The organism is Salinivibrio sp. HTSP (assembly GCF_003390965.1).
Taxonomy (GTDB): domain Bacteria; phylum Pseudomonadota; class Gammaproteobacteria; order Enterobacterales; family Vibrionaceae; genus Salinivibrio; species Salinivibrio kushneri.
The window spans coordinates 1-41926 of record NZ_PXUD01000065.1 but is presented as its reverse complement, the minus strand read 5'-3'; the positions used below and the strand labels follow the sequence as shown (position 1 = coordinate 41926).

The following is a 41926-nucleotide window of genomic DNA, read 5'->3' as shown; positions in this document are numbered from 1 at the left end:
ACGCTTGCCCTGCGTGCCGTGTCGATGGAGGCGCATTATAGAGAAGTTGCTCACCTTGGCAAGACTAAAAAGCGACTTTTTTAGGAAAAAGTCGCCATTCGGTCAAACAATCAACGTTATGGCCTAAAAACGGGCAAATTGCTCGCTGAACTCCTCGACTTTTTGCCAATCGGTGTATTCCACCTCTTTGGTCGTATCCGTTTCCCCACCGGTAATGTGCATGATTAAGCGAATCATCATCCGATCGAACCATTTATAGCGTGGATAATAGAGTGCGCCAGCAAAGACGCCATGCAGTTCAGGCGTCCAAGGTGACTTCTCGATAAACTTACGGCTATAAGCGCTGGTTTCTGGCGTATCTTTGCCTGGTTTACGCGCAGTGAGATTGACACTAAAGAATGCTGCTTTCGCCGCTTTAAGCTGATCTGCATGTGCTTCAATAAATTGATACAGCTTTTTATTAAAGTGGCCATAGCGAATAGACGCGCCAATCAAAACCCGGTCGTACTTTGTTAAATCCGCTGAAGGAAGCTGATGAATATCCTTAATCTCACACTGCGCCGACGAGCCAAGCTGCGTCTCGATAAAGTGCAGGATTTTTTTGGTCTGCCCTTCTCGGCTCGAATGTAGCAACAAGACTTTCTGCACTGCGTCGGTTTGCTCGCTCATGTCCTCTCCTTCCCTATTCAACTAGCTCCGCCAGAATGTAGGCGTAAATAAAACTAATAATGTAAATATCTCTAAACGGCCGAACAACATCGCAAGGATCAATACCCACTTCGCCGTGTCATTAATATCGCCAAAGTGAGCAGCCACTTCGCCCAAGCCTGGTCCTAGGTTATTGAGAGTCGCAGCAACGGCGGAGAAAGCTGTGAGTTCTTCAATGCCTGTCGCTATCAAAGCCAACATACAAATGACAAACACTAATGCGTAGGCGGAAAAAAAACCCCATACGGCATCGACCACTTGCTGCCTTAACGCCTTATTACCCACTTTAATGGTGTATACCGCGCGTGGGTGCACCAGGCGTTTTAGCTCGCGCGTCCCTTGCAGTGACAACAGCAGGATGCGAATCACCTTCATCCCGCCACCAGTCGAGCCTGCACACCCACCAATAAATGACGAGAACAAGAGTAAAACAGGGAGGAACAAGGGCCAGTGAGCAAACGTGGTGGTGGTATAGCCCGCGGTCGTTGATATTGATACCGACTGAAATAACGCCTGGGTGAAGGTTTCCGTGGAGCTGTTATAAACCTGATGTCCACTCAGCATGGCAAACACCACCAGCCATAATAGGAGCTGAATCACCAAAAATGCGCGAAACTCTGGATCGCGCAAGTAAAACTTTAGATTGAGCCCGTTATTAGCAAAGGCCGCAAAGTGAAGCGAGAAGTTACACGCAGAGATCAGTAAAAACACCACGGTGATAAGATTAACGGCAGTGCTATCAAAATGCCCAATGCTGGCATCATGGGTTGAGAACCCCCCAATCGCGACGGTTGAAAAGCTATGCCCAATGGCATCGAACGCAGACATACCCGCCAGCCAATAAGCCAAGGCACAGCTCACGGTTAACGTCAGGTAGATATACCAAAGCACTTTGGCCGTCTCCGCTATCCGTGGTGTCATTTTGGTATCTTTCACAGGGCCTGGGATTTCCGCACGATATAGCTGCATCCCACCGATACCGAGCACAGGCAAGATTGCCACTGCCAGCACAATGATCCCCATGCCCCCGAGCCATTGAAGCAGTTGGCGATAAAACAAAATCGCTTTGGGAAGCTCATCCAGCCCCACGATGACGGTTGCCCCCGTCGTGGTTAAGCCAGAAAAGGATTCAAAAAAGGCTTCACTGACCGATAAATCGGGTTGCTCCGATAACATCAGCGGCACCGAGCCGGCGCTACCGATCACCGTCCAGAATAAGACAACAATCAAAAAACCATCACGTGCTTTAAGCTCGTGTCGATAGTTTCGGTTAGGGAACCAAAGTAACCCACCACCCGCTAGCAGGAGGAAAAACGTTAATACAAAGGGATAGCCCGCACCGTCGCGATAGATAAACGCAACCAGCGCAGGCGCTAGCATGGTAATGCTGAACAGGGCCAGCAGGAGTCCGACAATGCGGGTAATGGAACGAAATTGCATAGCCTGACGTGGCCCTCTTATCGGCGGTAGCGACTTTCTACCGTCTCGTCGTTACACGTAAAGCAGGCTAAGTGCCTGACGTTGTCTTATGTTCTAACGGGTGCGCGTGTGCTTGCCCGCGAGTTTGATTTTTAAGTGCCTCAAGAAACACATCGATATAGCGCGCATCGATACGCACACTCAGTCGCACATTATGGCTGAATTCTGCATCGAGCTGAACGCCATCGTGCTGCTTAAGCAATGACTCTATCGTGTCAATGTGAGCATATTCACAGCTTATCGTGTAAGGGACGGTCACTGCCACTTCCCGCGTGGTCAAAAGGCCCAGGGCTTGTTGCACACTACTGCCATACGCCTTTACCAGCCCGCCAGTACCCAATTTGATCCCACCAAAGTAGCGCACCACCACCGCACAAACCTCACCAACGTTCGCGCCTGAAAGTTGCGCAAGCATCGGCTTACCTGCGGTTCCCGCGGGCTCACCGTCATCACCACATCCCCATTGCACGGAAGATTCAGGCCGACCTGCGACAAATGCCCAGCAGTGATGGCGGGCATCAGGGTACGTTTCTCGCAGCGACTGAATAAACTGCTTCGCCTCTTCTTCTCCAGGCGTATGGGCAAGATAGGTGATAAACCGACTTTTTTTTATTTCAAGCTCGTGCCTTACGGTTTCGGCTGGCACGGCATATGGCGTGATTGGCATCCTGGTACACCCTTTGTGTCTCAGCGACGCACTGTACCATATTCCCCCAAGCACGACAGGGACTCGGCCATAGTAAAAACAACCCACACCACATATTTTAAACATTCGTTTAACTTTTGGTTGTCATTTCTTATAACAATGATCCACACTAGGTCGCATCTGGTCTAACCAGAACACTATTCAACCAGGATGGTACTGCCAACGTGGAGAACAACCATGATCTACCAAGGAGATAACCTTTCAGTTCGTGCATTGGATAACGGCATTGCAGAGCTGACCTTAGACAGCCAAGGTTCTGTCAACAAACTGGATTTGGCAACGCTAGAAAGCTTAGACCAAGCCCTCGATGCTTTGTCGGGTCGCGATGACATCAAGGGGCTGTTGCTAACCTCTGCCAAATCAGCCTTTATTGTCGGTGCCGACATCACCGAGTTTCTCGGCCTGTTCGCTAAACCCGACCAAGAACTGTCTGATTGGGTATCTCGCGCCAATGCCATTTTTAATCGTTTAGAAGACTTACCCTACCCAACCCTTAGCGCGATCAATGGTCATGCGCTGGGCGGTGGCTGTGAATGCATACTCGCCACGGATCTGCGCGTCGCAGGCAAGGATGCACGTATTGGCCTGCCTGAAACAAAATTAGGCATCATGCCAGGCTTTGGTGGCACCGTTCGCTTGCCGCGGCTTATCGGCGCGGATACCGCGATGGAAATCATCACGGCAGGTAAAGATAAACGTGCCTCTGCCGCCCTCAAAGAAGGCTTGGTCGATGCGGTCGTCGAGAATGACAACCTTCGCGACGCTGCGATTCGAATGCTTAGCCAAGCTATCGACGAGAAAATTGATTGGCAGAGTCGTCGCCAACAGAAAAAACAACCTTTGGGTCTGAACCGCACCGAAGCGGCGATGAGCTTTACCATGGCCAAAGGTATGGTGGCGCAGGTCGCAGGCAAGCATTACCCCGCACCAATGACTGCAGTGACAGCCATTGAAGAAGCCGCAGGGATGACGCGCGATGAGGCACTTAAGGTTGAAAATCGCTATTTCGTTAAGCTGGCTAAAACCGATGTTGCGCAAGCCTTGGTGGGGATTTTCCTCAATGATCAAGTCATCAAAGGCAACGCTAAACAAGCCGCCAAACAAGGTAAAGATACGGAGCGAGGCGCCGTGCTCGGCGCGGGCATTATGGGCGGCGGTATTGCCTACCAATCGGCGCTTAAAGGCGTACCTGTGATGATGAAAGACATCGCCCAAGCGTCACTCGAACTCGGCATGAAAGAAGCAACCAAGCTGCTGAATAAGCAGTTAGAGCGTGGCCGCGTCGATGGCTTTAAAATGGGTCAAGTGCTGTCGTCAATCACCCCAAGCCTCCACTATGCTGGCATTGAGCACAGCGATGTGGTGGTCGAGGCCGTGGTCGAGAACCCGAAAGTGAAAACCAGTGTGCTCAAAGAGGTCGAAGCGCTGGTTAGCGAAGAGACGGTGATTGCCTCTAACACCTCCACGATTCCTATCAACACACTGGCGAAGTCTTTATCGCGCCCTGAAAACTTCTGTGGCATGCACTTCTTTAACCCAGTTCACCGCATGCCATTAGTGGAAGTTATCCGCGGCGATAAAACCTCTGATGAGACCATTGCACGCGTCGTGGCCTACGCCGCCAAGATGGGTAAATCACCCGTGGTGGTGAACGACTGCCCCGGCTTTTTCGTCAACCGCGTATTGTTCCCCTACTTCCATGCCTTTAGCTTGCTACTACGCGACGGCGTGGACTTTCAGCGCATTGACAAAATCATGGAAAAACAATTCGGCTGGCCGATGGGTCCGGCGTATCTGCTAGACGTGGTCGGGATTGATACCGCGCACCACGCACAGGCGGTGATGGCGGAAGGCTTCCCAGATCGTATGAGCAAATCTGGCCGAGATGCCATTGATGTGATGTTTGAAGCCGAGCGCTTCGGTCAGAAAAACGGCAAAGGTTTCTACCGCTACAGCACAGATAAAAAAGGCAAGCCGAAAAAAGAGGCTGATGAAGCTGTCCCTGAACTGCTCGCCTCCGTCATCCAGGGTGGCCAGGCAGAGATCAGCGACGAAGACATTATCGCGCGCATGATGGTGCCGATGATCAACGAAGTCGCCCGCTGCTTGGAAGAAGATATTATCGCCTCTCCGGCTGAGGCAGACATCGCCTTGGTGTATGGCATTGGCTTTCCGCCATTCCGAGGTGGTGCTTTCCGTTATGTCGATACCTTGGGTGTTGATAACTACGTCGCCATGGCAGACAAATTCTCTGATCTCGGCGCTTTGTATCATGTTCCTGCGGATATGAAACGTCGTGCCGGCGATAAACAGGCTTACTTTGATGTCACACCGGTCAACGCACCGCAATCAGCCTAAGTTTAAGGAGAGAACAATGAACAATGTAGTGATCGTTGACTGTATCCGTACCCCAATGGGCCGCTCAAAAGGCGGTGTGTTTCGCCACGTCCGCGCCGAAGATCTCTCAGCGCACTTGATGAAATCTCTGTTGGCGCGCAACCCTGCGGTAGAAAGCACCAACATTGAAGACATTTACTGGGGCTGTGTACAGCAAACACTCGAGCAAGGCTTTAATATTGCCCGTAATGCGGCACTCCTTGCTGGCATCCCACATAATGTGGGCGCGACTACCGTCAACCGCCTGTGTGGCTCGTCGATGCAGGCGCTACACGATGCGGCTCGCGCGATTATGGTGGGTGACGGCGATACCTTCATCATTGGTGGGGTTGAACACATGGGTCACGTGCCGATGAATCATGGGGTCGACTTCCACCCAGGGATGTCGAAGTCCGTTGCCAAAGCGGCAGGCATGATGGGGCTCACTGCTGAAATGCTCGGCCGTATGCATGGCATCAGCCGTGAAATGCAAGACCAATTTGCTGCGCGCTCCCACGCCCGTGCGCATGCCGCCACCGTGGAAGGCCGCTTTAAAGATGAGATTGCGCCCATTGAAGGCCATGATGCCGATGGCTTATTGACGTTAGTGGAAGACGATGAAGTCATTCGTCCCGAAACCACCGTCGAGAGCCTCGCTGGCCTGCGCCCAGCCTTTGACCCTGCCAATGGCACAGTCACCGCTGGCTCGTCGTCGGCATTATCGGATGGTGCCTCTGCAATGCTGGTGATGAGTGAAGAAAAGGCCAAAACCTTGGGGCTGCCTATCCGTGCACGTATCCGCGCCATGGGCGTTGCGGGTTGCGATCCCTCGATTATGGGCTATGGTCCAGTACCTGCGACCAAAAAAGCGCTCAAACGTGCGGGCCTAAGCATAGATGATATTGATTTGGTCGAACTGAATGAGGCATTTGCCGCCCAGTCTTTGCCTTGTGTGAAAGATCTTGGCCTAATGGACAAAGTGGATGACAAGGTTAACCTCAACGGTGGTGCCATTGCGCTGGGTCACCCATTAGGTTGTTCCGGTGCACGCATCTCGACCACCTTGTTACATCAAATGGAGCGCCAAGATGCGACCATAGGCTTGGCAACCATGTGTATTGGCTTAGGCCAAGGCATCGCCACTGTGTTCGAACGTGTCTAGCGATGAACCTATCATTGACAAAGAGCGGCTTAGTCCGCTCTTTTTTTTTGGCTTGCGTCACCCCGCTCGCAATCGCATAGTGATTGATGTAACGCAAGTGGTGGTCACTTCATCCGGCCTAGTATGGCCGCTCACAGACTTCAACCGGGAGAATGCTATGTTTAACGCGCTTGTCCTTGAACAACACGAGAAGCAAACCTTCGCGAAAATCACCTCGCTCGATGACGATTTGCTCCCAGACGGTAATGTGACTGTCGATGTCGATTTTAGCTCCTTGAATTATAAAGACGGCTTGGCCATCACCGGAAAAGGCAAGATTGTTCGCCAATTCCCGATGGTGCCAGGTATCGACTTTGCCGGCACGGTTGCTGATAGCCAACACCCCGACTATCAACCCGGAGATAAAGTGGTGCTCACTGGTTGGGGCGTCGGTGAAGCACACTGGGGAGGCATGGCAGAGAAAGCGCGTGTTAATGGCGACTGGCTCGTTCCCCTTCCAGAGGGGCTCTCTGCGCAACAAGCAATGATGGTAGGCACCGCGGGGTTTACCGCGATGTTATGTGTGCAAGCCTTAATCGATGGTGGCGTCAAACCTGAAGATGGCCCAGTGTTAGTCACCGGTGCCAGTGGCGGCGTTGGCTCTGTCGCGGTCACCTTATTGCATGCATTGGGCTATCGCGTCAGTGCCGTCACAGGCCGTCTTGAAGACAATCAAGCGTGGCTTAAACAACTGGGCGCTGACGAGGTACTCCCACGCGAGTCCTTTAGCGCACCCGGCCGCCCGCTGGATAAGCAACAGTGGGCAGGCGCGATTGATACTGTTGGGAGTCAAATGCTCGCCAATGTTCTCTCACAAATCCACTACGGGGGCACGGTTGCCGCATGCGGCCTTGCCGGCGGTTTTGACTTACCCGCCACTGTGATGCCGTTTATTTTGCGCAATGTGCGATTGCAAGGAGTTGACTCCGTCTCTTGCCCGAAAGCGCAACGTCAAGCTGCGTGGCAGTCACTGACCAAGCTATTGCCCGCCAGCTACTTTGAACAGGCATGCCACACCATCGCTCTGGCGCAAACCCCAGAGTATGCGAATAAAATTATTCAGGGTGAGGTTAAAGGTCGCGTCGTTATTGATATCGCTTACCAAGGCTAACGCAAGCAAAAGGCCAATCTTTGTGATGGATTGGTCTTTTTTGTCGACGCACAGACAAAAAAAATCCCGCTCGAAGAGCGGGGAAGCCCAAGAAAACTGGGAGTGAGTGTAGCTGTTGAGTGAGTTAGCCTAGTCAGGCTGCGAGCGTGGCGTTGAGGCCGATAAGGCTTCTACCAATAACCCCAAAGCTGCGGCGCAGACTGCTAGTGTTGCCAAGAGGGTGTGCTCATGACTATGCGTTAATCCCCAAAAAGCGAATCCGCTCAGCCCTGTGTAAGCAGCGATACGATGTCCATAAGCCAAGCTCAATTTGCCCGTTTGTGCTTTTCTCATGCCCTCGCCTTTCGTTAACGACTTGTTAAATAATTTACACAAATTATTTACAAGCGCAACCCTGTTTGAATAATTTGTCGCCATAAGTATGATCAGGTCGATACTTTTTGAGGTAACAACAATGACACTCGCTTTTGACCACGCTGATCTCCAACTCGATGCCTTAGGCTTGCGCTGCCCGGAACCTGTAATGATGGTGCGTAAGCGTATCCGCCATATGGATGACGGTCAGACCTTGCTGATTACCGCGGATGACCCGTCAACCACGCGTGATATTCCCAGCTTCTGTCGCTTTATGGACCATACCCTGGTCGCAGCCCAAACCGAGAGCGTGCCATTCCAGTTTTTGATCAAAAAAGGGCTGGCATAACGCCAACCCTTACCGATTCACCATTGTCTTGCGTCAACTCAATAGATACCAGGTATCCAGTACAGCCAACGCTGCAAACATTGCCGCCGCGAGCGCCCGTACGGCAGCGAGCGGGACATGGCGCTGAATTTTATCACCGGCCAGCACCACAGGGACGTTGGCTAGCAGCATACCAATGGTTGACCCAATCACCACCACCCACAATGCTTCATTAAACTGTGCCCCCAATGCCGTGGTGGCGAGCTGGGTTTTATCGCCAATTTCTGCGACAAAAAACGCACAGAAGCTCGCCCAAAACGCGCTTTTGCCCTGAATCCCTTCATCTTCAAGCTTGTCAGGGATCAGCATCCATACCGCCATCACACTAAAGCTGATAATCAAAATGATATGCAATACGGTATCGGTCAGGATATCGGCCGCGACCACGCCAAGCCAGGCGGCAATGGCGTGATTCACTAGTGTCGCCAATAAAATGGCACTGACAATCACCGCAGGTTTTCGAAACCGGGTCGCCAACGCTAGCGATAATAATTGGGTTTTATCCCCGATTTCCGCCAAGGTGACGGTGGAGATAGAAATAGCAAGAACGCTCATGACATTGCTCATCTGGGGCAGGGCTTATTATGATTCAACCACGACAACACACACGCCCCACCCCGGTTCGTGCGATTGTCGTTGGTCTCGTCAAGCCCAGAGCACCTAATGGCAGGCTTGCAATCACCATGAAGATTTTGCTTCAACTATGTTGATGATTGCCCCACTGACTGTGCAGTGGTCGACTACTCCCCAAGACGCCGCTAGTGTACGATTTGAACACTCGCTTGGCAACTTCTATTCCTCCTGCCCCCGTACGCAGAAAATAAGCACATCAAAGGCGCACAAAAATCCGCCAGCCCCCTACTGCTTGGGCGCGCTGCGAGTTATAATTGCCAGCTATTTTCTCCATTCATCAACTCGCGCGAACCTGACAATGCATAAATTCGATATCAAAACCTTTCAGGGTATGATCCTCGCGCTGCAGGATTATTGGGCCCAGCAAGGCTGTACCATTGTTCAGCCGTTAGACATGGAAGTGGGTGCAGGTACCTCCCACCCGATGACATGCTTGCGTGCACTTGGTCCAGAGCCCATTGCAGCGGCTTACGTTCAACCTTCTCGTCGTCCTACCGATGGGCGTTATGGCGAGAACCCGAACCGTCTGCAGCATTACTACCAGTTTCAAACCATCCTGAAGCCGTCACCCGATAACATTCAAGAGCTGTATTTAGGCTCGCTGCGTGTGCTGGGGATTGATCCAGAAGTCCACGACATTCGCTTTGTGGAAGATAACTGGGAAAACCCAACGCTGGGCGCTTGGGGCCTAGGTTGGGAAGTCTGGCTGAACGGGATGGAGATCACTCAGTTTACCTACTTCCAACAAGTAGGCGGATTGGAATGTAAACCGGTCACGGGTGAGATTACCTACGGTATCGAACGTCTGGCGATGTACATTCAAGAAGTCGACTCTGTGTATGATCTGGTTTGGACCGATGGCCCATTTGGCAAAGTCACCTACGGCGATATTTTCCACCAAAACGAAGTGGAGCAATCGACCTATAACTTTGAACACGCTGATGTTGATTTTCTGTTCCGCTACTTTGATCAGTGCGAAGCCGAAAGTACCAAGCTACTGGATCTCGAGCAGCCGCTCCCTTTGCCTGCTTACGAACAGATCCTAAAAGCCGGTCATGCGTTCAACCTACTGGATGCGCGTAAAGCCATTTCAGTGACTGAACGTCAACGCTATATTCTGCGCATTCGCACACTGACTAAACGTGTCGCCGAAGCCTACTACGCATCTCGCGAAGCGCTAGGCTTCCCGATGTGCCGACACAGCAAATAAGGGAGCATCATGGCAACGCAAAATTTCCTGATTGAGCTCGGCACTGAAGAGCTACCACCAACAGCATTGCGCACACTGGCTGAAGCCTTCGCGAGTCAGTTTGAAGCGCAACTAAAAGACGCTGATCTGAGCCACCAAGGTATCACTTGGTACGCGTCCCCGCGTCGCTTAGCACTTAAAGTGGCTGCTTTGAGCGATCGCCAGCCAGATAAAGTGGTTGAGAAACGCGGTCCTGCGGTCAAAGCCGCCTTTGACGCAGACGGCAATCCCACCAAAGCCGCCATGGGTTGGGCGCGCGGTAACGGGATTGATGTGAGCGAAGCCGAGCGCCTAAAAACTGATAAAGGTGAGTGGTTGCTGTATCGTCAACACGTACCTGGCCAAGCCATTGACGCCTTACTGCCGGTACTGGCCGATAACGCCCTAAGCAAACTGCCTATTCCTAAACCCATGCGCTGGGGTGACAAAGACACCCAGTTTATCCGCCCAGTGAAAACCTTGGTGATGCTGTATGGGGACACCTTGATTGAAGGCACCATTCTTGGCGTGGCATCCGATCGCGTGATTCGAGGTCACCGCTTTATGGGTGAATCGAGCTTAACGCTGGATCATGCTGACCAATACCCAGAGCGCCTTGAGCGTGAAGGTAAGGTCATGGCCGATTATGAAAAGCGTAAAGCATTGATTATTAAAGATGCCAAAGCAGCGGCTGACGCGGTTGGTGGGGTTGCTGAGCTTGATGACGACTTGGTTGAAGAAGTCACCTCTTTGGTGGAATGGCCAGTGGTACTGACTGCCTCTTTTGAGAACAAGTTCCTTAAGGTGCCATCAGAAGCGCTGGTGTACACCATGAAAGGCGATCAAAAGTACTTCCCTGTCTATGACGCTAATGGCGAGCTACTGCCCAAGTTCATCTTCGTGTCTAACATCGAATCGAAAGATCCAGCGCAAGTTATCTCAGGCAATGAAAAAGTCGTGCGTCCTCGCCTCGCGGATGCGGAGTTCTTCTTTGATACAGACCGCAAGCGCCCATTGATTGATCGCCTGCCAGAGCTAGATAGCGCGGTATTCCAAAAGCAACTGGGTACCATCAAAGATAAAACCGACCGCATTACTGCACTCGCAGGACAGATTGCAGAGCGTATCGGTGCCGACAAGGCACACACTGAGCGCGCGGGCCAACTAGCGAAGTGTGATCTCATGACCTCGATGGTGTTTGAGTTCACCGAAACCCAAGGCGTGATGGGCATGCACTATGCGCGTCATGATGGCGAGCCCGAAGCCGTAGCGCTGGCGCTGAATGAGCAATACTGGCCGCGCTTTGCCGGTGATAAGCTACCTACGACGCCGGTCTCCTCAGCACTCGCAATGGCTGACAAAATGGATACCATCGTGGGCATCTTTGGTATTGGTCAAGCACCTAAAGGGAGTGACCCCTTCGCCCTACGTCGGGCCGCATTAGGGGTTCTACGTATTGTCGTCGAGAATGGCTATCAGCTTGATCTTGTCGACCTCATCCGCGATGCCAAAGCTCAGTACGATGATCGCTTGACGCACAAAGAGGTAGAGACGGACGTCCTCGACTTTATGCTAGGTCGTTTCCGCGCCTGGTACCAAGATATGGGCTATAGCGTCGATATTATCCAAGCGGTTTTAGCCCGTCGTCCAACCAAGCCTGCTGACTTTGACAGCCGCGTTAAAGCGGTGTCGCACTTTCGCAGTCTGGAAGAAGCCGAAGCACTCGCCGCCGCCAACAAGCGGGTAGGCAATATCTTGGCCAAGTATGATGGCGAGCTTCCTAGCAACGTCGATACTGGCTTGCTGCAAGAAGACGCAGAAAAAGCATTGGCGAACGTGGTAGCAGAGAAAGTCGCTGCAGTTAAACCTCTGTTTGCTGACAGCGATTATCAAGGCGCGCTGACCGAGCTGGCACAATTGCGCACACCGGTTGATACCTTCTTTGATAACGTGATGGTCATGGCAGATGATCCCGCACTGAAAGCCAACCGTTTAGCGATGCTTCACCTTATCCGTGAGCAATTCCTCAACGTGGCAGATATCTCTGTTCTACAGAAGTAATCATCAGCAACACACCACTCAGCCCCGCCATTGTGCGGGGCTTTTTTTGGCTATTTAAACGCGCACGCCCCTCTTGGCCACTCACTCTCGTCTTATTAGCGACCAACTCACACCCTCATTGTTTTTTAACCTCAATGACGCTAATCACCCTGTTTGTCGAGCCAAGCCGAGTTGGTTTCACGTGAAACACGCGGCTTGTTATCCCTTTCAGCGACTTTTCTCCCGAGTGTGTACGGATAACGTAACAACCCCCGTCAACCATGCCAGTTAGTGACCAAGAGATAACAAACTTATCAGACTTTCTTTTACACAATAGATTGTTGTATGTTGATTGCAGCTTAACCACAACAACGATACAGATATTTAAAGGCAGTAATCATGGAAGTCACTCACTTTGGCGAGAAGTTAGCAAATCACTCGGGCATCACACAGTTAATGGACGATCTTAATGACGGCTTACGTAATCCAGATGCCATTATGCTAGGTGGCGGCAACCCCGCGGCGATACCGGAAATGCTCGATTACTTCAAAACACTGAGCCAATCGATGCTCGATGATGGAAGCCTCGTTCATGCGATGGCTAACTATGATGGCCCACAAGGCAAGTCAGCCTTACTCAACGCACTCGCCGAGCTTCTTAATAAAACCTATGGCTGGCAGCTTTCTAGTAAAAACATTATGCTGACCAATGGCAGCCAAAGTGCGTTCTTTTATCTGTTTAATCTATTGGCTGGACGATACGCCGATGGCACCCACAAAAAAATCTTGCTGCCTCTCGCGCCGGAATATATCGGTTACGGTGACGCCGGAATTAACGACGACATCTTCGTCAGCTACCAGCCTGAAATAGAATTGCTCGACAACCGTCAATTCAAATATCACGTCGACTTTAGTCGCCTAACAATTGATGACAACATTGGCGCTGTCTGTGCCTCCCGCCCGACCAATCCGACCGGCAATGTACTCACTGATAGCGAAATCCATCAGCTTGATCAGTTGGCACGTGATAACAATATTCCACTAATTATCGATAACGCGTACGGTACCCCCTTCCCTGATATCATTTTTGAAGACGTCGCACCGTTTTGGAATGAAAACACCATACTCTGCTCAAGCTTGAGCAAGCTGGGTTTACCAGGCGTGCGTTGCGGCATTGTGATCGCCAACGAAGATGTCATCCAAGCCATGTCAAATATCAATGGCATTGTAAGTTTATCTCCCAACAGTGTTGGGCCAGCGATGGCACTTTCAATGATAGAGCGTGGCGACCTACTCCGCCTGAGTAAAGACGTCGTTCGTCCCTTCTATCAGAAAAAGTCGCAAAGAATATTAAACATGGTGCTTGAAACCATTAACGATGAACGTGTTCGTGTTCATAAACCAGAAGGTGCCATCTTCCTATGGCTGTGGTTCAACGATCTCCCTATCTCCACCCAAGAGCTATATAAACGTTTAAAAGCGCGCGGTGTGCTGGTGGTACCCGGCGAGTACTTCTTTATTGGTGTCGATCACGAAGGCTGGGATCATGCTAAGCAATGTATCCGAATGAACTACGTGCAAGATGACAAGATGATGCAGAAAGGCATTGATATTATCGCTGAAGAAGTCGCGCGCGCCTACAACGAGGAATAAGCCTTGGTTTCACGTGGAACACTGGCTAATGGACGTTCCACGTGAAACCTTTTATAGATTTCTTATCTCATGGTTTTGAGTCAACACCCAAAGAACAACTCGTCATTCAAATATTGCACGAGACTTTTGGACAAGGTGAAGAAGTCGCTCATCTCGCACCACTTAAGACCAAGTAGGCTCACAGAAAAAAGTCATCATCCAGCACTGCTAATGACACGCCTTTCTTTCCTTGCAAGCGAACCTACCCTTAAGGAAGGCGTACCACTACACTCCCTCCCAAGTAGCCGTCGACTCAATCTATGTGGTCAGCCCGAACGTCGATTGGTTTAGTTTGATAGGCCAGACGAGATGGTTTGCTATTGGTATTCTTATATGTTTCACGTGAAACATTACCCTTGCTCTCAGTAATATATCTATCGAGAGAGGACGTTCTTGGCTGGGAACTGACACACCAGTATTTGTTCATTCAGCGGTAGAGCGTTAGTCACGTATTACTGAGCCAGATCTCGTTTAGAGGCGGATGGGCAACCGGCAGCGATAGACAGATCTATGTGGACGGGATAAATCATCAGGCGCTTTACAGCTTCGGATGTCACGACGGATTGGCAGGCTCGTCTTAGGTGTATAGTCGATAAAAAGGGCAGCATGGCTGCCCTCTCCCTTATCGTGAACCACTCGGGATTTAAGGTTTACTCAGCGTTTTCTAGCAAACGGCTACCGATTTCGATACGACGAGGTTTTTCTTCCTCTGGTACTTCGCGTACTAAATCAATATGTAGCATGCCGTTTTCCATGTCTGCCCCTGTCACTTTAATATGATCATCGAGCTGGAACTTGCGCTCGAAATCGCGCTCGGCAATGCCTTGGTACAAGAACTTAGTATCTTGGTTACGTGCACCCTTTTTACCGGCGACGATTAGGCTATTTTTTTGCTGAGTGATATCCACCTCATCTTGGCTAAAGCCTGCTACCGCCATGGTGATGCGGTATTGGTTTTCTTGGCTTTGCTCTATGTTGTAAGGAGGAAATCCACCCGCATTATTGGTATTGCTGTTTTCAACCAGATCGAATAAACGATCGAAACCAATTGCAGTACGATAGAGTGGAGAGAAATCAAAGTTACGCATAATCTTACCCTTCCTATGAAGCAATAAAATGTTATCTACGGCCTTCCAACTCGGACAAGCCCCCGGCGACCCAATGGCATCGCCTCATTACTCTATATAAGGTTGCGCAAATTGATTTCAATGGCTGATCGTAAAATTTTTTGTTTCGTGAGTGGCGCACTAATCGAGCGGCGCTACGCGCACCAGATGCCCATCAGGATCTTGAATCACGAAGGTTCGACCAAACACATCATCATAAGGGGACTGCACCACATCGATGGTTAGGTTGTTCGACCATTGGTCAAAAAGCGCATCAACGTCATCATTGGTGGGTACCATAATGCCAATTTCACTCAGTCGGGTGATTGATGGTGAGGGCTGCTCGCCGCCTGTCCACAATGCAAACAAGGCATCGCCCTGTTCAGACGCTGAAAAGGCTACGTATCTGGGGCTGGTAAATACCGGCTCGCACTGAAAGAGTTGTTGGTAGAATTCCACAGAACGCTCAATATCAGAAACATAAACCAGTTGGAGGTTAGCACGCGTTTTTATAGACATAAGGCTTCCTATCACTCTGCTGTTAAGAGAATGACGAGATTACTCGTGCCAAAAACAACTGTATATATAAACAGTTATGTATTGCGATTTGCCTCGCAAATAGATATGAAAAAGGCCAGCAATGCTGGCCTTAATTGTTGATAAACAGTTGATTTATCGGTTATACGTCGAGGTTTTCTACTTTCAGCGCATTATTTTCGATAAACGCACGGCGTGGCTCAACTTGATCACCCATCAAGGTGGTAAACAGCTCGTCGGCCGCTACCGCATCCTGAATCGTCACCTGCATCATACGACGGCCCTCTGGATCCATGGTGGTTTCCCAAAGCTGCTCTGGGTTCATCTCTCCCAAACCTTTGTAGCGCTGACGCGATACCCCACGGGTTGACTCTTTAATCAACCAGTTGAGCGCTTGCTCAAAGCTCTCTACGGCTTGGGTACGCTCACCGCGCTTGACATACGCCCCTTCATCCAAGAGATCATTCAAGGTCTCTGACAAACTGGCGATTCGGCCGTACTCTTTCGAGTTCAGGAAGTCATAGCTCACCAAGTACTTGTAATCAACACCATGAGTCCGCACCACCAGCTCTGGTACCCATACTTGGTGCTCTTCATCGAGTCGGCACGATGCCTGATACTGGCTTTCTCCCGTCGACTTACGATTCAAAATCTCAACGATGTTTTCTACCCATTGCTTAGCGGCCCACTCGTCGCGTAGGTCGTCGACTGACAAGCGAGGTTGATAAAGTAGCTCATTAAGCAGCGCGGCGGGATAGCGACGCTTCATACGCTGGATCAGCTTGAGTACACCGTTGTACTCTTTCACCAACTTCTCGAGTGACTCGCCGTGCATCGCTGGCGCATCTGGGTTCACGAACAATGACGCGTTTTCCAACGCCAATGCCACCTGATACTGCTCCATCGCCTCATCATCTTTGATGTATTGCTCTTGCTTGCCCTTTTTCACTTTATAAAGCGGTGGCTGAGCAATATAGATGTAGCCACGCTCAATCAACTCTGGCATTTGGCGATAGAAGAAGGTCAGCAGCAAGGTACGAATATGCGAGCCGTCGACATCCGCATCGGTCATGATAATAATGCTGTGGTAACGCAATTTATCCGGATCGTACTCTTCGCGGCCAATCCCGCACCCCATTGCCGTGATCAGTGTCGCCACTTCTTGCGAGGACAACATCTTATCAAAACGGGCTTTCTCGACGTTGAGGATCTTACCTTTCAAAGGCAAGATCGCTTGGTTCTTACGGTTACGCCCTTGCTTGGCTGAGCCGCCCGCCGAGTCACCCTCCACAATGTAGAGTTCGGATAACGCCGGATCTTTTTCTTGGCAGTCGGCAAGCTTGCCGGGAAGGCCAGCTAAATCCAACGCGCCTTTACGACGCGTCATTTCACGTGCTTTGCGTGCCGCATCACGCGCTCGGGCCGCGTCAATGATCTTGGTACATACCACTTTCGCATCAGCCGGATGCTCAATCAGAAAGTCTGATAAGTGGCTGCTCATGGCGGATTCAACCGCCGACTTCACTTCTGATGACACCAACTTGTCTTTGGTCTGGCTAGAAAACTTAGGATCCGGCACTTTTACCGAGACCACCGCGGTCAAGCCTTCACGGGCATCATCGCCAGACGTCGCGGCTTTGGCCTTTTTAGAGTAGCCTTCTTTATCCATGAAGCTGTTGAGCGTGCGCGTCAATGCCGCGCGGAAGCCGGCCAGGTGCGTACCGCCATCGCGCTGCGGAATATTGTTGGTAAAGCAATAAATATTCTCTTGATAGCCATCATTCCACTGCATCGCCACTTCGACACTCACTCCGTCTTCACGGGTGTGTTCAAAGTGGAAGACTGATGGGTGAATGGAGGTCTTCTTGTTGTTGAGGTGTTCAACAAACGCGCGGATCCCGCCTTCGTATCTAAAGTGATCCGCTTTGTCTTCTTCGCGCTCGTCAATCAGCTTAATGGAGACACCCGAATTAAGGAAAGACAACTCACGCAAGCGCTTGGCAAGCACGTCATAGTTAAAGTTAATATCAGAGAACGTCTCTTCACTTGGCCAGAAACGAATACGAGTACCGGTTTGTTCGGTCTCCCCCATTTCAGCCAACGGCCCCAACGGTTCGCCGTGTGCAAAGTTAAGCTGGTGAACATGGCCATTACGCCAAATGGTCAACTCGAGTTTTTCTGACAAGGCGTTGACCACCGACACCCCCACTCCGTGAAGGCCGCCAGATACTTTGTAAGAGTTGTCATCAAACTTACCGCCAGCGTGAAGGACGGTCATGATCACTTGTGCAGCCGATACACCTTCTTCCTCATGAATATCGACCGGAATACCACGACCATCGTCGCGAACCGATACCGAGCCATCCTCGTGGATGGTCGCCACGATATCATTACAATGTCCGGCCAGTGCTTCATCGATCGAGTTATCGACCACCTCAAACACCATGTGGTGCAGGCCGGTACCATCGTCGGTATCGCCGATATACATTCCCGGACGCTTACGCACGGCATCCAAGCCCTTCAGTACCTTGATACTCGATGAATCGTATTCGTTGGACATTGAGTTACTCTCGCTTATTTATCCTGCGTTAATTTTGCCATGTTCCACATGAAACATCTTACTATTTTCGTCGCAAATTTCCGCGACTTGATCGGCACTAATGGCGCTAACAAAAACCTGAGCCCCGATACGGGTCAGCTCACTGGCCAAGAGTGCTCGCCGGCGACTGTCTAATTCGGAAGCAAAGTCATCGATTAAGTAGATACAAGCGATACCTTGCTCCTCGCTATATAACTGGCCTTGTGCCAGCCGAAGTGCACACACCATGAGTTTTAACTGGCCGCGCGATAGCACATCATCGACTGGGGTACCTGCCACCTTGATACGCAAGTCGGCTTTATGCGGCCCTGACACCGTGTATCCCATCTGCTGGTCGCGCTCAAAGTTCGCCGCCAACAATGCCTGATAGTCGGCACCTCGCTCCCATCCTTGGTAAAAGCGAAACTGGATGGAAAACTCGGGGAGAAAGGCTTGGCACAATGCGGTCGCTCGCGCGGCCACCGCATCAACGTATGCTTGACGCCATGCGCTGATTTGCTCGGCAAGGCGTGCTAGTTCCGTATCCCATACTTGAATATCGCCATAGTGGCGCGCTGTTTTCAACGCGGCGTTGCGTTGCTTCGTCAGGCGTTTTACGCGCGTCCACGCTTCAAAAAATCCTGGCTCAGAATGAAACACCCCCCAATCGATAAACGCACGACGAAACTTGGGGCCATCGGTTAACAACTCGAACCCTTCCGGGGTGATCAATTGCAATGGCAGCACTTTGGCCAGGGCCACCAGCTTTTGCCCTTTTTCTTGACCAATTTTAACATCTGCACTGCCATCTCGGCGCTTTTGAATCCCGACCGGAAGCAAGATCCCATCTTGCGTTTTTACGCGACCATGTACCGTAAGATGAGGTTGCTGATGACGTATCACTCGGCTATTAAGCGCGCTGCGAAAAGAGCGCCCATGACCGAGAAAGTGAATGGCTTCCAAGACACTGGTTTTACCACTGCCATTGGGGCCAATTAAAAAGTTAAAGCCTGACGACAATGCAATATCGCAGGCTTCAATATTTCGAAAGTCGTGAACGACCAGTCGTGATAGCGCCATAACCTAGAGGCGAATTGGCATCACAACATACATGGCGTCTTCGCGATCGCAGTCCTCAATCAAGGTACTGCCCACCGCGTCTGTCATCGAAAAACGCACCTTGTCACAACGTAAAACATTGAGCACATCGAGCACGTAACTGACATTAAAACCGATTTCAATTGGCTCACCTTGATAGTCGACTTCCAAAAACTCTTCCGCTTCTTCTTGCTCGGGGTTATTGGCAGAGATACGCAGCTCGCTATCTTCAATATTCATTCGTACGCCGCGAAATTTCTCGTTCGATAATACCGCCGCCAATGACAGCGCTTGTTTTAACTCCGCGCAATTGACTTCCAACGTACGAGAGGTTGATTGCGGCAACACACGGCGATAGTCAGGGAAACGCCCATCCACCAATTTAGAGGTAAAAGTCACGTTACCCACCACCGCACGAATATTGGACGCGCCAATTTGGATATTCACCGGGTGCTCGCTGTCATCGAGCAAACGCGCCAACTCACTGACGCCTTTACGTGGCACAATCACTTGTTGTGCGGGCAACCCCTCTTCCATGGATAAATGGCATACCGCCATCCGGTGACCGTCCGTCCCGACCGTACGCAATGTGTGCCCGTCCGTTTCGAACAAAAGCCCATTAAGGTAATAGCGCACATCTTGATTTGCCATCGAAAACTGGGTGGCGTCAATCAGGTGACCCAGCTTGCTTTGCGGCACTTGTAAGCTCACTTCGGCATGCCAGTCTTCGATGTTGGGATAATCTGAAGCCGGTAAGGTCGATAAGGTAAAGCGGCTTCGCCCTGCGCGTACCACCACGCGGTCGCCTTCTTGCGCCACTGTGATACGGGCTTCGCTATGTAAGCCTTTGATGATATCCATAAACTTACGCGAGGGCACAGTGATAGCGCCATCAAGATGCTCACTGTCTAGCGGCGCGGTGGCATTGAGCTCAACCTCCATATCGGTCGCCGTCAGCTTAAGTTGCTGCTCCGCCACTTCAATTAATAGGTTACTTAAAATCGGCAAGGTGCTACGCCCGCCTAACGCCCCAGAGACTTGCTGAAGCGGTTGAAGTAATTGCTCACGCGTAAGAGTAAATTTCATAATTAGGACGACAATGTTCGAATCAGGTTAGAGTAATCTTCTTTAATGTCGTGACTTTCTTCACGCAGTTGCTCAATCTTACGACAAGCATGCAGTACTGTAGTGTGGTCACGACCGCCAAATGCATCACCAATTTCCGGTAAGCTGTGGTTAGTCAGCTCTTTCGCTAACGCCATCGCCATCTGTCGAGGTCGCGCCACCGAGCGAGACCGACGCTTGGATAACAAGTCTGCCATCTTGATTTTATAATATTCAGCCACGGTTTTCTGGATATTATCGATGGTGACCAATTTTTCTTGCAAGGCGAGCAGATCGCGCAGGGCTTCACGTACGAAATCGATGGTGATCGCTCGCCCGGTAAAGTTGGCATTAGCGATCACCCGGTTAAGCGCCCCTTCCAGTTCACGCACGTTTGAGCGCAGACGCTTTGCGATAAAGAAAGCCACCTCATCAGGTAAACGAATGGCATGGTCTTCCGCTTTTTTCATCAAAATAGCCACGCGGGTTTCCAGCTCAGGCGGCTCAATCGCCACGGTCAGGCCCCAACCAAATCGCGATTTTAAGCGATCCTCGACCCCGTTTATCTCTTTAGGATAGCGGTCGGAGGTGAGAATGATCTGCTGGTTACCCTCGAGCAACGCATTAAAGGTATGGAAGAATTCTTCTTGTGAGCGTTCTTTGTTGGCAAAAAATTGAATGTCATCGATCAACAATGCATCGACACTGCGGTAATAACGCTTAAATTCTTCAATCGCATTGTTTTGTAGCGCTTTGACCATATCTTGCACAAAGCGCTCTGAGTGCATGTACACCACACGCGCATCCGCTTTGCGATCAGAAATGGCATTCCCCACCGCATGCAATAAGTGCGTTTTACCTAAACCCGTGCCGCCATATAGAAAAAGCGGGTTGTAGGCAGCACCCGGATTGTCTGAGACCTGACGTGCGGCCGCCAAGGCTAACTGGTTAGATTTACCCTCAACAAAGTTATTGAACTTGTGTTTGGGGTTGACGTTGGAGCGATGATTAACATCCGATTGCACCGGCGACGGGGCAGGCTCCCACACGCGTCCTTGCGGCGGCGCGGGCGCGGCTTGTTGCGGCGCGGGCGCAGCGGCAGGACCGGCAGGTGCCGCTTGCGGCGTCGCGGCAACCGGTTTGCTCCCCACCTCAAAGCGCAGCATGGGTACGTCGACACCACAAAACTCGTTCAGCAATTGGTTAATTTGATGCAGATACTTATCTCGCACCCAATCAAGCACAAAACGGTTTGGGGCAAAGAGGGTCAACGTATTGTCATTGAGCTCGGCCTGAAGTGGCCGTACCCACATACTGAATTCTGTCGCAGGTAAATCATCTTGAAGACGTTCAAGACACTGCAACCAAAGCGATGATGACACGTTTGACTCCACGCAGTTGTACCGAAAAGAGAAAGGCTTCAATGGTACTCCTGTCGCGTCCAGATCGCTACCCACACGATCCCGAAATCAGTGAATAAGATCCGAGTTATTCACATAGATCCCACAGAAATACGCGAGATCGCCACAACAAACCCATGTTTTACTCACAAGAACAGGATCAGATTGGCCAATGATCCTGTTCTTTCCTTGTGCATAATCTTGAGCAATATCGGGGTTATCCCCTGTTTTACGCGAAAAATGCGGTGCATAAGTTATGACTCATAACAAGAAGGTATTTCTCGCGAGCCGCTGCCACCCTCTATATTACGCACCTTATCAATATCGATGTGGTTACTACGGAGCTTTTCATGACTAAATGGTTCATCAACGCCTTGCTCAGCGTGAGCATGATTCTCACTGCCCCCGCCTTTGCTTCTGAAACAGTAAAAGTGGGCATGTCTGGCCGCTACTTTCCGTTTACCTTTGTTAAACAAGACCAGCTGCAAGGCTTTGAGGTTGATTTGTGGGATGAGATTGGCGCGCGCAACGACTACGATGTTGAGTATGTCACCGCTAACTTCTCAGGACTGTTTGGTCTGTTACAAACCGGCCGTATCGACACCATTTCAAACCAAATCACCATCACCGATGAGCGCCAGGCGAAGTACCTGTTCACTGACCCGTATGTGGTGGACGGCGCACAAATCACGGTTCGTAAAGGCAATGATGCCATTAACGCGGTCGCCGATCTGAAAGGCAAAACCGTGGCCGTTAACTTAGGCTCGAACTTTGAGCAGCTACTACGTGAACATTCAGCCGCTGATGACATCAACATCAAAACCTATGAAACCGGGATTGAACACGATGTGGCCCTGGGCCGTGCCGACGCCTTTATTATGGATCGCCTCTCCGCACTACAATTGATCAAAGAGTCAGGTCTGCCTCTACAATTAGCAGGACAACCTTTTGAAACCATTGCCAATGCATGGCCGTTTGTCGACTCAGAGCGTGGTCAACGCTTACGTGATGAAGTCAATGCTGCGCTAAACGCGATGCGTGAGGACGGCACCTTGGCGGATATCTCAACCAAATGGTTTGGTGGCGACGTCACTAAAAAGTAAGTGTTTACTTTCATTTAATAAGCCCGCGTTGGCGGGCTTTTTTGTTTAAAGGTCAATCATGGCGTTCGATTTTGATTACATGGCCTCCTTGTTTCCCCTGCTACTGCGTTATTTGGGGATTACCATGGAGATGGCTGTACTGGGCCTCATCTTCGCGCTCGCCCTCGCCGTGGCGATTGCACTGATCCGCGTGTTTCGCATTCCTTTACTCAATGGCTTAGCGCAAGTGTTTATCAGCTTCTTCCGCGGCACGCCATTATTGGTGCAGCTGTTTTTGCTTTATTATGGCCTCCCTCAGGTGATCCCCGCCTTGGTAGGGATGGAAGCCTTTACCGCCGCTGTCATCGGTATCAGCCTGCACTTTTCTGCCTATATGGCCGAGTCAATCCGCGCCGCCATTACCGGCGTGGATCGTAGTCAGATGGAAGCCAGTCTGGCGGTGGGCATGACCACCCGCCAAGCGATGCAACGCATCATCTTGCCACAAGCGGTACGTATCGCCCTGCCATCGCTGATGAACTACTTCATCGATATGATTAAAGCCACGTCACTCGCCTTTACCCTCGGGGTCGCGGAAATCATGGCACAGGCGCAAATGGAAGCGTCATCCAGCTTCAAGTTCTTTGAAGCTTACTTAGCGGTGGCACTCATCTATTGGGCGGTGGTCGTAGCATTAACGCGCGTTCAATATTGGGCTGAGGCACACCTTAATAAGGCGTATCAACGATGATAAAGATAGAAAAGCTCAAAAAAATCTATCAAGGAGTGGCGGTGCTTGACGGCATCGACCTCACTATCGACCGAGGCGAAATAGTTTGCATTATTGGCCCTAGCGGCACCGGCAAGTCCACCTTGTTGCGTTGCATTAACTTTCTCGAGCGCGCCGAGCAAGGGATCATCAAAATCGGGGAACAAGGCGTTGATAGCGGCAACATGGCCACCCGTAAGCAGGATATTCTGGCGTTGCGGCGTCAAACCGGCTTTGTTTTCCAAAATTATGCGTTATTTGCTCACCTCAATGCCCGTGACAACATTGCCGAAGGGCTACGCACCGTTAAGGGATGGGCGAGAGACAAAGCCCGTGAGCGTGCCCAGCAAATCCTCGATGATATTGGCCTTGGCGATAAAGGAGATCATTACCCGGCCTCTTTATCCGGTGGACAACAGCAACGGGTTGGCATCGGCCGGGCGATGGCGCTGGAGGCTGAGCTGCTGCTGTTTGATGAACCCACGTCTGCCCTAGATCCAGAATGGGTTGGCGAAGTCTTGGCATTGATGAAAAAGCTCGCGACTCGCCACCAAACCATGCTGGTGGTCACCCATGAGATGCAGTTTGCTCGCGATGTGGCGGATCGGGTGGTGTTTATGAACGACGGCCACATTATTGCCCAAGGGACACCGAATTGGTTATTTAACCAATGCGACGATCCTCGTTTGCATAAGTTTTTGAATCAAGTCGGGATCACCCCCTAGTCGCCGATCGCTTGGGATCGATCCTTGCGATCTGTGCCTAAGCGCTTATAATTCACCGCCCGGAGTGGCGTCGGTTAGTGATTGACTAATCGTTAGTCAATGGCTACAATCCGCCCTCTTTGTTGAGAGGCGTCGGAGACAAGCCTAGTGCTACCCTCCCACGTCGGGTTAACAAACCTAACACTGATCAGTAATAAAGGTAGAAACCATGAAACGCACTTTTCAACCTTCAGTTCTAAAGCGTAAGCGCACTCACGGTTTCCGTGCGCGCATGGCGACTAAGAACGGCCGTAAGGTCATTGCCGCTCGCCGTGCGAAAGGCCGCAAGCAGCTTTCTAAATAATCCGCAGTGATTTGTGAATAAGCTCGCTTATCCTCGGGAGTTACGTCTGCTAACTCCCGAACATTTCAGTGCCGTCTTCCAGCAACCGCATCGCGCAGGTTCGCCGCACTTAACTATACTCGCCAGAAATAATCCACTCGGCCATCCACGTCTCGGTCAAGCTGTACCGAAAAAGCAAATCAAACTTGCTGTTGATCGCAACCGCTTTAAACGTGTGGTCCGCGAAAGCTTTCGTTTACGTCAACATCAACTGCCGGCGAAAGACTTTGTGGTGATCGCGAAAAAAAGTGCCAACAATCTGAGCAATCAAGCGCTACGAGACGAATTGGACAAGTTATGGCAACGTTTGTCGCGACCGCCGCGCAAAAAGCGCTCATCGCGCTGATTCGGGGATACCAACTGGTCATCAGTCCATTAATTGGACCACGATGCCGGTTTACACCAACCTGCTCTCACTACGCCATCATGGCGATTCAATCCCATGGTGTGATAAAAGGGTGTTGGTTGGCAGGCAAACGTCTATTAAAATGCCACCCTTTGAATGATGGCGGCTACGATCCTGTACCGCCTTGCGACCACCATAACAGAGACAATTAACAATGGATTCCCAACGCAATATCCTGTTGATTGCCCTATTGTTCGTTTCTTTCATGCTCTACATGGAATGGAACAAACCAGATTCCCCGCAACCGCAGGGACAGGGCGTTGAGCAGCAGCAAACCACTCACAGTGACGTGCCAAGCAGCAATGACGGTGATACCACGTCTCTTGATGCACAGCCTGTCTCTGACAAGCTTGTCACCATCAACACTGACGTTTTAACACTGAAAATTGATACGCAAGGCGGTGATGTTGTCCACGCCGAGCTCCCGCAATATGATGCCGAGCTGGATTCTGACAATGCCTTCACGCTGTTGCACAGCAAACCTGATCATACCTTTGTGGCACAAAGCGGCTTAATTGGTGCGGACGGCATCGATACGGCTGAGGGTCGCGCACAATACCAGGTGACGCAAAACAACTTCTCGCTCTCAGACGATCAAGACACCTTACGAGTGCCAATGACGGTTGAGAAAGATGGCATTACCTATACCAAAACCTTCGTGTTTGAGCGTGGTAGCTATGCGGTGGATGTTGAACACACTATCAACAACCAAACCGACAACAATGCCAGTGTCACCATGTATACCCAGCTAAAGCAAAACTTGCTGGACGATGGCGGCAGCTTGACCATGCCAACCTATCGCGGTAGCGCCTACTCCACTGACGACAAGCGTTACGAGAAATACAGCTTTGATGATATGCAAAGCAAAAACCTGAACGTGACGTTTAACCAAGGTTGGGCCGCGATGATCCAGCACTACTTTGCCACCGCGTGGATCCCACGGGCGGACAATAATGTGCTGAGCACCCGTACCACGGCGCAATACGGTTATATCCAAACCAAGACTCGCGATACCATTGCCGCTGGCACCAGCAAGACGCTGACAGCCACCTTATGGGTAGGCCCTAAACTGCAAGAGCAAATGGCCGCGGTGGCACCAAGCTTGGATTTGGTGGTCGACTACGGCTGGCTATGGTTTATCGCTAAACCGCTGCACTGGTTGCTCTCCACCATTCAAACCTTTGTGGGAAACTGGGGTCTGGCCATCATCATGCTAACCTTCATCGTGCGTGGCGCCATGTACCCGCTCACTAAAGCGCAGTACACCTCAATGGCCAAGATGCGCATGCTACAGCCTAAGCTGCAAGAGATGAAAGAGCGTATCGGTGACGATCGTCAGCGCATGAGCCAAGAGATGATGGAGCTCTATAAGCGTGAGAAGGTCAATCCACTTGGGGGCTGTTTACCGCTTGTCCTACAAATGCCGATTTTCATTGCTTTGTACTGGGCGTTGATGGAATCGGTAGAATTGCGTCATGCGCCGTTCTTTGGCTGGATTCAAGACTTGTCGGCACAAGACCCATACTATGTGCTACCGCTGTTGATGGGCGCATCCATGTTCTTGATTCAGAAGATGAGCCCGACCACTGTCACCGATCCGATGCAGCAGAAGATCATGACCTTTATGCCTGTGGTCTTTACGTTCTTCTTCTTGTTCTTCCCATCTGGCCTGGTTCTATACTGGCTGGTATCGAACGTGGTCACGCTTATCCAACAGACCTTGATTTACAAGTCGTTGGAGAAAAAAGGCCTGCATTCACGCTCGTAACTCAGGCCGTGTCACGTAATAATGAAAAGGCGACCCGGCGGTCGCCTTTTTGTCGTTTATGGCCTTCGGGCCTGTTATTGAATTAAAGAGTGTGCATTATGGCTCAAACCGACACAATTGTGGCGCAAGCCACTGCAACAGGCCGCGGCGGCGTGGGGATTGTCCGCGTGTCTGGCCCGCTCGCCCATGAAATTGGTACAAAAATGACGGGGCGCGAGTTAGTGCCACGTCGTGCGGATTATTTGCCCTTTCTCGATCAGGAAGGTCAACCTATCGATCAGGGCATTGCCTTATTCTTTAAAGGCCCTCACTCGTTCACAGGCGAGGATGTGCTTGAACTTCAAGGCCATGGTGGCCCCGTGATCATGGACATGCTTATTCAGCGTATCAGTGCCTTTTCTGGGGTGCGTGCCGCACGACCCGGTGAGTTCTCCGAGCGCGCGTTTTTAAACGACAAACTGGATTTAGCCCAAGCTGAAGCCATTGCCGACTTGATTGATGCCAGCTCCGAGCAAGCCGCCCGCTCGGCCTTACAATCGCTACAAGGTGCCTTCTCTAGTCAGGTGAATACGCTGGTGGAAAAAGTGATTCACCTGCGTATTTACGTTGAAGCGGCGATCGACTTTCCCGATGAAGAAATTGACTTTCTCTCTGATGGCAAGGTTGCCAGCGACCTTAACCATATTATCGAGCACCTTGCCACACTGCGTAAAGAAGCCAACCAAGGGGCAATCATGCGTGAGGGAATGAAAGTGGTGATCGCAGGCCGCCCCAACGCCGGCAAATCAAGCCTATTAAACGCCTTGTCAGGAAAAGATAGCGCGATTGTCACGGATATCGCCGGTACCACGCGGGATGTCTTGCGTGAGCACATACATATTGACGGTATGCCGTTGCACATTATTGATACCGCCGGACTGCGCGATACCGCTGATGAAGTCGAACGGATTGGTGTCGAGCGGGCGTGGGATGAAATCGCGCAAGCTGACCGCGTGTTGTTTATGGTTGATGGCACCACTACTGACGCGACCCACCCTGCAGAGATCTGGCCAGATTTCGTCTCCCGTTTACCCGAAGCCATGGGCATGACAGTGATCCGCAATAAAGCGGATATGACCGACGAACCAATGGGACACGATAATACCCATGATCCCGCACTCATCCGCTTAAGTGCCAAAACCGGTGAAGGGATGGATGCACTACGTCAGCACCTCAAAGCTTGTATGGGTTACGCGGGGGGCAGTGAAGGCGGTTTTATGGCGCGTCGCCGTCACCTCGACGCACTTGCCAATGCCGCGCATCACTTAGACATCGGCCAAGCGCAGCTCGAAGGCTATATGGCTGGCGAGATTTTAGCAGAAGAATTGCGCCTTACTCAGCAACACCTCAATACCATCACCGGTGAGTTCAGTGCCGATGATTTGCTCGGGAAAATCTTTTCATCATTTTGTATCGGTAAATAATTATCCCCAACCTGATCACGGGATCCTTCCACTAAGGATCCCTTGTAATGCCTAGCCTGATCGCCTTTATCCTCACTGTTCGATCCTAAGTTATCCACGTAGTTTTCACCATGATCAGCTACGCTTTAACCAGGTGTGGATGGAGGTAGTATGCTTGCAAGTTTTAATCCGATCTTATCGATAGGCCTGAGTGAACATAATCAACTGATGCGGCATCAGATCCGTATGACCAATCTACTCACGGTGATTTGCGTGGTCGGCACGCTCATTTTCTCCACCATGTACTGGCTTGCTTTCCAACTCCCTATCGCGGCTTGGCATAACGTCGGTTACGCCTTTTTGTACGCGGCAACTTGGCTGGTGATGTGGTCAGGACGCTGGTATATCGCCCGGTACTATCTTTTTTTTATATTTTTTGCCCAGCAGTTCATCATGTCTTACTGGGTGTTTGCGGCGCAAAGCCAAAACGAACTCTTGTTACTGGTCTCACCCACTATCGTGTTATTGCTGTTTGATCCCAATGAGCGTTTGGCGCGCTACGGGTTGTCACTGACAGCCATCGGCTTAATGTTTTCCATCCAGGTGTTACCCACGCCCGACCCCTTGGTGAATCTTTCCAGCCTAAATAGCAAAACGATTTACCTCAGCATCGTTCTGATATTTATTGCCTTGTCAGTGATATTAATGGACTTCTATCTCCATGATCTCTACACCCTCAACCGGCAGGCACGGCAGTACATTCAGCGTGAGCCCTTAGCGCAAACTTGGAATGCCACCCAGTTTTATCGCCAGTTGAGCACAGAATGCCAATCATCAACCGATAAACCTATCGCTATCCTTTGTATTAATATTGACCACTTTCAGTCTTTTAATATGCAACAGGGTCACCATATTGGCGATCAAAGCTTACAATTCCTTGCTGGCTTACTGGATCGTCACCTACCACACGATGCGCTACTGAGCCGCACTCACGCTGATCAATTTTTGGTCATGCTAAAAGAAAATGATTGCGCCGATGCGCCAAAATGGGCGGTTAAATGTCATCACGCCATTGAAGAGACACCATTTACTTTTCATGGCGGTGCTCATGCATTCACCGCCTCGATAGGCATCGTTCAACACTTTTCCGGGAACGCTAAAGCGATCAGCTTGATTGACCAAGCCTGCCAAGCCATGACGGAGGCGAAGCAAGCAGGGGGCAATCAATGTGTCTGCCAACTTAGCCAAATGACGGTTAGCCAAGCGGTTTAAGCGGTGATTGACTCCTTGCAATAAGGCCGAAATACTAGGGACGACAACCTTAACGACGAGGAACGTATGGCAACTATCACCATTATTACCGGTAGCACCTTAGGCGGCGCTGAATACGTTGGCGATCACCTCTCTGATCTTTTACAAGCCAAAGGCCACCAGACTCACGTGATCAATGAAGGGATCATAGACGATGTACTCAGTGCCAGCACCTTACTTGTTATTACCTCAACCCATGGCGCCGGCGACTTTCCAGACAGCATCGCGCCTTTGATGGAACAATTACTCGCCGAGCGCCCGATGCTGCGTGATGTTCACTATGGCGTGGTGGGGATTGGTGACTCGAGTTATGACACCTTTTGTGAAGCCGGGATGAAGGCCGATGCGCTACTGCAAGATTTAGGCGCGATCAAAATCGGCGAGCGGATTGATATCGACATTCAAGCACATCCGGTCCCTGAAGATGAAGCTGAGCGTTGGTTAGCGGACTGGGAACCGCTTCTCCATACGATTAACTGAACAAAAAACACCCAACCAGGCTGTGGATAACTAAGGAATAACCCAGTGATCTTCCTTTAGTTATCCATTTAATACTTTTTACCCTCCCTACCCTATGTGGATAACTACCTATTTTGATCCCAGGTGATACAGGATCGGATCCAAGGCCACCCACAAAAAGTGATCGTTGTAAGATCTTTGATCTCAATGATCTTTTTTGAGTTATCCACTAAGATCCCTTTCCCTAATAGTAGATCTAATAAAAGATCTATATAAAGATCTTATATATATAAAGCCAATGCGCTTTAACGATCCGGATCAAGGTTTGGTTCCCTGTTGGCAGAAAAAGCGCTAGAATGTCGCCCCTTTTGCTTAGTTCATGCGCAAACACTTAACCAGGTTGAGGCTTTAATCATGTTTTACCAGGATCACTTTGACGTCATCGTTGTGGGTGGTGGCCATGCTGGTACCGAAGCGGCGCTGGCCGCCGCACGGATGAATCAACGAACACTATTGTTGACCCACAACATCGACACCTTGGGACAGATGTCGTGTAACCCTGCCATTGGTGGGATCGGGAAAGGACACCTGGTAAAAGAAATTGATGCCTTGGGTGGTGCCATGGCGCAAGCCATTGACAAAGGCGGGATCCAATTTAGAACATTGAATGCGTCTAAAGGCCCGGCCGTACGAGCCACCCGTGCCCAAGCTGATCGTGCGTTGTACAAAGCGGCGATCCGCCACACCTTAGAAAATACACCGAACCTTTCTTTGTTCCAGCAAGCCGTGGTGGATCTGATCGTCGAGCAGGATCGTGTCACTGGCGTAGAAACAGAAATGGGGTTGAAGTTCAGCGCGACCACAGTGGTGCTCACTGTCGGAACCTTTTTGGGTGGGAAAATCCATATCGGTATGGATAATTACTCAGGAGGCCGTGCGGGCGATCCTCCATCGAATAAACTGGCTGATCGTTTGCGTGCGTTACCCTTCCGTGTAGACCGACTGAAAACCGGTACTCCCCCACGCATTGACGCACGCTCGGTCGATTTTTCAGTGATGCAAACCCAACATGGTGATACCCCTTGTCCGGTATTTTCATTTATGGGGAATGTCCACCAGCATCCGGAACAAATCCCGTGCTATATCACCTATACCAACGAAAAAACCCATGACGTTATCCGCGAAAACCTCTCTCGCAGCCCAATGTATGAGGGAGTTATCGAGGGGATAGGTCCACGTTATTGCCCGTCAATTGAAGATAAAGTGATGCGGTTTGCTGACAAAGATAAACACCAGATCTTTGTTGAACCAGAAGGGTTGACCAGCAACGAGTTGTATCCCAACGGCATCTCCACCAGCTTACCCTTTGACGTACAAATGGGCATTATTCAATCGATCAAAGGGTTTGAAAACGCCAAAGTGATCCGCCCTGGCTATGCGATCGAGTACGATTTCTTTGATCCACGCGATCTCAAGCAGACCCTAGAAACTAAATTCATCGATGGCTTGTTCTTCGCGGGGCAAATTAACGGCACCACCGGTTATGAAGAAGCCGGTGCACAAGGTTTGATTGCCGGGTGTAATGCCGCGTTGCAAGCGCAAGGCAAAGAGGGCTGGAGTCCGCGCCGCGATCAAGCCTACATGGGTGTATTGATCGACGATCTCTCCACTATGGGTACCCAAGAGCCTTACCGTATGTTCACTTCTCGCGCGGAGTACCGCTTGTTGCTGCGTGAAGATAACGCCGATATGCGTTTGACCGAAAAAGGGCGCGAGCTTGGTCTGGTCGACGACGCTCGCTGGGCACGTTTTAACCAGAAAATGGAAAACATGGAACAAGAGCGTCAGCGTCTGCGTGGTACGTGGATCCATCCACACTCGGACGATGTCACTGCACTTAACGCCATGTTAAAAACACCGTTAGCGCGTGAAGCCAATGGCGAAGATTTGCTGCGTCGTCCCGAGCTGCGTTATCACGATATTGTGTCTTTGCCGACATTTGGTCCGGCGCATGATGATGCACAAGCGAGTGAGCAAGTTGAAATCCAAGTAAAATATGCCGGTTACATCGACCGTCAGCAGGATGAAATCGCCAAGTCGCAACGTCATGAACACACGGCACTGCCCACTGACCTTGATTACGAGCAAATCAAAGGCTTGTCTAATGAAGTGAAAGGAAAGCTTGCCGATGCACGCCCGGAAACCGTCGGCAAAGCGTCTCGCATTTCTGGCGTGACTCCCGCGGCGATCTCCATTTTGCTCGTGCACTTGAAAAAGCAAGGCATGCTGAAGAAAGGGGCATAAATGGAATCACAATTAACGCAAGGGCTTGCCAAGGCAGGCCTGGCTTTGTCGTCACAACAACAGGCGCAGCTTCTCGCGTATGTGCGCCTGTTAGACAAATGGAACAAAGCGTACAACCTGACATCGGTCCGTCGTCCGGAAGACATGGTGGTGAAACATATTCTCGATAGTTTGGTTGTTTCGCCCCATCTTGACGGCGATCATTTTATCGATGTAGGGACAGGTCCAGGATTACCAGGTATTCCTCTGGCTATCGCGAATCCGGATAAACACTTCACCTTGCTAGACAGTTTAGGCAAACGGATTCGTTTTATTCGCCAAGTGTTGCACGAACTCGAGATAGACAATGTCACGCCGGTGCAAAGCCGTGTCGAGGATTTTACTCCCGATGATGGCTTTGATGGCGTATTGAGCCGGGCGTTTGCGTCGATGAACGATATGGTGAGCTGGTGTCAGCATCTTCCTCATGCTGAGGGATATTTTTACGCGCTGAAAGGGCAAGTGGACCAGCAGGAGCTGGATGCCTTGCCTGCTGCTTGTTCTGTGACCGATATCAAAGCTTTGAAGGTACCGGGATTGGAAGGGGCGCGTCATCTAGTAATCTTGAGAGCAAAGAGTAACGAATAGAGGTCGAGAGCACGTGGGTAAAGTTATCGCGGTAGCAAACCAGAAAGGCGGCGTGGGGAAAACCACCACCAGTGTCAACCTTGCAGCGTCACTGGCTGCCACTAATCGTAAGGTGCTACTGATTGATTTAGACCCACAAGGTAACGCGACCATGGCCAGTGGGGTGGACAAATACGATGTGCATGCCACCGCCTACGATCTCTTAATTGAAGACACACCGTTTGAGCAAGTTGTGGTGGACGATACGGCAGGCAGCTATCACCTGATCGCCGCCAATGGCGACGTGACTGCGGCAGAAATTAAGCTGATGGAAGTGTTCGCTCGCGAAGTGCGCCTGCGCACCATGCTGGAGCCTGTGGTGGACCGTTATGATTATATTTTTATCGACTGCCCACCATCGCTTAACTTGCTGACGATTAACGCAATGACCGCTGCCAACTCTGTGTTGGTTCCTATGCAGTGTGAGTACTTTGCCCTAGAGGGATTAACCGCATTGATGGATACCATCAGCAAGCTGGCCAGTGTGGTCAACGCTGAGCTTCACGTGGAAGGGGTGCTGCGCACCATGTACGATCCGCGTAACCGATTAGCGACCGAAGTATCGGATCAGATCAAAAAACACTTCGGTGATAAGGTGTATCGTACGGTGATTCCTCGCAACGTGCGGCTTGCGGAAGCGCCAAGTCATGGCCGACCTGCCATGTACTACGACAAATTATCGAGCGGTGCCAAAGCCTACCTCGCCCTTGCGGGTGAAATCTTGCGTCGCGAAGAGCAAGCACGCTCCTCGCCTGACGCTGTCAATGCCTGAGGAAAACAATGAATTCAGCGAAACGCGGTCTTGGAAAGGGCCTGGATGCCTTGTTGGCGACCAGTGCACATGCACAGTCATCCACCCAAGCTTCCCCTGAGTCCACCAATACGAGTAACAGCGAATTACAGCAGTTGCCCGTTACTGCGTTGGATCCCGGTCAGTATCAGCCACGTCAAGATATGGCTGAAGAGGCACTGGAAGAATTAACCGAGTCCATCCGCTCGCAAGGTATTATTCAGCCTTTGGTGGTCCGTCAAGTGGCAGCCGGGCGCTATGAAATCATTGCCGGTGAGCGTCGCTGGCGCGCCGCTAAGCAAGCAGGGCTTAACAATGTGCCCTGCTTGGTGCGCGAGATGAGCGATAAGGTCGCCAGTGCGGTGGCCTTGATTGAGAACATTCAGCGCGAAAACCTCAATGCGATGGAAGAAGCCCAGGCATTGGCGCGCTTAGTTGATGAATTTGAGCTGACTCACCAACAGTTGGCTGAGTCACTCGGTAAATCCCGGACCACCATTAGTAACCTACTGAGGTTGAATGGGTTGGAATCGGGGGTGCGGCAGCTGCTGCTTAACAAACAACTCGAGATGGGTCACGCACGTGCCCTGCTGGCGTTAGAAGGCGACGCACAAATCGATGCGGCGCTGACCGCCGTCAACAAAAAGATGACGGTTCGCCAGATAGAAAAACTAGTAAAAAAGATGCTTTCGCCGCCTGTTGAGACGGAAAAGCCTAAATCGTCACCTGAGGTTGAAGCGCTCCAGCAGCGTTTAGGGGACAAATTAGGGGCCAGCGTCGCATTAACACAACAGAAAAACGGCAGTGGGAAATTGGTGATTAATTTTGAAGAATCCGAAAAATTAGCGCAAATTCTTGCAATTTTCGACGAAGAAATGTGACCTATGCCATTCGCTTTTTGTTACATAAAAGCGCTTACTGTGATCAGGTTACTCTGTTGTAAAATTTTCCCCGCTTTTTTACATCGATGCGATTGCATTAGTTGGGGCGAAACGTATAATTTTTGCTGTTTTCCCAGCACGGCAACAGTGCTAAGTGGAACGGAATCGAGGAACAAATACATGGTATCGACGCTCGCGCGGCCGGGTCGTGAAATCGCGACAAAATTGGTGCTTTTGCAAGCTGGCGTCGTATTAGCAACGGCAATCGTGATGGCACTTGCTATCAATGTCGACTGGGGAAAATCCGCGCTGATCGGTGGAGGCATCTTTGTGGTTGCCAATGCTGCGTTTGCGGCGTGTGCTTTCCTTTTTAGTGGGGCCAGAGCGGCGAAATTCGTGGTGGCGTCCTTCTTTAGCGGTGAAGTGTTGAAAATTTCACTGACTGTCGTCTTGTTTGTCCTTGCTTACCTGTATGTCGAGGTGGAATTGCTTCCCCTCAAACTGGCCTATTTGCTGGCATTAGGGATTAATATCCTCGCGCCAGTTTTATTCATTAACAACAACAAATAGGATGAGTTATGGCTGCGTCAGGTGATGCGCTTACACCGTCTGGCTATATCACTCACCACCTGACACACTTGTCAAGCGGTGAGGGGTTTTGGGCGGTTCACATTGATAGCCTGTTTTTCTCTGTCCTCATCGGTATTGTCTTCCTAGGCCTTTTCCGATCGGTGGCAAAGAAAGCATCGACAGGTGTCCCGGGTAAGTTTCAGTGCTTCGTTGAGATCTTGGTTGAGTTCGTTGATGACAACGTCCGCGAAACCTTCCATGGACGAAACCCACTGATCGCACCTTTGGCCCTGACTATCTTCGTCTGGATATTCTTGATGAATACGATGGACTTAATTCCTATCGATTTTCTACCGTATCCGGCGGAACATTGGTTAGGCATTCCTTACTTGAAAGTGGTGCCAACTGCAGACGTAAATATCACCCTTGCGATGGCGCTGGGCGTGTTCTTCTTGATGATTTTCTACAGCATCAAGATCAAAGGTGTGAGTGGCTTTGCCAAAGAGCTGGCGCTACACCCGTTCAATCACCCTATCATGATTCCGTTCAACCTCCTGTTGGAGATAGTCTCGCTGTTGGCGAAGCCTATTTCTCTCGGGATGCGTCTGTTCGGTAACATGTTTGCCGGTGAGGTGGTATTTATTCTTATCGCGGCCTTGTTGCCGTGGTGGGCGCAATGGCTGGGCTCTGTGCCGTGGGCAATCTTCCACATTCTAGTCATTACGATTCAAGCCTTTGTCTTTATGATGTTGACCATCGTGTATCTCTCGCAGGCACACGAAGACTCAGATCATTGATGACATTTTTTTAGAAAGCAATTTGTTAGTCATTATTGGCTCAAAGCCGACAACGAAAACTGGAGATAGTGATGGAAACTTTATTGAGCTTTTCTGCAATTGCCGTGGGCATCATTGTAGGTCTTGCTTCCCTTGGTACTGCGATTGGTTTCGCCCTGCTGGGTGGTAAATTCCTTGAAGGTGCAGCACGTCAACCTGAGATGGCTCCTATGCTGCAAGTTAAGATGTTCATCATCGCGGGTCTTCTCGATGCGGTTCCAATGATCGGTATCGTAATTGCACTGCTGTTCACGTTCGCGAACCCATTCGTAGGTCAACTGTAAACTGGCTAATAGCTGAACAGACCCTTTAGCTTATGATTAAGGAGGCGCCGTTGTGAATATCAACGCAACTCTGCTAGGCCAGGCAATCGCGTTCACTATCTTTGTGTGGTTCTGCATGAAATATGTATGGCCACCATTGATGCAAGCGATTGAAGAGCGTCAGAAAAAAATCGCTGACGGTCTCGCGGCGGCTGATCGCGCCGCCAAAGACCTGGATTTGGCCCAGGCGAATGCTTCTGATCAATTGAAAGAAGCGAAGCGCAACGCAACTGACATTATCGAGCAGGCCAATAAGCGCAAAGCACAGATCCTCGATGAGGCACGTGCTGAAGCGGCTGCTGAGCGCGACAATATCCTCAATCAGGGTAAAGCCGAGCTAGAAGCCGAGCGTAACCGTGCTCGCGATGAGCTGCGTAAGCAAGTTGCATCGCTCGCTGTTATTGGTGCCGAGAAAATTATTGAGCGCTCTATTGATGAGAACGCTCATAAAGATCTTCTCGATAAAATCACTGCAGAACTGTAACAAGGAGGGGCAGCAATGTCTGAACTGACAACACTCGCTCGCCCCTACGCGAAAGCAGCCTTTGATTTTGCGGTAGAAAAAGGCGAGTTAGCTCAATGGGCTGAAATGCTCGCCTTTACTGCTGAGATTGCCCGTGATGAACGTGTTCAACATATATTGGATGCCTCTTTCTCTGCCGACACATTGGCAGAGATGTTCATCACAGTTGGCGGTGATCAGCTCAATGATTTTGGTCAAAACCTGATTAAGGTGATGGCTGAAAACAAGCGCTTAAAAGCTCTTCCTGAGGTTTGTGAGCAGTTCCTAGCGATGCGTTTGGAACTGGAAAAAGAAGTTGAAGTTCAAGTGATTTCAGCGACGGCTCTTTCTGAAGAGCAACAACAAGCCATCAGTGACAAGCTCGCCGCGCGTCTTGAGCGCAAAGTAAAGCTGAACTGTAGTGTAGACGAAACCCTGGTTGCCGGGGTTATTATTCGAGCTGGAGACTTGGTCATCGATAACTCAGTAAGTGGCCGTATGCGCCGCCTGAGCGATGCATTGCAGTCTTGATTTGGGGAATTGGAGCATGCAACTTAATTCCACGGAAATTAGCGATTTGATCAAACAACGCATCGAGAAATTCGACGTTGTGAGTGAAGCGCGCAACGAAGGTACCATCGTGTCAGTCAGCGACGGTATCATTCGTATTCACGGCCTTGCTGATGCGATGCAAGGTGAAATGATTGAACTGCCTGGCAACCGCTATGCACTAGCATTGAACCTTGAGCGTGACTCAGTCGGTGCGGTTGTCATGGGTCCATACTCGGACCTGCAAGAAGGCATGAAGGTAACGGGTACGGGTCGTATCCTCGAAGTACCCACTGGCCCTGAACTGTTGGGCCGCGTGGTGAACACTCTGGGTGAGCCGATTGATGGTAAAGGGCCTATCGAGGCCAAAACCACATCGCCAGTCGAAGTGATTGCGCCAGGTGTTATTGCACGTCAATCGGTTGATCAGCCTGTACAAACGGGCTATAAAGCGGTCGACTCGATGATCCCTATCGGCCGAGGCCAGCGTGAGCTGATCATCGGTGACCGTCAAACCGGTAAAACCGCACTGGCTATCGATGCGATCATCAACCAGAAAGATTCTGGTATTTACTCTATCTACGTTGCGATCGGCCAAAAAGCATCGACCATTGCCAACGTGGTTCGCAAATTAGAAGAGCATGACGCACTGAAAAACACCATCGTGGTCGTGGCGTCGGCCTCTGAAGCGGCTGCCCTACAGTACCTCGCGCCTTACGCGGGTTGTGCAATGGGTGAGTACTTCCGTGACCGCGGTGAAGATGCACTGATTGTCTACGATGATTTGTCTAAGCAAGCCGTTGCTTACCGTCAGATCTCGCTATTGCTGCGTCGTCCACCAGGTCGTGAAGCCTTCCCAGGTGATGTTTTCTACTTGCACTCGCGCCTACTTGAGCGTGCGGCACGTGTTAACGCTCACTATGTCGAAGAGTTCACTCAAGGTGAAGTGAAAGGTCAAACCGGTTCGTTGACCGCCCTGCCTATCATTGAAACGCAAGCCGGTGACGTGTCGGCGTTCGTACCGACCAACGTTATCTCGATCACCGACGGTCAGATCTTCCTGCAAACCGAGCTGTTTAACGCAGGTATCCGCCCGGCGGTTGACCCAGGTATTTCGGTGTCGCGTGTGGGTGGCTCTGCACAAACCAAGATCATGAAAAAACTGTCAGGCGGTATTCGTACAGCTCTAGCACAGTATCGTGAGCTTGCCGCGTTTGCGCAGTTCTCTTCTGATCTGGATGACGCAACCAAGAAGCAATTGGATCACGGTCAGAAAGTGACCGAGCTGATGAAGCAGATGCAATACGCACCTATGTCTGTGTTCGAGCAGGCACTGGTGATCTTTGCGGCTGAAAAAGGCTACTTGGAAGATGTTGAGCTGAACAAGATCGGTGACTTTGAACGTTCCCTGCTGGCCTTTGCGAAGAGCCAGTACGCTGACCTGGCTGCTCAAATTGAAGAGTCTGGTGCTTACAACGATGACGTTGAAGCACAGCTGAAAAAGCTGTTGGATGACTTCAAAGCGACCCAGACTTGGTAACACGTAGGTGACCACTTCGGTGGTCGCCCACTAATGGAGAGTAACTATGGCCGGCGCAAAAGAGATTCGTAATAAGATCGGAAGTGTGAAAAACACACAGAAGATCACTAAAGCGATGGAAATGGTGGCAGCCTCCAAAATGCGTAAAACGCAAGAAGCCATGGAGTCGTCACGTCCATACGCTGTCACTATGCGCAAAGTGATCGGTCATCTTGCACTGGGTAACTTGGAGTACCGCCATCCGTATTTGGAAGAGCGGGAAGCCAAGCGCGTTGGTTACATCATCATTTCTACTGACCGCGGACTGTGTGGTGGCTTGAACATTAACTTGTTCAAAAGTGTCATCAACGATATGGAAAGCTGGAGCCAAAAAGGTGCCGAAATCGATATGGCACTAATTGGGGCGAAAGCCACCGCTTTCTTCAACAGTTATGGCGGCAATGTAGTGGCACAAACTGCTGGTCTGGGTGACACCCCAGTACTGGAAGACCTCATCGGTACCGTTGGGGTGATGCTGAAAAAATATGATGAAGGTGAGCTGGACCGCTTGTACCTGGTTTTCAACAAATTTGAAAACACCATGGTGCAGACCCCAGTGATCGATCAATTGCTGCCTTTGCCAAAGTCAGACGACGAGGAGATGCAGCGCAGCCACGCTTGGGATTATATCTATGAACCTGAGCCGAAACCGTTGCTCGATACCTTGTTGGTTCGCTATGCCGAATCGCAAGTGTATCAAGGTGTGGTAGAGAACCTCGCCAGTGAGCAAGCGGCACGTATGGTGGCAATGAAAGCTGCGACCGATAATGCGGGGAATCTGATTGATGATCTGCAGTTGGTCTACAACAAAGCCCGTCAGGCTGCGATCACCCAAGAGCTGTCAGAAATTGTTTCTGGCGCAAGTGCGGTGTAAAGGCAAGGGTTAACGAACTAGTTTAGAGGAATAACGATGGCTACAGGTAAGATCGTTCAGATCATCGGTGCGGTAGTCGACGTAGAGTTTCCACAAGACGCCGTACCTCAGGTATATGATGCGTTGAATGTGAAACGTGAAGGCGAGCGTCTGGTGCTGGAAGTTCAGCAGCAGCTTGGTGGTGGCGTTGTCCGTGCCATCGCAATGGGCTCATCTGATGGTCTGCGTCGTGGAATCGAAGTAGAAAATACAGGTAAAGCAATCGAAGTCCCTGTGGGTGAAGCCACACTGGGACGTATCGTCAACGTTTTGGGTGACGCGATTGATGAGCGTGGCGAGCTCGGTGAAAAAGAGCGTTACTCTATCCACCGTGAAGCGCCAAGCTATGAAGAGCAGTCAAGTGCGACCGAACTTTTGGAAACCGGTGTGAAGGTTATCGACCTGATTTGCCCGTTTGCGAAAGGCGGTAAAATCGGTCTGTTCGGTGGTGCGGGTGTTGGTAAGACCGTTAACATGATGGAGCTTATCAACAACATCGCATTGCAACACTCGGGTCTGTCTGTTTTCGCAGGTGTCGGTGAGCGTACTCGTGAGGGTAATGACTTCTACTACGAAATGCAGGAAGCCGGTGTTGTAAACATCGAGAACCCAGAAGAATCAAAAGTGGCCATGGTCTATGGTCAGATGAACGAGCCACCAGGCAACCGTCTGCGTGTTGCACTGACCGGCCTGACCATGGCGGAAAAATTCCGTGATGATGGCCGTGATGTACTGCTGTTCATCGATAACATCTATCGTTACACCCTTGCGGGTACCGAAGTATCCGCCCTGTTGGGTCGTATGCCATCAGCGGTAGGCTACCAGCCAACGCTGGCGGAAGAGATGGGTGTACTGCAAGAGCGTATTACCTCAACCCGTACTGGTTCTATCACCTCGGTACAGGCGGTTTACGTGCCTGCGGATGACTTGACTGACCCGTCACCTGCGACCACCTTTGCCCACTTGGATGCAACGGTTGTATTGTCACGTAACATCGCGTCTATGGGTATGTACCCAGCGATCGACCCATTGGACTCTACATCACGTATGTTGGATCCTCTGGTTGTTGGTCAAGACCACTATGATGTGGCGCGTGGCGTACAGTCTGTCCTTCAGCGTTATAAAGAGCTGAAAGACATCATTGCTATCCTGGGTATGGATGAGCTGTCTGAAGAAGATAAAATGACGGTTGCACGTGCACGTAAGATTGAGCGTTTCTTAACGCAGCCTTACCACGTCGCCGAAGTCTTCACCGGCCAGCCAGGTGTTTATGTTTCGCTGAAAGATACCATTGCAAGCTTCAAAGGCCTGCTAAGTGGTGAGTACGATGATATCCCAGAGCAGGCATTCCTGTACTGCGGTAGCATTGAAGAAGTGCTCGAAAAAGCGAAAAACCTGTAAGGCTTGAGTAGGAGGCGATATGGCAGCGATAACCTTCCATCTGGATGTGGTCAGTGCAGAGCGACAATTGTTCTCTGGTCGTGCTGAGCATATTCAGGTGACCGGTAGCGAAGGTGAACTGGGTATTCACGCAGGACACACACCGCTGCTGACCGCTATCACGCCTGGCATGGTTCGCATCGTCAAACAAGGCGGTAGCGAAGAGATTATTTATCTTTCTGGTGGCACGCTTGAAGTGCAGCCTAGCACAGTCACTGTGCTGGCTGACACCGCAATTCGTGGTGAAGAACTGGACCAAGCTAAGGCGGAAGAAGCGAAGCGCCGCGCTGAGGATAAAATCCACAATCAGCATAAAGACGTCGACTTTGCTCAAGCGGCCAGTGACCTGGCTAAGGCGATTGCGAAGCTTCGAGTGATCGAGCTGACCAAGCACAAGCGTTAATCAGGCACTTACGGTGAGAATAAAAGCGACGCTTCGGCGTCGCTTTTTTGTTTGCCCAGCGAAGCTGGCAAACCCGTCAGGTTGAAA

General features: G+C 50.8%; 40 protein-coding genes, 1 pseudogene and 1 riboswitch. Of the genes and pseudogenes, 30 read left to right on the top strand and 11 right to left on the bottom strand.

Annotation, left to right across the window (positions count from 1 at the left end):
- Nucleotides 1–123: 123 nt before the first annotated feature.
- The 3 genes from hemG to C7A19_RS12310 all read right to left on the bottom strand — a co-directional run bounded on the left by hemG (nucleotide 124) and on the right by C7A19_RS12310 (nucleotide 2854).
- Nucleotides 124–648 (bottom strand): menaquinone-dependent protoporphyrinogen IX dehydrogenase, encoded by a 525-nt coding sequence (gene hemG, locus C7A19_RS12320; protein WP_069362363.1) that lies wholly within the window; start codon nucleotides 646–648, stop codon nucleotides 124–126.
- Between the two features lie 42 nt (nucleotides 649–690).
- A complete protein-coding gene (locus C7A19_RS12315) occupies nucleotides 691–2148 on the bottom strand; it encodes a TrkH family potassium uptake protein (RefSeq protein ID WP_069362303.1) in 1458 nt (485 codons plus the stop codon).
- Between the two features lie 67 nt (nucleotides 2149–2215).
- Nucleotides 2216–2854, bottom strand: coding sequence for a YigZ family protein (locus tag C7A19_RS12310; protein WP_069362304.1), 639 nt, complete (start codon nucleotides 2852–2854; stop codon nucleotides 2216–2218).
- A 216-nt stretch (nucleotides 2855–3070) separates the two neighbouring features.
- Here C7A19_RS12310 and fadB point away from each other — a divergent pair, with 216 nt between their 5' ends.
- From fadB to C7A19_RS12295, 3 genes are all read left to right on the top strand, one after another.
- Nucleotides 3071–5251: a fatty acid oxidation complex subunit alpha FadB gene (fadB, locus tag C7A19_RS12305; protein ID WP_116645013.1), complete on the top strand. Its 2181-nt coding sequence runs from the start codon at nucleotides 3071–3073 to the stop codon at nucleotides 5249–5251.
- 16 nt (nucleotides 5252–5267) lie between these two features.
- Nucleotides 5268–6431 carry an acetyl-CoA C-acyltransferase FadA gene (fadA, locus tag C7A19_RS12300; protein WP_116645012.1) on the top strand — a complete coding sequence of 388 codons (1164 nt, stop codon included), beginning with the start codon at nucleotides 5268–5270 and terminating at the stop codon, nucleotides 6429–6431.
- 157 nt (nucleotides 6432–6588) lie between these two features.
- Nucleotides 6589–7581 (top strand): MDR family oxidoreductase, encoded by a 993-nt coding sequence (locus C7A19_RS12295; RefSeq protein WP_069362307.1) that lies wholly within the window; start codon nucleotides 6589–6591, stop codon nucleotides 7579–7581.
- Between the two features lie 129 nt (nucleotides 7582–7710).
- Here the strand turns inward: C7A19_RS12295 and C7A19_RS12290 are convergent, their stop codons facing one another.
- Nucleotides 7711–7914, bottom strand: coding sequence for a hypothetical protein (locus C7A19_RS12290; protein WP_069362308.1), 204 nt, complete (start codon nucleotides 7912–7914; stop codon nucleotides 7711–7713).
- Between the two features lie 121 nt (nucleotides 7915–8035).
- On the opposite strand from C7A19_RS12290, the gene tusA reads away from it, so the two are divergent.
- Entirely contained in the window at nucleotides 8036–8284 is a 249-nt protein-coding gene (gene tusA, locus C7A19_RS12285; RefSeq protein ID WP_077459529.1) for a sulfurtransferase TusA, read from the top strand.
- A 33-nt stretch (nucleotides 8285–8317) separates the two neighbouring features.
- Here tusA and C7A19_RS12280 read toward each other — a convergent pair whose 3' ends face one another.
- Nucleotides 8318–8878 carry a TMEM165/GDT1 family protein gene (locus C7A19_RS12280; RefSeq protein WP_069362310.1) on the bottom strand — a complete coding sequence of 187 codons (561 nt, stop codon included), beginning with the start codon at nucleotides 8876–8878 and terminating at the stop codon, nucleotides 8318–8320.
- A gap of 28 nt (nucleotides 8879–8906) precedes the next feature.
- Nucleotides 8907–9074: riboswitch (yybP-ykoY riboswitch) on the bottom strand.
- 180 nt (nucleotides 9075–9254) lie between these two features.
- Here C7A19_RS12280 and glyQ point away from each other — a divergent pair.
- From glyQ to C7A19_RS12265, 3 genes are all read left to right on the top strand, one after another.
- Nucleotides 9255–10166, top strand: coding sequence for a glycine--tRNA ligase subunit alpha (gene glyQ, locus C7A19_RS12275; RefSeq protein ID WP_069362311.1), 912 nt, complete (start codon nucleotides 9255–9257; stop codon nucleotides 10164–10166).
- 9 nt (nucleotides 10167–10175) lie between these two features.
- Nucleotides 10176–12245, top strand: coding sequence for a glycine--tRNA ligase subunit beta (glyS, locus tag C7A19_RS12270; protein WP_069362312.1), 2070 nt, complete (start codon nucleotides 10176–10178; stop codon nucleotides 12243–12245).
- Between the two features lie 378 nt (nucleotides 12246–12623).
- On the top strand, nucleotides 12624–13877 hold the full coding sequence (locus C7A19_RS12265) for a valine--pyruvate transaminase (protein WP_116645011.1): 1254 nt from the start codon (nucleotides 12624–12626) through the stop codon (nucleotides 13875–13877).
- Between the two features lie 689 nt (nucleotides 13878–14566).
- Here the strand turns inward: C7A19_RS12265 and C7A19_RS12260 are convergent.
- From C7A19_RS12260 to dnaA, 6 genes are all read right to left on the bottom strand, one after another.
- Nucleotides 14567–15004 carry an Hsp20 family protein gene (locus C7A19_RS12260; protein ID WP_069362314.1) on the bottom strand — a complete coding sequence of 146 codons (438 nt, stop codon included), beginning with the start codon at nucleotides 15002–15004 and terminating at the stop codon, nucleotides 14567–14569.
- A 159-nt stretch (nucleotides 15005–15163) separates the two neighbouring features.
- Nucleotides 15164–15541: a VOC family protein gene (locus C7A19_RS12255; protein WP_069362315.1), complete on the bottom strand. Its 378-nt coding sequence runs from the start codon at nucleotides 15539–15541 to the stop codon at nucleotides 15164–15166.
- A gap of 160 nt (nucleotides 15542–15701) precedes the next feature.
- The gene (gene gyrB, locus C7A19_RS12250) at nucleotides 15702–18119 is read right to left on the bottom strand and encodes a DNA topoisomerase (ATP-hydrolyzing) subunit B (RefSeq protein ID WP_077523122.1); all 2418 of its coding nucleotides are present in this window, start codon (nucleotides 18117–18119) and stop codon (nucleotides 15702–15704) included.
- A gap of 18 nt (nucleotides 18120–18137) precedes the next feature.
- Nucleotides 18138–19217 (bottom strand): DNA replication/repair protein RecF, encoded by a 1080-nt coding sequence (recF, locus tag C7A19_RS12245; protein ID WP_069362317.1) that lies wholly within the window; start codon nucleotides 19215–19217, stop codon nucleotides 18138–18140.
- 3 nt (nucleotides 19218–19220) lie between these two features.
- Complete coding sequence (gene dnaN, locus C7A19_RS12240) at nucleotides 19221–20321, bottom strand: DNA polymerase III subunit beta (protein ID WP_077458594.1); 1101 nt, start codon at nucleotides 20319–20321, stop codon at nucleotides 19221–19223.
- Between the two features lie 2 nt (nucleotides 20322–20323).
- Nucleotides 20324–21721, bottom strand: coding sequence for a chromosomal replication initiator protein DnaA (gene dnaA, locus C7A19_RS12235; RefSeq protein WP_046074846.1), 1398 nt, complete (start codon nucleotides 21719–21721; stop codon nucleotides 20324–20326).
- A gap of 443 nt (nucleotides 21722–22164) precedes the next feature.
- Here dnaA and C7A19_RS12230 point away from each other — a divergent pair.
- The 23 genes and pseudogenes from C7A19_RS12230 to C7A19_RS12120 form a co-directional block, all read left to right on the top strand.
- Nucleotides 22165–22842 (top strand): annotated as a pseudogene (locus C7A19_RS12230) (amino acid ABC transporter substrate-binding protein); the annotation flags it as partial.
- A 58-nt stretch (nucleotides 22843–22900) separates the two neighbouring features.
- Nucleotides 22901–23572 carry an amino acid ABC transporter permease gene (locus C7A19_RS12225; protein WP_069362320.1) on the top strand — a complete coding sequence of 224 codons (672 nt, stop codon included), beginning with the start codon at nucleotides 22901–22903 and terminating at the stop codon, nucleotides 23570–23572.
- Nucleotides 23569–24315: an amino acid ABC transporter ATP-binding protein gene (locus C7A19_RS12220; RefSeq protein ID WP_116645009.1), complete on the top strand. Its 747-nt coding sequence runs from the start codon at nucleotides 23569–23571 to the stop codon at nucleotides 24313–24315. The genes C7A19_RS12225 and C7A19_RS12220 overlap by 4 nt, the downstream gene beginning before the upstream one ends.
- A gap of 208 nt (nucleotides 24316–24523) precedes the next feature.
- Complete coding sequence (gene rpmH, locus C7A19_RS12215; protein WP_025672864.1) at nucleotides 24524–24658, top strand: 50S ribosomal protein L34; 135 nt, start codon at nucleotides 24524–24526, stop codon at nucleotides 24656–24658.
- Between the two features lie 13 nt (nucleotides 24659–24671).
- Nucleotides 24672–25043 (top strand): ribonuclease P protein component, encoded by a 372-nt coding sequence (gene rnpA / locus C7A19_RS12210; RefSeq protein ID WP_046074850.1) that lies wholly within the window; start codon nucleotides 24672–24674, stop codon nucleotides 25041–25043.
- Nucleotides 24995–25255: a membrane protein insertion efficiency factor YidD gene (yidD, locus tag C7A19_RS12205; protein WP_077456636.1), complete on the top strand. Its 261-nt coding sequence runs from the start codon at nucleotides 24995–24997 to the stop codon at nucleotides 25253–25255. The genes rnpA and yidD overlap by 49 nt, the downstream gene beginning before the upstream one ends.
- Before the next feature lie 2 nt (nucleotides 25256–25257).
- The gene (gene yidC / locus C7A19_RS12200; protein WP_116645008.1) at nucleotides 25258–26871 is read left to right on the top strand and encodes a membrane protein insertase YidC; all 1614 of its coding nucleotides are present in this window, start codon (nucleotides 25258–25260) and stop codon (nucleotides 26869–26871) included.
- 98 nt (nucleotides 26872–26969) lie between these two features.
- Complete coding sequence (mnmE, locus tag C7A19_RS12195; RefSeq protein WP_069362323.1) at nucleotides 26970–28334, top strand: tRNA uridine-5-carboxymethylaminomethyl(34) synthesis GTPase MnmE; 1365 nt, start codon at nucleotides 26970–26972, stop codon at nucleotides 28332–28334.
- Nucleotides 28335–28484: 150 nt separating this feature from the next.
- Nucleotides 28485–29585 carry a GGDEF domain-containing protein gene (locus tag C7A19_RS12190; RefSeq protein WP_116645007.1) on the top strand — a complete coding sequence of 367 codons (1101 nt, stop codon included), beginning with the start codon at nucleotides 28485–28487 and terminating at the stop codon, nucleotides 29583–29585.
- A gap of 66 nt (nucleotides 29586–29651) precedes the next feature.
- Nucleotides 29652–30104, top strand: coding sequence for an FMN-binding protein MioC (gene mioC / locus C7A19_RS12185; RefSeq protein ID WP_069362325.1), 453 nt, complete (start codon nucleotides 29652–29654; stop codon nucleotides 30102–30104).
- Between the two features lie 393 nt (nucleotides 30105–30497).
- Nucleotides 30498–32387, top strand: coding sequence for a tRNA uridine-5-carboxymethylaminomethyl(34) synthesis enzyme MnmG (gene mnmG / locus C7A19_RS12180; protein WP_116645014.1), 1890 nt, complete (start codon nucleotides 30498–30500; stop codon nucleotides 32385–32387).
- Nucleotides 32388–33014 carry a 16S rRNA (guanine(527)-N(7))-methyltransferase RsmG gene (gene rsmG / locus C7A19_RS12175; protein WP_116645006.1) on the top strand — a complete coding sequence of 209 codons (627 nt, stop codon included), beginning with the start codon at nucleotides 32388–32390 and terminating at the stop codon, nucleotides 33012–33014.
- Nucleotides 33015–33027: 13 nt separating this feature from the next.
- Nucleotides 33028–33825 (top strand): ParA family protein, encoded by a 798-nt coding sequence (locus C7A19_RS12170; RefSeq protein WP_069362328.1) that lies wholly within the window; start codon nucleotides 33028–33030, stop codon nucleotides 33823–33825.
- Between the two features lie 8 nt (nucleotides 33826–33833).
- Nucleotides 33834–34724: a ParB/RepB/Spo0J family partition protein gene (locus C7A19_RS12165; RefSeq protein WP_116645005.1), complete on the top strand. Its 891-nt coding sequence runs from the start codon at nucleotides 33834–33836 to the stop codon at nucleotides 34722–34724.
- A gap of 180 nt (nucleotides 34725–34904) precedes the next feature.
- Nucleotides 34905–35294 (top strand): F0F1 ATP synthase subunit I, encoded by a 390-nt coding sequence (locus C7A19_RS12160; RefSeq protein ID WP_069362330.1) that lies wholly within the window; start codon nucleotides 34905–34907, stop codon nucleotides 35292–35294.
- Between the two features lie 8 nt (nucleotides 35295–35302).
- A complete protein-coding gene (gene atpB, locus C7A19_RS12155; protein WP_046074858.1) occupies nucleotides 35303–36091 on the top strand; it encodes a F0F1 ATP synthase subunit A in 789 nt (262 codons plus the stop codon).
- A gap of 71 nt (nucleotides 36092–36162) precedes the next feature.
- Complete coding sequence (gene atpE, locus C7A19_RS12150) at nucleotides 36163–36414, top strand: F0F1 ATP synthase subunit C (RefSeq protein ID WP_025672872.1); 252 nt, start codon at nucleotides 36163–36165, stop codon at nucleotides 36412–36414.
- 52 nt (nucleotides 36415–36466) lie between these two features.
- Nucleotides 36467–36937, top strand: coding sequence for a F0F1 ATP synthase subunit B (gene atpF / locus C7A19_RS12145; RefSeq protein WP_046074859.1), 471 nt, complete (start codon nucleotides 36467–36469; stop codon nucleotides 36935–36937).
- 15 nt (nucleotides 36938–36952) lie between these two features.
- The gene (atpH, locus tag C7A19_RS12140) at nucleotides 36953–37486 is read left to right on the top strand and encodes a F0F1 ATP synthase subunit delta (RefSeq protein ID WP_116645004.1); all 534 of its coding nucleotides are present in this window, start codon (nucleotides 36953–36955) and stop codon (nucleotides 37484–37486) included.
- Nucleotides 37487–37502: 16 nt separating this feature from the next.
- Nucleotides 37503–39044, top strand: a complete 1542-nt coding sequence (atpA, locus tag C7A19_RS12135) for a F0F1 ATP synthase subunit alpha (RefSeq protein ID WP_069362332.1) — start codon at nucleotides 37503–37505, stop codon at nucleotides 39042–39044.
- A 46-nt stretch (nucleotides 39045–39090) separates the two neighbouring features.
- Nucleotides 39091–39957: a F0F1 ATP synthase subunit gamma gene (atpG, locus tag C7A19_RS12130; protein WP_077458596.1), complete on the top strand. Its 867-nt coding sequence runs from the start codon at nucleotides 39091–39093 to the stop codon at nucleotides 39955–39957.
- Between the two features lie 36 nt (nucleotides 39958–39993).
- The gene (atpD, locus tag C7A19_RS12125; RefSeq protein WP_102505475.1) at nucleotides 39994–41397 is read left to right on the top strand and encodes a F0F1 ATP synthase subunit beta; all 1404 of its coding nucleotides are present in this window, start codon (nucleotides 39994–39996) and stop codon (nucleotides 41395–41397) included.
- Nucleotides 41398–41416: 19 nt separating this feature from the next.
- Nucleotides 41417–41839, top strand: coding sequence for a F0F1 ATP synthase subunit epsilon (locus C7A19_RS12120; RefSeq protein WP_102505474.1), 423 nt, complete (start codon nucleotides 41417–41419; stop codon nucleotides 41837–41839).
- Nucleotides 41840–41926 lie beyond the last annotated feature (87 nt).

Bases quoted from the DNA above. Each gene is read 5' to 3' on its own strand.
- C7A19_RS12315 (WP_069362303.1), bottom strand. From the start codon at position 2,148: ATGCAATTTCGTTCCATTACCCGCATTGTCGGACTCCTGCTGGCCCTG.
- C7A19_RS12310 (WP_069362304.1), bottom strand. From the start codon at position 2,854: ATGCCAATCACGCCATATGCCGTGCCAGCCGAAACCGTAAGGCACGAG.
- fadB (WP_116645013.1), top strand. From the start codon at position 3,071: ATGATCTACCAAGGAGATAACCTTTCAGTTCGTGCATTGGATAACGGC.
- fadA (WP_116645012.1), top strand. From the start codon at position 5,268: ATGAACAATGTAGTGATCGTTGACTGTATCCGTACCCCAATGGGCCGC.
- C7A19_RS12295 (WP_069362307.1), top strand. From the start codon at position 6,589: ATGTTTAACGCGCTTGTCCTTGAACAACACGAGAAGCAAACCTTCGCG.
- C7A19_RS12290 (WP_069362308.1), bottom strand. From the start codon at position 7,914: ATGAGAAAAGCACAAACGGGCAAATTGAGCTTGGCTTATGGACATCGT.
- tusA (WP_077459529.1), top strand. From the start codon at position 8,036: ATGACACTCGCTTTTGACCACGCTGATCTCCAACTCGATGCCTTAGGC.
- C7A19_RS12280 (WP_069362310.1), bottom strand. From the start codon at position 8,878: ATGAGCGTTCTTGCTATTTCTATCTCCACCGTCACCTTGGCGGAAATC.
- glyQ (WP_069362311.1), top strand. From the start codon at position 9,255: ATGCATAAATTCGATATCAAAACCTTTCAGGGTATGATCCTCGCGCTG.
- glyS (WP_069362312.1), top strand. From the start codon at position 10,176: ATGGCAACGCAAAATTTCCTGATTGAGCTCGGCACTGAAGAGCTACCA.
- C7A19_RS12265 (WP_116645011.1), top strand. From the start codon at position 12,624: ATGGAAGTCACTCACTTTGGCGAGAAGTTAGCAAATCACTCGGGCATC.
- C7A19_RS12260 (WP_069362314.1), bottom strand. From the start codon at position 15,004: ATGCGTAACTTTGATTTCTCTCCACTCTATCGTACTGCAATTGGTTTC.
- C7A19_RS12255 (WP_069362315.1), bottom strand. From the start codon at position 15,541: ATGTCTATAAAAACGCGTGCTAACCTCCAACTGGTTTATGTTTCTGAT.
- gyrB (WP_077523122.1), bottom strand. From the start codon at position 18,119: ATGTCCAACGAATACGATTCATCGAGTATCAAGGTACTGAAGGGCTTG.
- recF (WP_069362317.1), bottom strand. From the start codon at position 19,217: ATGGCGCTATCACGACTGGTCGTTCACGACTTTCGAAATATTGAAGCC.
- dnaN (WP_077458594.1), bottom strand. From the start codon at position 20,321: ATGAAATTTACTCTTACGCGTGAGCAATTACTTCAACCGCTTCAGCAA.
- C7A19_RS12225 (WP_069362320.1), top strand. From the start codon at position 22,901: ATGGCGTTCGATTTTGATTACATGGCCTCCTTGTTTCCCCTGCTACTG.
- C7A19_RS12220 (WP_116645009.1), top strand. From the start codon at position 23,569: ATGATAAAGATAGAAAAGCTCAAAAAAATCTATCAAGGAGTGGCGGTG.
- rpmH (WP_025672864.1), top strand. From the start codon at position 24,524: ATGAAACGCACTTTTCAACCTTCAGTTCTAAAGCGTAAGCGCACTCAC.
- yidD (WP_077456636.1), top strand. From the start codon at position 24,995: ATGGCAACGTTTGTCGCGACCGCCGCGCAAAAAGCGCTCATCGCGCTG.
- yidC (WP_116645008.1), top strand. From the start codon at position 25,258: ATGGATTCCCAACGCAATATCCTGTTGATTGCCCTATTGTTCGTTTCT.
- mnmE (WP_069362323.1), top strand. From the start codon at position 26,970: ATGGCTCAAACCGACACAATTGTGGCGCAAGCCACTGCAACAGGCCGC.
- C7A19_RS12190 (WP_116645007.1), top strand. From the start codon at position 28,485: ATGCTTGCAAGTTTTAATCCGATCTTATCGATAGGCCTGAGTGAACAT.
- mioC (WP_069362325.1), top strand. From the start codon at position 29,652: ATGGCAACTATCACCATTATTACCGGTAGCACCTTAGGCGGCGCTGAA.
- mnmG (WP_116645014.1), top strand. From the start codon at position 30,498: ATGTTTTACCAGGATCACTTTGACGTCATCGTTGTGGGTGGTGGCCAT.
- rsmG (WP_116645006.1), top strand. From the start codon at position 32,388: ATGGAATCACAATTAACGCAAGGGCTTGCCAAGGCAGGCCTGGCTTTG.
- C7A19_RS12165 (WP_116645005.1), top strand. From the start codon at position 33,834: ATGAATTCAGCGAAACGCGGTCTTGGAAAGGGCCTGGATGCCTTGTTG.
- C7A19_RS12160 (WP_069362330.1), top strand. From the start codon at position 34,905: ATGGTATCGACGCTCGCGCGGCCGGGTCGTGAAATCGCGACAAAATTG.
- atpB (WP_046074858.1), top strand. From the start codon at position 35,303: ATGGCTGCGTCAGGTGATGCGCTTACACCGTCTGGCTATATCACTCAC.
- atpE (WP_025672872.1), top strand. From the start codon at position 36,163: ATGGAAACTTTATTGAGCTTTTCTGCAATTGCCGTGGGCATCATTGTA.
- atpH (WP_116645004.1), top strand. From the start codon at position 36,953: ATGTCTGAACTGACAACACTCGCTCGCCCCTACGCGAAAGCAGCCTTT.
- atpA (WP_069362332.1), top strand. From the start codon at position 37,503: ATGCAACTTAATTCCACGGAAATTAGCGATTTGATCAAACAACGCATC.
- atpG (WP_077458596.1), top strand. From the start codon at position 39,091: ATGGCCGGCGCAAAAGAGATTCGTAATAAGATCGGAAGTGTGAAAAAC.
- atpD (WP_102505475.1), top strand. From the start codon at position 39,994: ATGGCTACAGGTAAGATCGTTCAGATCATCGGTGCGGTAGTCGACGTA.
- C7A19_RS12120 (WP_102505474.1), top strand. From the start codon at position 41,417: ATGGCAGCGATAACCTTCCATCTGGATGTGGTCAGTGCAGAGCGACAA.